General features: G+C 69.1%; 55 protein-coding genes and 1 tRNA gene (1 of these 56 cut by a window edge). 39 read left to right on the plus strand and 17 right to left on the minus strand.

What is annotated here, in order from left to right; translation table 11 throughout:
• Positions 1–155: 155 nt before the first annotated feature.
• Positions 156–332, minus strand: a complete 177-nt coding sequence (locus tag ACIA03_RS19580; protein ID WP_008362094.1) for a DUF6104 family protein — start codon at positions 330–332, stop codon at positions 156–158.
• Positions 333–344: 12 nt separating this feature from the next.
• On the minus strand, positions 345–1,031 hold the full coding sequence (locus ACIA03_RS19585) for a WHG domain-containing protein (RefSeq protein WP_396985529.1): 687 nt from the start codon (positions 1,029–1,031) through the stop codon (positions 345–347).
• Positions 1,032–1,116: 85 nt separating this feature from the next.
• Here ACIA03_RS19585 and ACIA03_RS19590 point away from each other — a divergent pair, with 85 nt between their 5' ends.
• Entirely contained in the window at positions 1,117–3,288 is a 2,172-nt protein-coding gene (locus ACIA03_RS19590; RefSeq protein ID WP_396985531.1) for an MMPL family transporter, read from the plus strand.
• A 64-nt stretch (positions 3,289–3,352) separates the two neighbouring features.
• On the opposite strand, the gene ACIA03_RS19595 is transcribed toward ACIA03_RS19590, so the two are convergent.
• Positions 3,353–7,096 (minus strand): multifunctional oxoglutarate decarboxylase/oxoglutarate dehydrogenase thiamine pyrophosphate-binding subunit/dihydrolipoyllysine-residue succinyltransferase subunit, encoded by a 3,744-nt coding sequence (locus ACIA03_RS19595; protein ID WP_396985533.1) that lies wholly within the window; start codon positions 7,094–7,096, stop codon positions 3,353–3,355.
• Positions 7,097–7,316: 220 nt separating this feature from the next.
• On the opposite strand from ACIA03_RS19595, the gene ACIA03_RS19600 reads away from it, so the two are divergent.
• Complete coding sequence (locus tag ACIA03_RS19600; protein WP_396985535.1) at positions 7,317–7,994, plus strand: hypothetical protein; 678 nt, start codon at positions 7,317–7,319, stop codon at positions 7,992–7,994.
• A gap of 5 nt (positions 7,995–7,999) precedes the next feature.
• Positions 8,000–8,938, plus strand: coding sequence for an LCP family protein (locus ACIA03_RS19605; protein WP_396985681.1), 939 nt, complete (start codon positions 8,000–8,002; stop codon positions 8,936–8,938).
• Here ACIA03_RS19605 and ACIA03_RS19610 read toward each other — a convergent pair.
• Positions 8,935–9,786, minus strand: coding sequence for an alpha/beta fold hydrolase (locus tag ACIA03_RS19610; protein WP_396985537.1), 852 nt, complete (start codon positions 9,784–9,786; stop codon positions 8,935–8,937). The genes ACIA03_RS19605 and ACIA03_RS19610 overlap by 4 nt on opposite strands.
• Before the next feature lie 52 nt (positions 9,787–9,838).
• Here ACIA03_RS19610 and ACIA03_RS19615 point away from each other — a divergent pair, with 52 nt between their 5' ends.
• Positions 9,839–10,600 (plus strand): lysophospholipid acyltransferase family protein, encoded by a 762-nt coding sequence (locus tag ACIA03_RS19615; RefSeq protein ID WP_396985539.1) that lies wholly within the window; start codon positions 9,839–9,841, stop codon positions 10,598–10,600.
• Between the two features lie 15 nt (positions 10,601–10,615).
• Here ACIA03_RS19615 and ACIA03_RS19620 read toward each other — a convergent pair whose 3' ends face one another.
• The 3 genes from ACIA03_RS19620 to ACIA03_RS19630 all read right to left on the minus strand — a co-directional run bounded on the left by ACIA03_RS19620 (position 10,616) and on the right by ACIA03_RS19630 (position 11,798).
• Positions 10,616–10,894, minus strand: coding sequence for a MazG-like family protein (locus ACIA03_RS19620; RefSeq protein ID WP_396985541.1), 279 nt, complete (start codon positions 10,892–10,894; stop codon positions 10,616–10,618).
• A gap of 165 nt (positions 10,895–11,059) precedes the next feature.
• A complete protein-coding gene (locus ACIA03_RS19625; protein ID WP_396985543.1) occupies positions 11,060–11,185 on the minus strand; it encodes a VOC family protein in 126 nt (41 codons plus the stop codon).
• A 7-nt stretch (positions 11,186–11,192) separates the two neighbouring features.
• Positions 11,193–11,798, minus strand: coding sequence for an acetoacetate decarboxylase family protein (locus tag ACIA03_RS19630; RefSeq protein ID WP_396985545.1), 606 nt, complete (start codon positions 11,796–11,798; stop codon positions 11,193–11,195).
• Positions 11,799–11,902: 104 nt separating this feature from the next.
• Between ACIA03_RS19630 and ACIA03_RS19635 the strand changes: the two genes are divergently transcribed.
• A complete protein-coding gene (locus ACIA03_RS19635; RefSeq protein ID WP_396985547.1) occupies positions 11,903–12,109 on the plus strand; it encodes a DUF4287 domain-containing protein in 207 nt (68 codons plus the stop codon).
• Between the two features lie 10 nt (positions 12,110–12,119).
• On the opposite strand, the gene ACIA03_RS19640 is transcribed toward ACIA03_RS19635, so the two are convergent.
• Both ACIA03_RS19640 and ACIA03_RS19645 read right to left on the minus strand, forming a co-directional pair.
• On the minus strand, positions 12,120–12,665 hold the full coding sequence (locus ACIA03_RS19640) for an RNA 2'-phosphotransferase (RefSeq protein WP_396985549.1): 546 nt from the start codon (positions 12,663–12,665) through the stop codon (positions 12,120–12,122).
• Positions 12,666–12,758: 93 nt separating this feature from the next.
• Positions 12,759–12,831, minus strand: a tRNA-Arg gene (locus ACIA03_RS19645).
• A gap of 86 nt (positions 12,832–12,917) precedes the next feature.
• On the opposite strand from ACIA03_RS19645, the gene argS reads away from it, so the two are divergent.
• Together argS and lysA are read left to right on the plus strand one after the other, a co-directional pair.
• A complete protein-coding gene (argS, locus tag ACIA03_RS19650) occupies positions 12,918–14,582 on the plus strand; it encodes an arginine--tRNA ligase (RefSeq protein ID WP_396985551.1) in 1,665 nt (554 codons plus the stop codon).
• Positions 14,582–15,970, plus strand: coding sequence for a diaminopimelate decarboxylase (lysA, locus tag ACIA03_RS19655; RefSeq protein WP_396985553.1), 1,389 nt, complete (start codon positions 14,582–14,584; stop codon positions 15,968–15,970). The genes argS and lysA overlap by 1 nt, the downstream gene beginning before the upstream one ends.
• A gap of 106 nt (positions 15,971–16,076) precedes the next feature.
• On the opposite strand, the gene ACIA03_RS19660 is transcribed toward lysA, so the two are convergent.
• Positions 16,077–16,652 carry a hypothetical protein gene (locus tag ACIA03_RS19660; RefSeq protein ID WP_396985555.1) on the minus strand — a complete coding sequence of 192 codons (576 nt, stop codon included), beginning with the start codon at positions 16,650–16,652 and terminating at the stop codon, positions 16,077–16,079.
• A gap of 81 nt (positions 16,653–16,733) precedes the next feature.
• On the opposite strand from ACIA03_RS19660, the gene ACIA03_RS19665 reads away from it, so the two are divergent.
• The 8 genes from ACIA03_RS19665 (at position 16,734) to prfA (ending at position 25,238) form a co-directional block, all read left to right on the plus strand.
• Positions 16,734–17,396: a hypothetical protein gene (locus ACIA03_RS19665; protein ID WP_396985557.1), complete on the plus strand. Its 663-nt coding sequence runs from the start codon at positions 16,734–16,736 to the stop codon at positions 17,394–17,396.
• A gap of 53 nt (positions 17,397–17,449) precedes the next feature.
• On the plus strand, positions 17,450–18,394 hold the full coding sequence (locus ACIA03_RS19670) for an alcohol dehydrogenase catalytic domain-containing protein (protein WP_396985559.1): 945 nt from the start codon (positions 17,450–17,452) through the stop codon (positions 18,392–18,394).
• A gap of 75 nt (positions 18,395–18,469) precedes the next feature.
• Positions 18,470–19,783 carry a homoserine dehydrogenase gene (locus ACIA03_RS19675; RefSeq protein ID WP_396985561.1) on the plus strand — a complete coding sequence of 438 codons (1,314 nt, stop codon included), beginning with the start codon at positions 18,470–18,472 and terminating at the stop codon, positions 19,781–19,783.
• The gene (thrC, locus tag ACIA03_RS19680; RefSeq protein WP_396985564.1) at positions 19,783–20,850 is read left to right on the plus strand and encodes a threonine synthase; all 1,068 of its coding nucleotides are present in this window, start codon (positions 19,783–19,785) and stop codon (positions 20,848–20,850) included. The genes ACIA03_RS19675 and thrC overlap by 1 nt, the downstream gene beginning before the upstream one ends.
• A 5-nt stretch (positions 20,851–20,855) precedes the next feature.
• Positions 20,856–21,761 (plus strand): homoserine kinase, encoded by a 906-nt coding sequence (gene thrB / locus ACIA03_RS19685; protein ID WP_396985566.1) that lies wholly within the window; start codon positions 20,856–20,858, stop codon positions 21,759–21,761.
• Between the two features lie 213 nt (positions 21,762–21,974).
• Complete coding sequence (gene rho / locus ACIA03_RS19690; RefSeq protein ID WP_396985568.1) at positions 21,975–23,726, plus strand: transcription termination factor Rho; 1,752 nt, start codon at positions 21,975–21,977, stop codon at positions 23,724–23,726.
• A 133-nt stretch (positions 23,727–23,859) separates the two neighbouring features.
• A complete protein-coding gene (gene rpmE / locus ACIA03_RS19695; RefSeq protein WP_008362128.1) occupies positions 23,860–24,072 on the plus strand; it encodes a 50S ribosomal protein L31 in 213 nt (70 codons plus the stop codon).
• A gap of 86 nt (positions 24,073–24,158) precedes the next feature.
• Complete coding sequence (gene prfA, locus ACIA03_RS19700; RefSeq protein ID WP_396985571.1) at positions 24,159–25,238, plus strand: peptide chain release factor 1; 1,080 nt, start codon at positions 24,159–24,161, stop codon at positions 25,236–25,238.
• 209 nt (positions 25,239–25,447) lie between these two features.
• Here prfA and ACIA03_RS19705 read toward each other — a convergent pair whose 3' ends face one another.
• Positions 25,448–26,122, minus strand: a complete 675-nt coding sequence (locus ACIA03_RS19705; protein ID WP_396985573.1) for a hypothetical protein — start codon at positions 26,120–26,122, stop codon at positions 25,448–25,450.
• Between the two features lie 175 nt (positions 26,123–26,297).
• Here ACIA03_RS19705 and prmC point away from each other — a divergent pair, with 175 nt between their 5' ends.
• From prmC to ACIA03_RS19720, 3 genes are read left to right on the plus strand one after another with little or no spacing between them, the layout of a single operon-like run.
• Entirely contained in the window at positions 26,298–27,155 is an 858-nt protein-coding gene (prmC, locus tag ACIA03_RS19710) for a peptide chain release factor N(5)-glutamine methyltransferase (protein ID WP_396985575.1), read from the plus strand.
• Positions 27,152–27,883 (plus strand): L-threonylcarbamoyladenylate synthase, encoded by a 732-nt coding sequence (locus ACIA03_RS19715; RefSeq protein WP_396985577.1) that lies wholly within the window; start codon positions 27,152–27,154, stop codon positions 27,881–27,883. The genes prmC and ACIA03_RS19715 overlap by 4 nt, the downstream gene beginning before the upstream one ends.
• Complete coding sequence (locus ACIA03_RS19720) at positions 27,883–29,058, plus strand: glycosyltransferase family 4 protein (RefSeq protein WP_396985579.1); 1,176 nt, start codon at positions 27,883–27,885, stop codon at positions 29,056–29,058. The genes ACIA03_RS19715 and ACIA03_RS19720 overlap by 1 nt, the downstream gene beginning before the upstream one ends.
• Before the next feature lie 106 nt (positions 29,059–29,164).
• On the opposite strand, the gene ACIA03_RS19725 is transcribed toward ACIA03_RS19720, so the two are convergent.
• On the minus strand, positions 29,165–29,374 hold the full coding sequence (locus ACIA03_RS19725; RefSeq protein WP_396985581.1) for a hypothetical protein: 210 nt from the start codon (positions 29,372–29,374) through the stop codon (positions 29,165–29,167).
• 360 nt (positions 29,375–29,734) lie between these two features.
• On the opposite strand from ACIA03_RS19725, the gene ACIA03_RS19730 reads away from it, so the two are divergent.
• The 12 genes from ACIA03_RS19730 (at position 29,735) to ACIA03_RS19785 (ending at position 39,576) form a co-directional block, all read left to right on the plus strand.
• Positions 29,735–30,103 carry a hypothetical protein gene (locus ACIA03_RS19730; protein WP_396985582.1) on the plus strand — a complete coding sequence of 123 codons (369 nt, stop codon included), beginning with the start codon at positions 29,735–29,737 and terminating at the stop codon, positions 30,101–30,103.
• A 113-nt stretch (positions 30,104–30,216) separates the two neighbouring features.
• Positions 30,217–31,023: a F0F1 ATP synthase subunit A gene (gene atpB / locus ACIA03_RS19735; protein WP_396985584.1), complete on the plus strand. Its 807-nt coding sequence runs from the start codon at positions 30,217–30,219 to the stop codon at positions 31,021–31,023.
• A gap of 76 nt (positions 31,024–31,099) precedes the next feature.
• A complete protein-coding gene (locus ACIA03_RS19740) occupies positions 31,100–31,312 on the plus strand; it encodes an ATP synthase F0 subunit C (RefSeq protein ID WP_141795487.1) in 213 nt (70 codons plus the stop codon).
• 26 nt (positions 31,313–31,338) lie between these two features.
• A complete protein-coding gene (locus tag ACIA03_RS19745) occupies positions 31,339–31,875 on the plus strand; it encodes a F0F1 ATP synthase subunit B (protein WP_396985587.1) in 537 nt (178 codons plus the stop codon).
• The gene (locus ACIA03_RS19750) at positions 31,875–32,687 is read left to right on the plus strand and encodes a F0F1 ATP synthase subunit delta (protein ID WP_396985589.1); all 813 of its coding nucleotides are present in this window, start codon (positions 31,875–31,877) and stop codon (positions 32,685–32,687) included. The genes ACIA03_RS19745 and ACIA03_RS19750 overlap by 1 nt, the downstream gene beginning before the upstream one ends.
• A 78-nt stretch (positions 32,688–32,765) precedes the next feature.
• A complete protein-coding gene (gene atpA, locus ACIA03_RS19755) occupies positions 32,766–34,406 on the plus strand; it encodes a F0F1 ATP synthase subunit alpha (protein ID WP_396985591.1) in 1,641 nt (546 codons plus the stop codon).
• 3 nt (positions 34,407–34,409) lie between these two features.
• The gene (locus ACIA03_RS19760; RefSeq protein ID WP_396985593.1) at positions 34,410–35,336 is read left to right on the plus strand and encodes a F0F1 ATP synthase subunit gamma; all 927 of its coding nucleotides are present in this window, start codon (positions 34,410–34,412) and stop codon (positions 35,334–35,336) included.
• A 26-nt stretch (positions 35,337–35,362) separates the two neighbouring features.
• A complete protein-coding gene (gene atpD / locus ACIA03_RS19765; protein ID WP_396985595.1) occupies positions 35,363–36,799 on the plus strand; it encodes a F0F1 ATP synthase subunit beta in 1,437 nt (478 codons plus the stop codon).
• Complete coding sequence (locus ACIA03_RS19770) at positions 36,799–37,191, plus strand: F0F1 ATP synthase subunit epsilon (RefSeq protein ID WP_328529275.1); 393 nt, start codon at positions 36,799–36,801, stop codon at positions 37,189–37,191. The genes atpD and ACIA03_RS19770 overlap by 1 nt, the downstream gene beginning before the upstream one ends.
• A 21-nt stretch (positions 37,192–37,212) precedes the next feature.
• Positions 37,213–37,659 carry a DUF2550 domain-containing protein gene (locus ACIA03_RS19775; protein WP_396985598.1) on the plus strand — a complete coding sequence of 149 codons (447 nt, stop codon included), beginning with the start codon at positions 37,213–37,215 and terminating at the stop codon, positions 37,657–37,659.
• 104 nt (positions 37,660–37,763) lie between these two features.
• Positions 37,764–38,372, plus strand: a complete 609-nt coding sequence (locus ACIA03_RS19780; RefSeq protein ID WP_396985600.1) for a DUF1707 and DUF4870 domain-containing protein — start codon at positions 37,764–37,766, stop codon at positions 38,370–38,372.
• Between the two features lie 43 nt (positions 38,373–38,415).
• Positions 38,416–39,576, plus strand: a complete 1,161-nt coding sequence (locus ACIA03_RS19785; protein ID WP_396985602.1) for an MFS transporter — start codon at positions 38,416–38,418, stop codon at positions 39,574–39,576.
• Positions 39,577–39,667: 91 nt separating this feature from the next.
• Here the strand turns inward: ACIA03_RS19785 and ACIA03_RS19790 are convergent, their stop codons facing one another.
• Complete coding sequence (locus ACIA03_RS19790; protein WP_396985604.1) at positions 39,668–42,838, minus strand: SNF2-related protein; 3,171 nt, start codon at positions 42,836–42,838, stop codon at positions 39,668–39,670.
• A 377-nt stretch (positions 42,839–43,215) separates the two neighbouring features.
• On the opposite strand from ACIA03_RS19790, the gene ACIA03_RS19795 reads away from it, so the two are divergent.
• Positions 43,216–44,196, plus strand: coding sequence for a helix-turn-helix domain-containing protein (locus ACIA03_RS19795; RefSeq protein ID WP_396985606.1), 981 nt, complete (start codon positions 43,216–43,218; stop codon positions 44,194–44,196).
• A gap of 10 nt (positions 44,197–44,206) precedes the next feature.
• Here the strand turns inward: ACIA03_RS19795 and ACIA03_RS19800 are convergent, their stop codons facing one another.
• A complete protein-coding gene (locus ACIA03_RS19800; RefSeq protein WP_045547381.1) occupies positions 44,207–44,779 on the minus strand; it encodes a cob(I)yrinic acid a,c-diamide adenosyltransferase in 573 nt (190 codons plus the stop codon).
• A 198-nt stretch (positions 44,780–44,977) separates the two neighbouring features.
• Here ACIA03_RS19800 and ACIA03_RS19805 point away from each other — a divergent pair, with 198 nt between their 5' ends.
• The 6 genes from ACIA03_RS19805 to ACIA03_RS19830 all read left to right on the plus strand — a co-directional run bounded on the left by ACIA03_RS19805 (position 44,978) and on the right by ACIA03_RS19830 (position 51,093).
• Entirely contained in the window at positions 44,978–45,286 is a 309-nt protein-coding gene (locus tag ACIA03_RS19805) for an STAS domain-containing protein (protein WP_396985609.1), read from the plus strand.
• Positions 45,287–45,366: 80 nt separating this feature from the next.
• Positions 45,367–47,394, plus strand: coding sequence for a protein meaA (locus tag ACIA03_RS19810; protein ID WP_396985611.1), 2,028 nt, complete (start codon positions 45,367–45,369; stop codon positions 47,392–47,394).
• A gap of 121 nt (positions 47,395–47,515) precedes the next feature.
• Entirely contained in the window at positions 47,516–47,956 is a 441-nt protein-coding gene (locus ACIA03_RS19815; RefSeq protein ID WP_396985613.1) for a DUF6069 family protein, read from the plus strand.
• Positions 47,957–48,081: 125 nt separating this feature from the next.
• On the plus strand, positions 48,082–48,963 hold the full coding sequence (locus tag ACIA03_RS19820) for an NAD(P)/FAD-dependent oxidoreductase (protein ID WP_396985615.1): 882 nt from the start codon (positions 48,082–48,084) through the stop codon (positions 48,961–48,963).
• Positions 48,964–48,995: 32 nt separating this feature from the next.
• Complete coding sequence (locus ACIA03_RS19825; RefSeq protein ID WP_396985617.1) at positions 48,996–49,172, plus strand: hypothetical protein; 177 nt, start codon at positions 48,996–48,998, stop codon at positions 49,170–49,172.
• 82 nt (positions 49,173–49,254) lie between these two features.
• Positions 49,255–51,093, plus strand: a complete 1,839-nt coding sequence (locus ACIA03_RS19830) for a bifunctional metallophosphatase/5'-nucleotidase (RefSeq protein WP_396985619.1) — start codon at positions 49,255–49,257, stop codon at positions 51,091–51,093.
• Positions 51,094–51,193: 100 nt separating this feature from the next.
• On the opposite strand, the gene ACIA03_RS19835 is transcribed toward ACIA03_RS19830, so the two are convergent.
• Together ACIA03_RS19835 and nucS are read right to left on the minus strand one after the other, a co-directional pair.
• Positions 51,194–51,442, minus strand: a complete 249-nt coding sequence (locus ACIA03_RS19835) for a hypothetical protein (RefSeq protein ID WP_350832638.1) — start codon at positions 51,440–51,442, stop codon at positions 51,194–51,196.
• 89 nt (positions 51,443–51,531) lie between these two features.
• Positions 51,532–52,206, minus strand: a complete 675-nt coding sequence (gene nucS / locus ACIA03_RS19840) for an endonuclease NucS (protein ID WP_396985621.1) — start codon at positions 52,204–52,206, stop codon at positions 51,532–51,534.
• 88 nt (positions 52,207–52,294) lie between these two features.
• Here nucS and ACIA03_RS19845 point away from each other — a divergent pair, with 88 nt between their 5' ends.
• Positions 52,295–53,461, plus strand: a complete 1,167-nt coding sequence (locus tag ACIA03_RS19845) for a 3-hydroxyacyl-CoA dehydrogenase NAD-binding domain-containing protein (RefSeq protein WP_396985623.1) — start codon at positions 52,295–52,297, stop codon at positions 53,459–53,461.
• A gap of 125 nt (positions 53,462–53,586) precedes the next feature.
• Here the strand turns inward: ACIA03_RS19845 and ACIA03_RS19850 are convergent, their stop codons facing one another.
• Complete coding sequence (locus tag ACIA03_RS19850) at positions 53,587–54,093, minus strand: polyketide cyclase (protein WP_396985625.1); 507 nt, start codon at positions 54,091–54,093, stop codon at positions 53,587–53,589.
• Positions 54,094–54,153: 60 nt separating this feature from the next.
• Here ACIA03_RS19850 and ACIA03_RS19855 point away from each other — a divergent pair, with 60 nt between their 5' ends.
• Positions 54,154–55,894: the 5' portion of a 3-hydroxyacyl-CoA dehydrogenase family protein gene (locus ACIA03_RS19855; protein WP_396985627.1), read on the plus strand. Its footprint extends 38 nt past the window's final position; only the first 1,741 of its 1,779 coding nucleotides appear in the window; the start codon lies at positions 54,154–54,156; the stop codon falls past the right edge of the window.

Raw genomic sequence — 55,894 nt, forward strand, 5'->3', positions numbered from 1 at the left:
CGCTCGCCGCGCGCGGGCCCGCCCCCAGGCGGCCCTACACACCCCCGGCCCCTTTGTTGGTGGGGGCGCCCGCGCCCCCGGTGGGGGGCCCCCAACCCTGGGTGCCGCCCCCCACAACTGATTTCTCGGCTCGCCAGAACTGAGGATTCGGCTGGTCAGTCTTCGGGGTCGTCGAGGCGGGCCAGCCAGGTGGCGAGCCGCTCGATGGCGGTCTCGTGCTCGGGGTGTACGTCGACGAATGCCTGGAGCTGCTCGGCCAGCCAGGCGAGGGTGACCTCCTCGTCGCCCCGACGGGTGACGAGCTCCTCGATGCCGCGGTCGGTGAAATACATGGCGTCAGTCTTTCATTCTGCGTTCAGTGGTGCGTCGGAGGCCGGGCCTCCGGAGAGGCCGCGTACGACCATGCCGAGGGTGGCGTTGATCAGCCGATCACGCTCGGAGTCGGGGCATGTGCGGTAGGGCCCGTCGACGAGCAGGACCGCGAGGCCGTGGACGGTGGACCAGGCCGCCGTCTCGGCGTCGGGGCGAAGCTCGGGGGCCAGCCAGCCGGCCGCGACGAGGTCGTCGAGGGCTGTGGTGAGGAAGGCGTAGGGCGGGGCTTCGGCGAGGAATACGGACATCTCCCCGGGCGGGTGTGGGTCTCCGTCGTGCGGGCGGAGGAAGGCAGTGCGGAACAGTCCGGGCTGCGCGAGTGCGAAGCGGATATAGCCGCGGCCGGCTGCGGCGAGGCGTTGCACGGCGGCCTCGGCCGGGTGCGGGGCCGGCTTCTCGGCGGCCAGGAGGTCGAGGATCGTCGCGGCCAGGCGGTCCATTGCCTCGTGCTTGGCGGCGTCGAGCAGGTCGGCCTGGTTGGCGAAGTGGCGGTAGGTCGCGGTCGGGGTCACGCCGACCGCGCGCGCCGCGGCGCGGATGGTCACCGCGTCCGGACCGCCCTCCTCGGCGAGCGCCGCGGCCGCCTCGACCAGCGCGTTGCGGAGGTCGCCGTGGTGGTAGGGCCGGGCGCCCTCGTCCGAGCTCTCTGAGGATTTCACGGAATTCATGTTGACACCTGCCCACATCGGAGGGAAAGTTAACACCTGCAAAGTTTACACCTGCCCACATTCCTCTGGAGGACTCATGTTCCACCGACTCGGCACCCTCGTGGTGCGAAATCCGCGCCGGGTCCTGGTGATCGGCCTGGTCGCCCTCCTCGGCGCGATCTACCTGGCCACCTCGGCCTTCGGCAAGCTCGACGACGCCGGCTTCGACGACCCCGCCTCGGAGAGCAGCCGCGCGGCCACCGCGCTGGAGGAGGGCTTCGGCAACGAGGCCGGGTTCCTCCTGACCGTCAGCGCCGCCCACGGCACGGTGACCGAAGGTGCCGCTGCCAAGGACGCCCGGGCGCTCGTGGACCGTCTCCGAGCCGATGACGACCTGACCGACGTCGTCTCCTACCTCGACGCACCCGGGCCCGGCATGATCTCCGATGACGGCACCCACGGACTGATCTCCGTCGGCGCGAAGGACCCCGACAGCGTCGACGCCGCCGGGGTGATCGACCGCTACACCGATGACACCGCGACCGACCGCACCACGACGGTCCATGTCGGAGGCCAGCTCGCGACCTTCGAGGAGGTCGGAACCCAGATCGGAGCCGATCTCGGCCTCGCCGAGGCGATCGCGATCCCGCTGATGATCGCCCTGCTGGTGCTCGCCTTCGGCAACGTGGTCGCGGCCTTCGTCACGATCGGGGTCGGCGGGTTCGCCATCGCCGGCACCTTCGCCGAGCTCTCGGTGCTCGGCAGCTTCACCGACGTCTCCATCTACGCCCTCAACCTGACGACCGGCCTCGGGCTCGGCCTCGCGGTGGACTACGGGCTGCTGATGGTCGCGAGGGTCCGCGAGGAGCGAGCCGCCGGCGCGGACCATGCCGACGCCGTCGTGCGCGCCGTGGAGACCGCCGGCCGGACCATCGTCTTCAGCGCCACGACGGTCGCCGTCTCACTGGCCTCGCTGCTCGTCTTCCCGCTCTACTTCCTGCGCTCCTCGGCGTACGCCGGCATCGGGGTCATGATCATCACCGCCGTCGTCGCGGTCGTCCTGCTCCCCGCCACGATCACGCTCCTGGGCGACCGGATCGACGCGATCCGCGTCCCCGGCGTACGGGGCCTCCGCGGCGGCGCGGCCCCGTTCTGGACCCGCCTGGCCGGCTTCGTCACCAAGCGGCCCTGGGTCGCGCTCCCCGTCGTCGCCGTCCTGCTCGTGATGGCCACGCCCCTGGCCGGCATCGAGTTCGGCACCCCCGACGACCGGGTCCTCCCGACATCCGCCGGCAGCCGCCAGGCCGGTGATCTGCTCCGCGACGAGTTCGGCGGCGATGGCACCAGCCCCATCCGCGTCGTGACGACCTCGGCCGTCGCCGACGACAGCCTCGGCACCTACGCCGCCGACCTCTCCCGGATCGACGACGTCGACCGTGTCGACACCCGCGTCGGGAGGTACGTCGACGGTGCCCTCGTCTCGAAGACACCGGCTCTCCCGCCCGGCGACGGCGCGGACGAGCTGGCCGTCGTCAACCAGCTCGACCGCCAGTCCGAGGAAGCGCGCGACCTGGTCCGGGACGTACGCGCCGTCCCCTCGCCAGAAGGAACCACAGCGCTCGTCGGCGGTGGCGCCGCGGAGCTGCTGGACTCGCTCGACGCGATCGGCGCCAAGCTGCCGTACGCCGTCGGTGGGCTGGCCATTGCGATGGTGGTGATCCTGTTCCTGTTCACCGGCAGTCTGGTCCAGCCGTTGCGGGCGCTGGCGCTCAACGTCATCGGCCTCGGCGCGACGGTCGGCACGACCGTGGTGATCTTCCAGGAGGGCTTCGGCGCCGATCTTCTCGGCTTCACCGCGATGCCGCTCAACGTCTCGATGGTCGTCCTGCTGCTGGTGATCGCGTTTGGACTGTCGATGGACTACGAGGTCTTCGTGCTCGGCCGGATCACCGAGATGCGCCGGCGCGGGCTGGGCGACGTCGAGGCGGTCGTGCAGGGCCTGGCCCACACCGGCCGGATCGTCACCACGGCCGCCGCCCTGATCGCGACCAGCTTCTTCGCGTTCATGGTCAGCGACATCAGCTTCATGAAGTTCTTCGGCCTCGGGGTCGGGCTGGCGATCCTCATCGACGCCGTCCTGATCCGCGGCATCCTCCTGCCGGCAGCCATGCGGATGCTCGGCGAAGCCGCCTGGTGGGCGCCGCGCCCGCTGCGACGCCTCCACACGAAGGTGGGGCTGAGCGAGGAGCCGGTCCCGGTCCCGGTCTAACCAAAACCACACCGAGTCGGCGCGTCAGAACGCGCCGACTCGGCGTTGGGGTTCGATCCGGGGATCAGGCGAAGGCGCGCTCGATGAGCTCCTTCTGCTCGACCGTGTGCCGCTTGATGGTGCCGACGGCGGTGGTGGAGGAGGCCGGGCGGGTGATCGGCTCGACCTCGCGGCCCAGCTCGGGGACCACGTTGAGGTAGTAGCTCGGCCACGGACCCTGGTTGAAGGGCTCGTCCTGGACCCACTTGACCTTGGCGTTGGGGTACTTCGCGAGCTCGGTCGCGAGCTGCTCGGTCGGCCAGGGGTAGAGCTGCTCGACGCGGACGATCGCGACGTCCTCGCGGCTGCGCTTCTTGCGCTCCACGGCGAGGTCCCAGGTCAGGCGGCCGGAGACCAGCAGGACGCTGGTGACCTTCGAGGCGTCCGCCTCGGAGTCAGCGATGACCGGCTGGAACGAGCCCGAGGTGAAGTCGGCCGGCTGCGAGGCAGCCTCCTTGCGGCGCAGCATCGACTTCGGGGTGAAGACGATCAGCGGACGGTGCTCGGCACCGAGGGTGTGCGTACGCAGCAGGTGGAAGTAGGACGCCGGGGTCGAGGGCTGAGCCACGACCATGGCCTCGTCGGCGCACAGGGTGAGGAACCGCTCGATGCGCGCCGAGGAGTGGTCGGCGCCCTGGCCCTCGTAGCCGTGCGGCAGCAGCAGCACGACGCCGGAGTCCTGACCCCACTTGGTCTTGCCGGCCGAGATGTACTCGTCGATCACCGACTGGGCGCCGTTGACGAAGTCACCGAACTGCGCCTCCCACATGACCAGCGCCTCGGGACGCGCGACCGAGTAGCCGTACTCGAAGCCGAGCGCGGCGTACTCCGAGAGCAGCGAGTCGTAGACGTAGAACTTCGCCTGCTCCTCGGTGAGGTTGTTCAGCGGCGTCCACTCGTCGGCGTTCTTGCGGTCGATGATCGTGGCGAAGCGCGACGCGAAGGTGCCGCGACGCGAGTCCTGACCGGCCAGACGCACCGGACGGCCGTCGAGCAGGAGCGAGCCGAAGGCGAGGATCTCGCCGGTGCCCCAGTCGATGTTGCCGTCGGTGATCGCGGTCGCGCGACGCTGCAGCTGCGGCATCACCTTCGGGTGGACCGTGAAGCCCTCCGGCGGGGTGACGTACGCATCGGCGATCCGCTTCAGCACATCGTTGGTGATCGCGGTGACGGTCTCGCCGGCAGGCTTCTCGGGGTAGTCCGGGACGGTCTCCCAGGCCTGCGGCATCTTGTCGGCGTCGCGCACCTCGGTGAAGACCTGCTCCAGCCGGGCCTGGTACGCAGCCAGCACCTGCTCCGCCTCCTCGATCGTGATGTCACCACGACCGATCAGCGACTCGGTGTAGAGCTTGCGGACCGAGCGCTTCTGCTCGATCAGGTCGTACATCATCGGCTGGGTGAACGACGGGTCGTCACCCTCGTTGTGACCGCGGCGGCGGTAGCAGATGAGGTCGATGACGACGTCCTTGTTGAACGCCTGGCGGTATTCGAAGGCGAGCCGCGCGACCCGCACGCAGGCCTCCGGGTCGTCGCCGTTCACGTGGAAGATCGGCGCCTGGACCATCCGCGCGACGTCGGTCGCGTAGAGGGACGACCTGGACGACCCGGGAGAGGTCGTGAAGCCGACCTGGTTGTTGATGACCAGGTGGACGGTGCCACCGGTGCGGTAGCCGCGCAGCTGGGACAGGTTGAGCGTCTCCGCGACCACACCCTGGCCGGCGAAGGCCGCGTCACCGTGGACCAGCAGCGGCAGGACCGGGAAGACCGCGCCCTGGTCGAGCACGTCCTGCTTGGCGCGGGCGATGCCCTCCAGGACAGGGTCGACGGTCTCGAGGTGGGACGGGTTCGCGGCGACGGAGACCTTGATCGTGTCGCCCAGGTCGGAGAGGAACTCACCCTCGGCACCGAGGTGGTACTTCACGTCGCCGGAGCCCTGGACCGTGCGCGGGTCGATGTTGCCCTCGAACTCGCGGAAGATCTGGTTGTAGGACTTGCCGACGATGTTGGCGAGCACGTTGAGGCGACCGCGGTGGGCCATCCCGATCGTGACCTCGTCCAGACCGGCCTCGGCAGCGGCCTCGCAGACCTCGTCGATGACCGGGATCGCGGTCTCGCCGCCCTCGAGGGAGAACCGCTTCTGGCCGACGAACTTGGTCTGCAGGAAGGTCTCGAAGGCCTCGGCCTCGTTGAGCTTCGACAGGATCCGGAGCTGCTCCTGGCGCGGGGTCTTGTCGTAGGGCCGCTCGACGCGGTCCTGGATCCACCGGCGCTGCTCGGGGTCCTGGATGTGCATGTACTCGATGCCGGTCGTGCGGACGTAGGAGTCACGCAGGACACCGAGGATCTCGCGCAGCTTCATGAACGGCTTGCGGCCGCCGGCGAAGGAGCCGACCGGGAACTCGCGGTCGAGGTCCCACAGGGTCAGGCCGTGCGACTCGATCTGCAGGTCGGGGTGCGAACGCTGCTTGTATTCCAGCGGGTCGGTGTCGGCCATCATGTGACCACGAACGCGGTGGGCGTGGATGATCTCGCCGACCTTGACCTGCTTGGAGATCTGGTCGTCGTGGGTGGTGTCGATGTCCTGGTTCCAGCGGATCGGCTCGTAGGGGATCCGCAGCGACGCGAAGATCTCGTCGTAGAAGTCGTTCTCGCCGAGCAGGAGCTTGTGCACGGTGGCCAGGAACTCGCCGGACTGCGCGCCCTGGATGACCCGGTGGTCGTACGTCGAGGTCATCGTCATGATCCGCGAGACCGCGTTCTGGGCGAGCTTCGAGGGGGAGGCCCCCTGGAACTCGGGCGGGTAGTCCATCGAGCCGACGCCGATGATGGCGGCCTGGCCCTGCATCAGCCGCGGCACCGAGTTGTTGGTGCCGATGCCGCCGACGTTGGTCAGGCTGACCGTGGTGCCGGAGTAGTCGGACATGGACAGCTTGTTGTCCTTGGCCTTGCGGACGATGTCCTCGTAGGCCGTCCAGAAGCCGGCGAAGTCCATCAGCTCGCAGCCCTTGATGGACGGCGCGACGAGCTGGCGGGTGCCGTCCTTCTTCTGCTGGTCGATGGCGAGGCCGAGGTTGATGTGCGGCGGGGTCACCATGGTCGGCTTGCCATCGATCTCGGCGTAGGTGTTGTTCATCGCCGGCATCGCCTTGATCGCCTTGATGATGGCGTAGCCGATGAGGTGGGTGAAGGAGACCTTGCCGCCGCGGGCGCGCTTGAGGTGGTTGTTGATGACGGTGCGGTTGTCCCACAGCAGCTTGACCGGCATGTTGCGCACGGAGGTCGCGGTCGGCACCGAGAGCGACACGTCCATGTTCTTGGCGGTGGCGGCGGGGATGCCGCGCAGCGTGGTGTAGGTCGGCTCGTCGGTGACGGCGACGGCGGTCGGCTTCGGGGCGTCCTTGGGGGTGGGCGTCGCGGTGCCCTTGGCCGGCTCGGCGGCCTGCGCGTCCGGGCGCGGCTTGGCCTTCGGGGCCGGGGCCGCCTTGGCAGCCGGAGCCTCGGCCGATGCGGGGGTGGTCGGCGCGGGCGCGGTGGCCGGCGCGGGGGAGACCGGAGCCTTGGCTGCGGGGGCGGCGGGCGTGGCCGGGGCCGCGGCGCCGTTCGGCGACGCTCCAGGCTGTCCGTTGGTCTCGAAGAACTTCACCCACACGGGGTCAACACTGCTGGGATCCTTCGTGTACTGGTCGTACATCTCCTCGACCAGCCACTCGTTGGCGCCGAATTCCGCGGGGATGTCGGCAGTGTTGGGGGACGGGGTGCCTGAGGACACGGCTTGATTCGCCTCTTCCGAATTTTCGCACTGTAAGAAATGGGTTGCCCACGGGCAAGGCTATCCCCACGAACACGCAAATGCCCGACGCAGGCTCTCCCTGTGGACAGGATGTAATCCGTCCCACATCTTGCGTTACCTACCGGGTGGACTTGCAACCCGGGTCGATGTGCGTATGGTGGGCCGGTCCCGGAGCAGGTCGATGAGGTGGATTCCCCGCATGACGAGCAGCAGTACGAAGCCCCGCTGGTCGACCAGCAGGCGGGTCGCAACGGCACTCACGGCGGCGTTTCTGAGCGGCTCCGTGGCGCTCACCGGATGCGGTGGTGACGCCGAGAAACCGGCCGCTTCACCGTCCCCGTCGCCGACCCCTGCGCCCACCGTGAAGTCGGCCGCGAAGCTCATCCACGTGCAGGGCAAGTTCCCCAGGAGCCGGCACCAGGCGGTCGCCGCCAACGTGGCGAAGGTCGTCGACCGCTGGCTGCAGGCTGCGTACGTCGGGGGCGACTACCCGCGCGCGACCTCCACCTTCACCGCGAAGTCCTTCCCCGGCTTCTCCCAGGGCACCATCGCCCAGGCGGGCAAGCAGATGAGCCTGATGAGCAACGCCACGATCGCTCCCCACATCGACGGGGTCCAGGTGGTCGCCAGCGACGTCCACGTCGATCTGCTGGCCAACAACAACTACCCGGTCGGCGCGGTCGCGCGGATCCGCCTGGTCTACGACACCACGGGCGAGCGCGAGTCGCGCCAGATCGTCCGGGGCACCCTCGACATGGTGCCGACCAAGACCTCCTGGGCCGTCTTCGGCTTCAACATCACCCGCGAGGAGAAGCTGGCGCTGGACCCGTCCTCGGCGCCGTCCGCCTCGCCGAGCCCCTCGGGAGACAAGTCGTGAGCCGCATGAGCACGTTCGTACGCCGCCGTCTGCTGACCACGCTCGCGCTCGGCGTGGTGCTCGCGCTGACCGCCCTCTTGGTCCCGGACGCCGAGGTCGCCGAGCCGCGCGCGGAGCTGATCGCGACCAAGTGGGCCAAGGGCCTCGACGTCGCCAAGTTCACCCGCAAGGGCGGCACCATCTGGGTCCTCGCCGTCGGCTCGGACGCCCGCCCCGGCCAGAAGGTCACCCGCACCCGTGGCGACGCGCTGCACCTGATCGGCTTCAACCCGTCCTCGGGCTATGCCACCGACATCAGCATCCCGCGTGACTCCTACGTCAACATCCCCGGCCACGGACGCGACAAGATCAACTCGGCGCTCCTCTACGGAGGCCCGAAGCTGATGGGCCGCGCCGTCGGCAACCTGGTCGGTGTCCAGCCGCAGTACGTCTTCGTCACCTCCTTCTCCGGGATGAGCGACATGGTGATCGGGGTCGGCGGCGTCGACGTCGACAACCCGCGTGCCTTCAGCGATCCGTACGTCGCGCCCTACGGCTTCAAGAAGGGGAGGATCCACATCAACGGCCCGCACTCGGTCGACTTCGCGCGGGCCCGCAAGACGCTGCCCGGCGGCGACTTCGACCGCTCGGCCAACCAGTCCCGGGTGATCCGCGGCATCCACCGCAAGATCGTCGCCCGGCAGCACGACGTGGGCTTCAAGGCCAAGGGCGTCTCGCTGGTGATGAGGAAGATGCACACCACCGGCCTCTCCCCGCGTGACCTCTACCAGCTCGCCAGCGCTGTCGCCGCGATCAACCCGTCGAAGGTCCGCACGTGCGTGGTTCACGGCGGGATCGGCAACGCCGGCGCGGCCAGCGTCGTCTTCCCCAACGTCGGGGCGGCCCGGGCGATGGGCGACGACGCGCGCAAGGACGGCCGGCTCAACCGCGGCTGCCGGGGCTAGCTGCGGCGGGCGAGCACGAAGTCGCGCACCAGCGGCGCGACCCGCTCGGGATGGTCGGCGACCACCCAGTGCGAGCCCTCGACCTCGTGGACCGTCAGGTCCGCGACGTACGGCGCCGGAGCCTCGGCCGCCAACGCACGGCTGACGTAGGCGTCACCGACCGGGGCGATGACCTGGACGGGGACGGGGACCGGCCGTGGCTGCGGGCGGCCCATCCGGGCGATCGCGTTGGCGCGGTAGAGCTCGAGGCCGTTGATCCGGTCGGCCCGGGTGCGGTCGACGGCCGATCCGCCGACGATCCGGTCGAGGATGCCGGAGCGCCAGGCGAGCTCGGGGACCAGCGGGGCCTGGAGGAAGCCGATGTAGGTCGACCCCGCCCCCTGCTTGAGCCGCTCGAGGACGCCACGGGCAGTCCTGCCGGGCGTACGCAGCCAGGCCCCGGTCTGGTCCAGGCTCGGCCCCGAGATCGAGGTGAACGAGGCGATCCGCTCGGACGGTACGTTGCCGGCGACGGCCTCCCAGGTCTGGGTCGAGCCCCAGTCGTGGGCGAGCAGGTGCACCGGCGCCGACGGGCTGACCGCGTCGATGACGGACCGCAGGTCCGCGTTGAGCTGATCGATCAGGTAGCCCGCCCGGGTGGCCGGCGCCTGGGAGCTGCCGTGGCCGCGTACGTCGTAGGTCACGATCCGCAGCTCGCTGCCGAGGATCCTGACCAGCGGGAGCCACACGCTGGAGTTGTCGGGATAGCCGTGGACACAGACCAGCGTGGGGCGGGTGTCGCCGGGGGACCCGAAGTCGGTGACGGCCAGCCGGAGCCCGTCGGTGGTCGTCACGTAAAGACTGCTCACCGGGGCGAGGCTAGTCGCGCGGCGACCATGCCGACGTGACACGATTCGCCCCATGGACATCAGCTATCCGGTCACGATCGCCGCGGCCCGCACCTGGTTCAAGCTCGGCGACATCAAGATCAACATGACCGGCGCGGAGCACATCCCCGAGAAGGGCGGTGCCCTGCTGGCGGTCAACCACCTCTCCTTCGTCGACTACATCATGGCCGGGTTCCCCGGTGCCGAGCGTGGCCGGCTGACCAGGTTCATCGCCAAGAAGGAGGTCTTCGACCACCCGGTCGGCGGCCCGGTGATGCGCTCGTTCCACCACATCCCGATCGACCGCAGCTACGGCGCGGCGGGCATGAAGAAGGCCGTCGAATACCTCCGGAACGGTGAGATCGTCGGGATCTTCCCCGAGGCCACGATCTCGCGCTCGTTCCTGATCAAGGACCTCAAGACCGGCACCGTACGCATCGCCGCCGACGCCGGCGTCCCGCTGATCCCGGTCGTGCTGTGGGGCACCCAGCGGATCATGACCAAGGGCCAGAAGATCGACCTGTCGCGGCACAAGACGATCGGCATCGAGATCGGCCCGCCGCTCCCGGTGACCGGTGAGGACCCGGCAGCGGAGACCGCAGCGCTCAAGTCACAGATGGAAGCCATGCTCGACCGGCTGATCAAGGCGCACCCGGCCGACGAGCAGCCCCCGGGCTCGTGGTGGCTGCCGAAGGCATACGGCGGCTCCGCCCCGACGCTCGAGGAGGCCGAGGCGATGTACGCCGAGGAGCGCAGGCTTCGCGCTCAGCGGAAGGCCGCGAAGCGGAAGTCCTAGGACGCGGCCCAGCTGCTAGGTGGTGACGACGGCATGCTCGGCCGTTGTCATCGCGGTGATCGCGACATCGAGGAGCTCATCGACGACGTCGTCGTAGCTGTGGGTGTTGCCCCAGAGAGGGCGCAGTCGGGGATTCATACCGGTGGCTTCGACGAGGGCGGCGATCGCTTCGCCGGCCTCTTCGCTCACCTTCGCAACTCTCCCCCAGAGAACGGCTTCGGCGTCGCTATCGCCCTGGGACTCATCGAGCCACCGGGACAGATACGCGAGCAGAGCCGGCGTAGCGTCGGTCATGCGGTCGGAGTCTAGGGCGATCCTCGTAATTCGGTCGAGCCTTAGGTTTCCGAGCCTGCGTCGTCGCGAGGAACCAGCGACGGCGCAACGCGAGGAGGTCGAGCGAGCGCAGCGGGTGAGCCTGCGAACCCGCGAAGCGGGTCGAGACCCGCTTCCGAGACCCAGTTATCCCACGGGCTGGTAGACGCCGAGCCGATTTCCGGATGGGTCGGTGAAGATGAACCGGCGCCCGCCGGGGTAGTCGTAAGGCGCTTCCGCGATCGTCCCGCCGGCCTTCTCGACGGCCGCCACCGCGGCCTCAGCCGAAGGCGACCTCGAAGCCCTTGCCGCGGAAGGAGCCGAGCTTGGTGGCCTCGCGGAGGTAGGCGAGCGGGCCGTCGGGGTCGAAGGTCCAGGTGCCGCGGGCGGGCAGGAGCTTGGCGCCGCCCTTCATGGTGAGCCAGGCGGTGTCGGGGTGCTCCTCGATGCCGGGCTGCTCGACGTTGCCCTGCATCGGGAGACGCGGGGCGAGCTGGGTGACGTCGCTGAACCTCGCCGTCGCGATCGGGCCCTCGTCGTGGCTCGTTTCCCAGGTGTGGGTCGCCAGTGGTCCCCTGGCCGACGACTCCCCGCTGAACTTGGCCAGCCCCTTCGGGATCGCCCACAACGTACGGCCGCCGGCCACGGAGTCGGGGGAGTCCACCCAGATGTCGACCACGCTCACCGCCTTCTTCCCGTTGGATGCGGTGATCACCCGGGCGGAGAGGAGCTCGTGGTAGGTCAGCGGGCTCGGCTCGGTGTAGTCGACCAGCGCGACGGCGTAGATCCCCTTCGGATGCCGCTCGTCGACATCGTGGCCGAGCCGGAAGACCGAGAGCCACATCGATCCGTGCATGTGCCAAGGGGCTGGGGGATAGCTGGTCACGTGGGTCTCCCAGATTCTTGGTTGGTCCGTGTCGAAGCGGTCGAGCTCGGTTCGACGCGTGGGTGTGTGGCGATCGTCGCCACGATCTACCAAGGAGACCAGAGATGACCGACCAGGTGAAGGGCCCCGCCTCCTACTTCCCGTCCATCGAGAAGAAGTACGGCCGCCCGATCGCGGAGTGGCAGCAGATCGTCCGCGACTGCGGGATCACCAAGCACATGCAGATCGTGGCGCACCTGAAGAGCGAGTACGGCCTCGGGCACGGTCACGCCAACGCCCTCGTCGCACACACGCTTGCCGAGGGGTTGTGACCGGCGTTCGTCAGAAATCTGGTGCGAAGTAGGCGGAGGGCACCGTGTCCGTCAGCCAGACGTTGTTGTCGGTGCGCCAGAAGATGTGCCCATCGACGTGCATCTTCGCTGCGTCGACCCGGAAGACGACGAAGTCGCCACGGCGTGCGCCGACGCGCTCCGCGGTCTCGCGGTCGGGGGAGAGGTGGACGTGATGGCGCCGGCGCCGATCGAGGCCCGAGGTCATGATCGACTCGATGTTGGCGCGTGGTGTGCCGTGGAAGAGCACTGCTGGAGGTTCGGAGGGAGTGAGGTCCAGGTCGACCTCGACGGTGTGTCCCTGCCTCGCTCGGATCCGGTCGAGCGTCGCGTCGATCTCGAAGCGCTGCTTGTCGTTGCAGCGTACGACTCGGTCGACGTCATCGCGAGTCATCGGGGAGCCGTGGGCGGCGAGAGCGTCGAGGAGACTGGGCAGATCGACCCAGCCGTGCGGGTCCAGCTCGACGCCCACGGACTCCGGGCGGTGCCTCAGCACCAGTGAGAGCCGCTTGGAGCGGCGTACGTCTGTGTTGTCCATGCTGGCCACAGACTGGCATGCCGGCGGCCTCGGCCGCTGCTGGTTATCGGTGAGAAATGAAAGAGACCGCTGGTCACCCAGCGGTCTCATCTGTGCCCCCGGCAGGAATCGAACCTGCGGCCTACGGTACCGGAAACCGGCGCTCTATCCCCTGAGCTACGGAGGCGGTGCACCGCCTGAGCGGTGCAGATGGAACCCTACAGGCTGGGACGGATAACGGTGAAACCGACTGGCGCTTATACGCTGGTCCTCGTGACTCCTGAGCAGCTTTCCACCGCGGTCGTCGATGTCCTCACCGCGCTCGTCGATGAGGGTGCGATCACCCTTCCCGACGGCGTTCCGAGCACTGTCACGGTGGAGCGACCCAGGCAGAAGGGGCACGGCGACTACGCCACCAACGTGGCGCTGCAGCTGGCGAAGAAGGCGGGGACGAACCCGCGCGCGCTGGGCGAGCAGATCGCCGCGAAGCTCACCGAGACCGACGGGATCGCCGACGTCGAGATCGCCGGTCCCGGGTTCCTGAACATCTCCGTCGAGGCCGGCGCCCAGGGCAAGCTGGCGGGCGAGATCGTCGCCGCCGGGGCGGCCTACGGCAACAACGACTCCTTCGCGGGCCACAACATCAACCTGGAGTTCGTCTCCGCCAACCCGACCGGCCCGCTGCACCTCGGTGGCGTCCGCTGGGCCGCGGTCGGTGACGCGCTCGGTCGTGTCCTGGAGGCGTCCGGGGCCGAGGTCACCCGGGAGTACTACTTCAACGACCACGGCGGCCAGATCGACCGCTTCGCGCGGAGCCTACTCGCCTGGGCCCAGGGCCGGCCGGTCCCGGAGGACGGCTACGGCGGTGCGTACATCGAGGAGATCGCCAAGCAGGTCCTCGCCAAGGAGCCGAACGCGCTCGAGAGCGACGACCCGCAGGAGGTCTTCCGGTCGATCGGCGTGGAGCTGATGTTCGCGGAGATCAAGCAGAGCCTGCACGACTTCAACGTCGACTTCGACGTCTACTTCCACGAGGACAACCTCCACAAGTCCGGAGCCGTGGACCGCGCCATCGCGAAGCTTCGCGAGCTCGGCAACGTCTACGAGAAGGACGGCGCGATCTGGCTGGCGACCGAGAAGTTCGGTGACGACAAGGACCGCGTCGTCATCAAGGCCGACGGCAACGGGGCCTACTTCTCCGGCGACCTCGCCTACTACCTCGACAAGCGCGAGCGTGGCTTCGACCGCTGCTTCATCATGCTGGGCGCCGACCACCACGGCTACGTCGGCCGGATGATGGCGATGTGCGCCGCCTTCGGCGACACGCCCCACGAGAACCTCGAGATCCTGATCGGCCAGATGGTCAACCTCCTCAAGGACGGCCAGCCGATGCGGATGTCGAAGCGTGCCGGCACCGTGGTCACCATCGACGACATCGTCGAGGCGATCGGGGTGGACGCGGCCCGCTACGCGCTGGCCCGTTACTCCAGCGACTCCAACATCGACATCGACCTGGACCTGTGGGCCAAGGCCGACAGCGCCAACCCGGTCTACTACGTGCAGTACGTCCATGCCCGCACCTGCCGGATGATGGCCAACGCCGCCGACCTCGGCATGGCGATCGACCTCGACACCTTCGACCCCTCGCTGCTCACCCATGAGCGTGAGGGCGAGCTGCTGCGTGCGCTCGCCGAGCTGCCGCGCGTGGTCGCGACCGCCGCCGAGCTGCGCGAGCCCCACCGGGTCGCCCGCTACCTGGAGGACACCGCCGGGATCTTCCACCGCTGGTACGACGATGACGACTGCCGCATGCTGCCCAAGGGCGACGAGCCGGTGGCCCCCGTCAACCTGGCCCGGCTCGCGCTCGTCTCCGCCGCGCGCACCGTCTTCGCCAACGGCCTCGGGCTGCTCGGCGTCTCCGCCCCGGAGCGGATGTGATGGCCGGCCACACCTCCCCGGGCTCCTTCACCGGCACCTCCCCGGTGTGGCTGAAGACCCCGGACGACGTCAACGCCCTCGTCCCCGCGCTGTGGTCGGCGACGGCCGAGAAGGACGCGAACGGTGTGCTCACCGTCGGTGGCGTCGCCGTGCCCGACCTGGTCGCGAACATCAACACACCTGCGTACGTCCTGGACGAGGCGGACTTCCGCGAGCGGGCCCGCGCGTTCCGTGACGCCTTCACCGGCTACGACGTCTACTACGCCGGCAAGGCGTTCCTGTGCACCGAGGTGGCGCGCTGGGTGGCGCAGGAGGGGCTCTGCCTCGACGTCTGCTCCAACGGCGAGCTCTCGGTCGCTCTGCGGGCCGAGGTGGACCCGGCGAAGATCGGCTACCACGGCAACAACAAGACCCCTATGGAGCTGCGCCGCGCGATCGTCGCCGGCGTCGGGCGGATCATCGTCGACTCCTTCGCCGAGGTCGAGCGGGTCGCCGCGATCGCCGCCGAGACCGGCATCACCGCCCGCGTGATGGTGCGGGTCACCGCAGGCGTCGAGGCTCACACCCACGAATACATCGCCACCGCCCACGAGGACCAGAAGTTCGGCTTCTCGATCTCGTCCGGGGACGCCTTCGAAGCCGTACGCCGCCTGCTGGCCGCGCCGAACGTCGAGCTGCGCGGGCTCCACTCCCACATCGGCTCCCAGATCTTCGACTCCTCCGGGTTCGAGGTCGCGGCCCGGCGGGTGCTGGCGCTGCAGGCCCGGATCCGTGACGAGCTCGGCACCGAGCTGCCCGAGATGGACCTCGGTGGCGGCTTCGGCATCGCCTACACCACCCAGGACGACCCCTCGACCCCCAAGGCGTTGGCCGAGGAGCTCACCGCGATCGTCGAGCACGAGTGCCGCGGCTTCGGCCTCGCGGTGCCCCACCTATCGATCGAGCCGGGCCGGGCCATCGTCGGTCCCTCGATGTGCACCGTCTACACGGTCGGCACGGTCAAGGAGGTCGCCCTCGACGGGGGCGTGACGCGGACCTACGTGAGCGTCGACGGCGGGATGAGCGACAACATCCGCACGGCTCTCTACGACGCCGACTACTCCGCCACCCTCGCCGGGCGTTCCTCGTCCGCCGGGCCAGTGCTCGGTCGCGTGGTCGGGAAGCACTGCGAGGCCGGCGACATCGTGGTCAAGCACGAGTTCCTGCCCGCCGACATCGCCCCCGGCGACCTGATCGCGGTCCCCGGCACTGGTGCCTACGGTCGCTCGATGGCCTCCAACTACAACCACGCCCTGCGGCCCCCGGTCGTCGCGGTCCGCGACGGTGAGTCCCGTGTCATCGTCAGGCGCGAGACCGAGGACGACCTCTTCGCCACCGACATGGGCTGAGCGGGCGCGTTCCTCCGGCAAGGTATGCAGACGAAGGAACACATCCCTCGCGGAACTCCGCCCGGGATGTGAGCTCTTCCCTGCATACCTTGACGGAGGACCAGCCTCACGCCCGCAGCGCCCGGAGAACCGCCCGCCCACGCGGTGAGAGGCGGTAGCCGACCGGGAGGGATTCGGTGAGGCCGAGTTCCTTGAGGCGACGGATGTCGGCCTTGAACGGCTTCTTCTCACGCCCGATCGAGGCCGCGATGGTCTCGGCCAGCTCGCCGGGACGGGCTTCGATGAGCTCGAGATGCTCTCGCGTCCATGGGCCACGGCGGCTGCGCCGGTCCATGTCGGCCAGCGTCCCGATCAGCGCGTCGGTCTCCTTCTTCCCGGGTCGTTTCGTACGCAGGGCGATCCGCTCGTCGTCGTCGCCGCCGTAGCGCATCTCGATCCGATAGACCTCGCCGTCCTTGCGGGACAGGAACGCCAGCAGGTCCGCGAGCGTCGTACCCGCCCGGCGGGCGTCGTCCTCGGTCAGCGAGTCCGCGGACACCGGTGCGACCGACACGAACTCCACCACGCCTATCCGGGTGCGCTGGCGACCCCCGGCGACGTGCATCGGGCGCTTCCAACGGCGGAAGGCGAGATCGACCTCGCCGGTGCGGATGCGTTCGAGGTCGGCGTTGGGGAACAGCACGCACCCATCAAACCGCGCGGAGCAGGAAATTCGGTTTCGCCTTCCCGAAATCCGAGGGTTCGTGAGCCTACGATGGGGCGCATGCCGAGGGGGGTCTACTCAGAAGGACCGCTCGCGGCGCCGTCCCAGGCGCCGCGAGCGGCCTTCGCCCGGCTGACGAAGGAACGGCGTGACAGCGTGACCCGAGCGGCCCAGACGTTCGGCTGGCCGGTGGTGTCCGGCAAGGCCGCCGCGCAGCGGCCGGTGCGCTGGGAGGTGCTGGGTCCGGACGTACGCGCCGAGCGCTGCGACCTCGTCGTCGACGGCACCTGCGACGGGATCCTGGTCGAGTACTGGCACGGCAAGGCGTCCCCCGGGAAGGGGCCCTGGCGTCCGGCCCGCTGGGTCGTGGTGCGGGTCCCGGCCCACCTGCCGAAGACGGCGGCGATGATCGGGCTCTCGCCGGGATCTGGCAACACCGGCACCGGCCGGGTGCCCACGCCGGTCTTCTTCCCGCCGGAGTTCCGGGCCAAGACCAACGTGACCACCCCCGACGGGGCGGTCATCGCGGCCGACGAGGAGCACGCGCGGTCGCTGTCCCGCTTCGCCAGCCATGTCGTCGACGAGCGGCTGTGGGTGGTGGCCCGCGACGACGCGATCACCGTCACCACCGACGTGGAGCCGGACGCGGAGGAGCTGCTCCGCCGCGTACGCCTGGCGCGGGACGTCGCCGCGGTGCTCCGGCCGATCCCGGAGCTCGCCTGAGGGTTCCGGAAATCTCTTGACCTCAAGTCAACTTGAGCAGGTTGACTCGAGGCATGCGAGCGATCAGACAGCACGAGTTCGGCGGCCCGGAGGTCCTGCGCGTCGAGAAGGTGCCCGACCCGACCCCAGGTCCGGGCCAGGTACGCATCAGGGTGGAGGCCGCCGGCGTCCACCGTCTCGACACCTCGATCAGAGCGGCCGCCCTGCCGCCGACGATGCCGCGCCCGGACCTCCCGATGACGCCCGGCCGCGAGGTCGCCGGGATCGTCGACCAGATCGGTGAGGGCGTCGACGAGGCCTGGCAGGGCGCGAAGGTCGTCGCCCACCTCGGCCCGGGGAGCAGCGGCGGCTACGCCGAGCTCGCCGTCGCCGACGAGCAGCAGCTCTACCGACGCCCCGACGGCCTCGACTCAGCGGCCGCTGTCGCCGCCATCGGCACCGGACGCACGTCGGCGGCGGTGCTCGAGGCCGCCGAGATCACTCCCGACGACGTCGTCGTGGTCACCTCGGCAGCCGGCGGCATGGGCGCGATCCTGCTCCAGGGCATCCGCAACGCGGGCGCTCGTGCGATCGGTCTCGCGGGTTCGGAGGCGAAGCTGGAGATCGCTCGTGGCTTCGGTGCGCAGACGGCCATCGACTACCGCACCGACGACTGGCTGCGGGTCCTCCGAGAGGAGGAACCCCGGATCACGGTGCTCCTCGACGGGCTCGGGGGTGACGTACCCCGGCAGGTCTACGCCCAGCTGGAGCCCGAAGGCCGGATGGTCCGGTTCTCCGGCGACCAGGACGGCTACCAGGGCGGCGCGAAGATCATCGACATCCTCGGGCCCTGGGTCCAGGGCCGGATCAAGGAGTTCGAGCAGGCCTCGCTCGAGGCCGCCGCGGACGGCAGCCGCACGCCGTACGTCGGCTCGTCCTTCCCGCTGGCCGAGGCGGCGGAGGCCCACCGTGCGCTGGAGGCCCGCGAGACGACCGGCAAGGTGGTCCTGCTGACCTGAGCCGAGCCGGGCCGAGGTGTCCGCGCCTAGAGCGGAAGTCGGTCCCTGGAGCCTGTCCCGGATACCCTTGGGCGCGTGAGCAGCAACAAGACGACCGCGCACGCCGTCAAACCCCTGGGCGTCGCCGTCCTCGGCTGCGGTGTGGTCGGGTCCCAGGTGGTCCGGCTCCTGCTCGAGGGCGATGCGGATCTCGCCGCCAGAGTGGGTGCGCCGCTGGAGCTCAGAGGCGTGGCCGTACGCCGCCTCGACGCTCCCCGCGACGTCGAGGTGCCCGCCGAGCTGCTCACGACCGACGCCCACGGCCTGGTCGCCCGCGACGACGTCGACCTCGTGGTCGAGGTGATCGGCGGCATCGAGCCGGCCCGCGGCCTCATCCTCAAGGCGCTGGAGAACGGCGCCAGCGTCGTCACCGCCAACAAGGCCCTGCTCGCCGAGGACGGCCCGACGCTCTACGAGGCCGCCGAGAAGGCCGGCACCGACCTCTACTACGAGGCCGCCGTCGCCGGTGCGATCCCGATCCTCCGCCCGCTGCGCGACTCGCTGGTCGGCGACCACGTCACCAAGGTGATGGGCATCGTCAACGGCACCACCAACTACATCCTCGACAAGATGGACACCTACGGTGCCGGCTTCGAGGAGGCCCTCGCCGAGGCCCAGGAGCTGGGCTACGCCGAGGCCGACCCGACCGCCGACGTCGAGGGCTTCGACGCCGCCGCCAAGGCCGCGATCCTGGCGAGCCTCGCCTTCCACACCCGGGTGACCGCCAGCGACGTCTACCGCGAGGGCATCACCGAGGTGACCGCCGGCGACGTCGCCTCGGCCAAGGCCATGGGCAGCGTCGTCAAGCTGCTCGCGATCGCCGAGCTCGACGACGACGACGTCTCGGTCCGGGTCCACCCGGTGATGATCCCGCGCACCCACGCGCTGGCGACCGTACGCGGCGCCTACAACGCCGTCTTCGTCGAGTCCGCCTCGGCCGGCGACCTGATGTTCTACGGCCAGGGCGCGGGCGGCGAGCCCACCGCAAGCGCGGTCCTGGGCGACCTGGTCACCATCGGGCGCAACAAGGCCCTCGGCACCCGCGGCTTCGGCGAGTCCGCCTACGCCGACCGTGCGGTGCGCCCGATGGGCGAGACCGTCACCCGCTATCACGTCAGCCTCGACGTGGCCGACAAGGCCGGCGTGCTCGCTGCCGTCGCGACCGCCTTCTCCGAGCACGGCGTCTCGATCAAGGCCGTACGTCAAGAAGGCCGAGGCGAGGACGCTCAGCTCGTCGTCGTCTCCCACGAGGCCCCCGATGCCGCGCTCGCGGCGACCGTGCAGCACCTGCGCGAGATGGAGTACGTCCGCGACGTCGCCTCGGTGATGCGCGTAGAAGGAGCAGTTTGATGACGACCAGTCAATGGCGCGGCGTGATCGAGGAGTATCGGACCCTCCTCGACATCCCCCAGGACACCCCGGCGGTGACGCTCGGCGAGGGTGGCACCCCGCTGGTCCACTCCGAGTGGCTCTCCGGCGCCACCAAGGGTGAGGTGTGGCTGAAGGTCGAGGGCCAGAACCCGACCGGCTCGTTCAAGGACCGCGGCATGACCGCGGCCATCTCCGTCGCCGTGCACGAGGGCGCGAAGGCGGTCGTCTGCGCCTCCACGGGCAACACGAGCGCCTCGATGGCCGCCTACGCCGCCAAGGCCGGGATCACCCCGGTCGTGCTCGTCCCCAACGGCAAGATCAGCGCCGCCAAGATGGCTCAGGCGCTGGTCCACGGCGCCGAGGTGGTCAAGGTACGCGGCAACTTCGACGACTGCCTCAAGCTCTCCCGCGCGCTCGCCGACAGCTACCCGGTCGCGCTGGTCAACTCGGTCAACCCGGTCCGCCTCGAGGGCCAGAAGACGGCGGCCTTCGAGGTCGTCGACCGTCTCGGCGACGCCCCCGACTACCACCTCATGCCGATCGGCAACGCCGGCAACCTGTCCGCCTACTGGCTCGGCTACGAGCAGTACGCCGCGACCGGCCACGCCACCAAGACCCCGGTCATGCGCGCCTTCCAGGCCGAGGGCGCCGCCCCGCTCGTGCTCGGCCACCCGGTCGAGCACCCCGAGACCAAGGCGACCGCGATCCGCATCGGCAACCCGGCCTCCTGGCAGCTCGCCGAGGCCGCGGCCGCCAAGTCCGGTGGCCGCTTCCGGGCACTCTCCGACGAGCAGATCCTCTCCGCGCAGGCCCAGCTGGCCCGCAACGACGGCGTCTTCGTCGAGCCCGCCTCGGCGGCCGGTGTCGCCGGCCTGCTCGCCGACCTCGAGGCAGGGGACACCTACGCCGGGGCCACCACGGTCATCACCGTCACCGGCCACGGACTCAAGGACACCGCCACCGCCCTGGAGTTCTTCGGCGAGCTGCCCGAGATCATCATCGACGCCGACCTCGAGGCCGCGGCGGCAGCAGCAGGGCTCGCGTAGCTCCCATGACGTTCGTAGAAGGCCCGGTGACCGTCACCATCCCGGCCACCTCCGCCAACCTGGGCCCCGGCTATGACTCGCTGGGACTGGCGCTCGACCTGCGTGACGAGCTCACCGGCGAAGTCGTGCCGGGCGGGACGTTGGAGGTCACCGTCGAGGGTGCCGGCGAGGGCACGGTCCCGCTCGACGAGTCCCACCTCGTCGTCCGCTCCATGCGGGCCGCCTTCGACATCATCGGCAAGCAGCCGGCCGGGCTGCGGCTGCACTGTCGCAACCGGATCCCGCACGCCCGCGGCCTGGGGTCGTCCTCGGCCGCGATCATCGGCGGCCTCGTGCTCGCTCGCGCCCTGGTCGCCGGGGGAGAGCTGATCCTCGACGACGACACGCTCTTCCAGAAGGCTGCCGAGATCGAGGGTCACCCCGACAACGTGGCGCCCGCCTTCCACGGTGGCTTCACGATCGCCGGCGAGGACGACGGTTTCTTTGCCGTCCGCACCGCCGTCGACCCGAGGGTCAGCGTCGTGGTCTTCGTCCCCGCGACCGGCGTCGAGACCAAGGCCGCCCGCGGGCTGCTGCCCGAGACCGTCCCGCACTCCGACGCGGCGGCCGACGCGGGACGTACGGCACTCCTGGTCGCGGCGCTGAGCGACGCGCCCGAGCACCTGCACCGAGCCACCCGCGACTTCCTCCATCAGGAATACCGCCGGCCCGCCATGCCGGAGTCGCTCGCGCTGGTCGACGAGCTGCGTGCCGACGGCGTTGCGGCGATCGTGTCGGGCGCCGGGCCCACGGTCCTGGCGTTCAGCAGCGGTGTGGAGTCGGCCGAGACGACCAAGCTCACCGCCCGCTGTCCCGAGGGCTGGACGTGCCATGCGCTGAGCGTCGACATGGACGGCGTACGCATCCTCTGACCCGCCTTCCGGGGCCCTGCTGTGATGGGCGCCATGCGTGTTAGCCTGGATGTACGTCCGTCGGGCCGTTCAGGTCTACGGACGTGCTATCCCCCTTTCGTGCCGTGCCACTTCGGTTGGCGCGCATCGGCGCGTCAGGGGTTCTGACAAACGAGCCGTCGGCGTCGTACGCCGATCGGCGATACGTGGGAAAGGACTCACGTGACTGAAACCATGGAATCCACTGCGCCGGAGCCGAACGCAGCCCCGAAGAAGCGCGGTGGCCTTGGCGGAATGCTCCTCGCCGACCTCAAGGCGATGGCGAACGGTATGGGCATCACCGGGGCGAACTCGATGAAGAAGGCCCAGCTGATCGACGCGATCAAGGCTGCCCAGGGCAGCCGTGCGCAGTCGGCGCCGGCGCCGGCGCCTGCGGAGAAGGCCGAGAAGCCTGCCGCTGAGAAGCCTGCGGAGAAGCCCGCAGAGAAGCCGGCCGAGAAGGCCGAGAAGCCCGCGGAGAAGACCGCCGAGGCTGCTGACGCCGGCAGCGAGGGTGCCCAGCGCCCGCGCCGCCAGCGCAACCAGAACCAGAACCAGAACAAGGGCGGCGGCCAGGGCGGCCAGTCCGGCCAGGGCGGTCAGTCCGGCCAGGCCGGAGGCCAGAGCAAGGGCCCGGCCAAGGCCGGCCAGCCTGCCGCCGAGAAGAAGAACGAGGACGCCCAGAAGGAGAGGCCGGCCGAGTCGGCCGACGACGCCGCCGGCGATGAGGACGGCGAGGGCGGCAGCCGCCGCAACCGTCGCCGTCGTGGTCGCGACCGCGACCGCAACCGCCCGGGCCGTGGCGAGCCGGACACGACCGTCCTCGAGGACGACGTGCTCGTGCCCGCGGCGGGCATCCTGGACGTACTCGACAACTACGCCTTCGTCCGCACCTCCGGCTACCTGCCCGGACCCGACGACGTCTACCTCTCCCTGTCGCTCGTCAAGCGCCTCGGCCTGCGCCGTGGTGACGCGATCGTCGGCCAGGTGCGCCAGCCCCGCGAGGGCGAGCGCAAGGAGAAGTACAACCCGATGGTGCGCATCGACTCGGTCAACGGTGCCGACCCCGAGGTCGCCAAGCACCGTGTCGAGTTCGACAAGCTCGCCCCGGTCCACCCCGACCAGCGGCTGCGCCTCGAGGGCGGTTCCGACCCGGTCACCGGCCGGGTCATCGACCTGATCTCGCCGATCGGCAAGGGCCAGCGCGGCCTGATCTCCTCCCCGTCGAAGGCCGGCAAGACCACGGTCCTGCAGGCGATCGCCGGCGCGATCACGGCCAACAACCCCGAGTGCCACCTGATGGTCGTGCTCGTCGACGAGCGTCCCGAGGAGGTCACCGACTTCGAGCGCAGCGTCAAGGGTGAGGTCATCGCCTCCACCTTCGACCGGCAGCCCGCCGACCACACCGTGGTCGCCGAGCTGGCCATCGAGCGGGCCAAGCGCCTGGTCGAGCTCGGTCACGACGTGGTCGTCCTGCTCGACGGGCTGACCCGCCTGGGCAAGGCCTACAACCTCTCCGTCCCGGCGTCGGGCCGGATCCTCGGCGGCGGCGTCGACTCCGCGGCGCTCTACCCGACGAAGCGGTTCTTCGGTGCGGCCCGCAACGTCGAGGACGGCGGCTCGCTGACCATCCTCGCCACGGCCGCGGTCGAGACGGGTTCGAAGACCGACGAGATCATCTTCGAGGCCTTCAAGGACACCGCCAACTCCGAGCTGCGACTGAGCGAGGAGTACGCCGAGGCCGGGATCTTCCCCGCCGTCGACGTCAACGCGTCGGGCACTCGCCGCGACGACCTGCTCTTCGCCGGTGGGGAGGGTGACGCGGTGCGCAAGCTGCGCGCCTCGCTGGCCACGCTCGACGGTGCCAAGGCCGCCTCGGTCCTGGTCGAGAAGGTCGCCGGCTCCGCCACCAACATGGTGCTGCTCAACGAGGTCGCCAAGAGCTGACTGCTGTGTGCGTCCGGGGCCGCCGGGAATTATTGGCGGCCCCAGGCGTTCACATACACTGAATCCTCGGTGCCGGTTCACGTCCCGCAACCTGCGGTGGCGACCCGGAACCCCATGTCTTGAGAGGAACCTCATGAAGTCCGACATCCACCCGACTTACGTCGAGACCCAGGTCACGTGCACCTGCGGCAACTCGTTCACCACCCGCAGCACCGTGGCCGAGGGCGCCATCCGCGCCGACGTCTGCTCCAACTGCCACCCGTTCTACACGGGCAAGCAGAAGATCCTCGACACCGGCGGTCGCGTGGCTCGCTTCGAGGCTCGCTTCGGCAAGCGCAACAAGTAGCTGCTTCCCAGCGCCGGCCCCTGCTCCGCAGGTGGCCGGCGCTGGCGTGTTTGGAGGGTTTCACCGGCGTACGAAGCGAGGCGGAGATGTCACAGTTTGAAGCAGTCGAAGGGCTGATCGAGGAGCACGAGGGGCTGGAGAAGCGGCTCGCCGAGCCCGAGACCCATGCCGACGCGCGTCTGGCGAAGAAGCTCAACCAGCGGTACGCCGAGCTGAGCTCGATCATCGACGCCTACCGCTCCTGGCAGCAGCTCGGTGACGACATCGAGGCCGCCCGCGAGCTGGCGGGGGAGGACCCCGCGTTCGCCGAGGAGGCCGCGGCGCTCGTGCCGCAGCGCGAGGAGGCCGAGGAGCGGCTGCGCCGCCTGCTCGTGCCCCGTGACCCGACCGACGACAAGGACGCCATCCTCGAGGTGAAGTCGGGCGAGGGCGGTGAGGAGTCGGCCCTGTTCGCCGGTGACCTGCTGCGGATGTACACCCGCTATGCCGAGCGTCAGGGCTGGAAGCTCGAGTTCCTCGACGCCAACGAGTCCGACCTCGGCGGCTACAAGTCGGTCACGGTCGCGGTGAAGGCGAAGGGCAACTCCGAGCCGGGCCGTGCTCCCTATGCGCTGCTCAAGTTCGAGGGCGGCGTCCACCGCGTCCAGCGGGTGCCGGTCACCGAGTCGCAGGGCCGGGTGCACACGTCGGCGGCCGGCGTCCTCGTGGTTCCCGAGGCCGAGCCGATCGACGTCGAGATCAACGACAACGATCTCCGCATCGACGTCTACCGCTCCTCGGGCCCCGGCGGCCAGTCGGTCAACACCACCGACTCGGCGGTCCGGATCACCCACATCCCCACCGGCATCGTGGTCTCGATGCAGAACGAGAAGTCGCAGCTGCAGAACAAGGAGCAGGCCATGCGCGTGCTCCGCTCGCGACTGCTCCAGGCCGCGCAGGACGCCGCCGACGCGGAGGCCTCCGACGCCCGTCGCTCCCAGGTGCGCACCGTCGACCGTTCCGAGCGCATCCGCACCTACAACTTCCCGGAGAACCGCATCTCCGACCATCGCACCGGCTACAAGGCCTACAACCTCGACCAGGTCCTCGACGGCGACCTGGAGCCGGTGATCGGCAGCGCCGTGGACGCCGATCTGGCGGCCCGCCTGGCCTCGCTCGACTCCTGACCCAGCGCCGAGGCGTCAGTTCTTGAGGCCGAGGGGTCAGTTCTTGAGGCCGAGGGGTCAGTAGGCCGGCGTGAAGTTCGATGTGGCGGTCAGAAACTGACATTCGCTGTCAGAGATCGACTCCTCGGCGTCAGAAATTGACTCTTCGCGGAAACTCGAAGGTCGCAGTCACCGGGTGACTGCGACCTTCGAGCATCTGCTGGGGCTGCTCAGGCGGTGGCCTTCTTCTTGAAGCCGATGACGAAGCCGGCCGCCTCGGCCGACTCCTCGGAGTCGAAGTAGACGGCTGCCTTCGTGCGGCTGTAGTAGGGGCTCGCCGTGGTGTGGTACTTCTTCCCGCTGCTGCCCTTGATCTCGTACGCAGCGTCCGAGCTGCTTCCGTCGGCAGCCGGCAGCACCGCGCCGGCGTAGGGGGCACCGTTGGCCGCGGCGGGCGCCTCGGCGGCCGGGGCGGGCTCAGGCTCGACGACGGGGGCAGCGGTGGCCCCCTCGGCGGCCTCGTCGGCGGCAGCGGCGGCCGCGGTGACGCTCTCGGCCTCCGCGACGACGGCAGCGGTGTCCGCGTCGGTCACCTCGTCCGCGGCCTTGGCGGTGTCGGCGGTCTCGGCGCTCTCGGTGTCGGCAGCGGCCTCGACCGGCTCCTCAGCAGCCGGAGCCTCGTCAGCAGCAACCTCAGCAGCGGGCTCCTGTGCAGCCGACTCGGTCTCGGACGCCTCCGCGGGGACGGCGGCAGCCGCGACGGGTGCGCTGGTGGTCTCGGTGGCCGGGTGGTCCTTGTCGGCTCGGTGTGCGGCCTTGGCGTCCTTGCGGATCGACCGTCCGAAGAAGAACCAGATCAGCAGGGCGAGGACGAGGATGAGTGCAAGCAGCAAGAGCCACTTCATGGGGTGATGTTTCCTTCCGGGGGAGTTCTCGGGTGTGATGGTGGGGCAGCACAGCGCCCGGCGAGGTGTGCGGCCAAACCCGCGTCCCCCGATATGACCCGAAGAACCCTTGAGGCGCCCGAACGTTACCCTCAGCCGGGTAAAGCATGACTAACACATTCAGGAGCAGTTGCCCATGACCGCCCCGCGCACACTTCAGGCAAGTGCCCGAAAGCAGCTCGAAGAGGCCGGAATCGAGAGTCCCGACGCCGATGCGGCCATCCTGCTGGCCCACGTGCTCGGCATCGACCGCAACCGCCTCTTCCTCGTCGACGACGTGTCGGAGGACCACGAGAAGGCCTATGCGGACCTGCTCGCCCGGCGTGCGGAGCGCGAACCGTTGCAGCACTTGACCGGGGTGGCGTACTTCCGGCACGTCGAGCTCGCCGTCGGCCCCGGCGTCTTCGTGCCCCGGCCCGAGACCGAGCTGCTGGCCGGCTGGGCGATCGACCGGGCCACCGCGATCGACACCCCCGTCGTCGTCGACCTCTGCACCGGATCGGGAGCGATCGCCAAGAGCATCGCCGACGAGGTCCCGGGCGCCGACGTGCATGCGGTCGAGCTCTCCGAGGACGCCTACCCCTGGGCCGTACGCAACCTGACCGGCACCGGCGTGGACCTGCGGCAGGGCGACATGGCCGACGAGTTCGCCGACCTGGACGGCACCGTCGACGTGCTCGTGTGCAACCCGCCGTACATCCCGCTCGAAGCCTGGGAGTCGGTCGCCGCCGAGGCACGCGACCACGACCCCGACCTCGCCCTCTTCTCCGGCCAGGACGGCCTGGACGCGATCCGGGTCCTGGAACGACGCGCTGCCGAGCTGCTCAGGCCCGGGGGAGTGGTCGGCTTCGAGCACGCCGACGAGCAGGGGCCGAACGCCGACAACGGCGGGGCGCCCGCCGTCTTCGCCGCCACCGGGCGATGGCAGGACGTACGCGATCATCTCGATCTGGCAGGCCGTCCGCGCTTCACGACCGCGCAACTGGCAACATGAGCACTGTGACTGAGCGCTACCCGATCGCGACCGAGGACGAGCAGACCAAGGCGATCGATGCTGCTGCGGCGGCCCTTCAGGCCGGCGAGCTCGTGATCGTCCCGACCGACACGGTCTACGGCGTCGCGGCCGACGCGTTCGACAAGGGCGCGGTGGCCGGTCTGCTCGCCGCCAAGGGCCGGGGCCGCGCGATGCCGCCGCCGGTGCTGATCTCCAACGTCGCCACCCTCGACGCCCTCGCGACCCGGATCCCCGACTGGGCCCGCACCCTCGTCGAGGAGCTGTGGCCCGGCGCGCTGACGGTCGTGTTCCACCAGCAGCCATCGCTGCAGTGGGACCTGGGCGAGACCCGCCAGACGGTGGCCGTACGCATCCCCGACTCCGACATCCTGCGCCGGATCATCGACCGGGTCGGTCCGCTCGCGACCAGCTCGGCCAACCGCACCACGATGCCGGCCGCGACCAACGCCGATCAGGCCGACGAGATGCTCGGCAGGATGGTCAAGGCCATCCTCGACGGGGGCGAGTCGCCCGTCGGTGAGGCGTCCACGATCATCTCCGCCACCGGGGACGAGCCGAAGGTGCTCCGGGAGGGCGCGATCAGCATCGACCGGATCAACGAGATCCTCGCCCAGCACGACGTCGCCATCCGCCGACCCGGTGATCCTGATCCGGCAGCCGAGGCCGAGACCGACCTGCCCGCCACGGACGCCGACACAGAAGCCTGATGCGCGCCTACGTCCTCCTCTTCCTGGTCGCCGCCGTGGTGACCTACCTGCTCACCGTCGTCGCCCGCGAGTTCGCGATGCGCACGGGGGCCGTCGCGAAGGTCCGCGACCGTGACGTACATGCCGTTCCGATCCCTTACATGGGCGGTGTCGCGATGCTGGGTGGCCTGATCGCGGCCTACCTGGTCGCCCGGGAGCTGCCGTTCCTGGCCGACGCCCCGGACTTCGTGCTGCAGGACACCGGAGTGGTCATCCTCGCCGGCGCGCTGATCTGCATCGTCGGTGTCGTCGACGACATCTTCGAGCTCGATGCGCTCACCAAGCTGGGCGGTCAGGTGCTGGCGACCGCGATCCTGGTGGGCTTCAACCTGCAGTACAGCCTGATCACGTTCCCCGACGGCACCCAGTTCTCCATCGACCCGGCCCAGGGCGCGCTGCTCACCGGGCTCGTCGTGATCACCGTGGTCAACGCGGTCAACTTCATCGACGGCCTCGACGGTCTGGCCGCCGGCGTCGTCGGCATCGGCGCGCTGGCGCTGTTCCTCTTCTGCTACCAGTTCACCCGGATCAACGACATCGGTCGCGCCTCGACCGCGGCGCTCCTGACCGTCGCGCTCGCCGGAGCCTGCGTCGGCTTCCTGATCCACAACTGGCACCCCGCCCGGCTGTTCATGGGCGACAGCGGCTCGATGCTGATCGGCCTGATTCTCGCCGCCAGCGCCGTCACCCTCTCGGGCTCCTACAACGCCGGCGGCCTGAACGTGAACGCCTTCGACGCCTCCACCGCGCTCCTGGTGACGTTCCTGCCCCTGTTGCTCCCCCTGACGATCCTGGTGGTGCCTCTCGTCGACCTGGTGCTGGCCGTCGTACGCCGCACCCGCGCCGGCCGGTCCCCCTTCGCCGCGGACAAGAAGCACCTCCACCACCGTCTTCTCGAGATCGGCCACTCCCAGCGCCGTGCGGTCCTGATCATGTGGCTCTGGGCCGGCCTGATGTCCTTCGGCTCGGTTTTCGTCACCCTCTACCGCGGCCCCGTCGTCATCATCGGCGTCGTCGTCGCCACCGCCCTCATCGTGCTGCTCACCTTCGTCCTCCCCAAGATCCGCGGCGAGCGCACCGACAAGCTCCTCGAGGTCCCCGAGGAAGTCACACCGCTGGAGCACCAGGTCAAGTAGAAGCTCTGAACCCGGGAGGCCGAGATCGAATCTCAGCCGCTCCCAACCGGCAGGTCGGGCAAGGTCATCACCAGCATTGCCCGACCTGCCGATGGTTCCCCTGCGGCTAGCGAGCCGCGGTATCGGCCCTAGCGCTGCAACCGGCGTAGCAGCTGGCGTAGTTCGTGTAGTAGGTCTTGTTCGTCGTCGTGAACCAGGCTGAGTGCCTGTCGACGGCCCCCGACCTGTCGAGCGTGGCGCGGACCTTGGAGGAGGAGCCGATCGACGTGCACCTGACAGCCGCACGGTAGTAGTCGAGCCCGGTCTGGTGCTTCACCTGTTTCGTGGCCGTGCAGTTAGTGGCAGCGTTCGCCGGCGATGCCGTGAGCACGAGGGGCGTGCCGGCGACCAGGGATGCATTCCGCGGTTCCAGGGCGCGTGTGCGAGTGCGGGTAGTTCCTGACCATCGCTGCCGCGTTCGGGTCCCACGGCCGGGTGCCTCAGCCGTCTCGACCGCATGACCTGCAGCTCGGAGCGCCACCTTGATCGATCAATTAGGGCACCCAAACACGCTTGTGATAGTTTTCACGAGCGTTCGGGATACGCTCCTGAACACGTGAAATGCCCCCAGAGAGAACGGCCGCCGACGATGACGACCGCAACCAGCAAGACCAAGGTGCTGCGAGGTTCTGCCGCAGTGTCCGCAATTGCTGTGCTCGCCGCCCTCGTGGTGGCCTTTGTTCTTGCTGGGACCACTGGTCTGACCGGTGCCGCGATCGGCTCGATCGCCACCGTCGTCGTGCTCGCAGTCGGCTCGTGGGCGATGTTCTGGATCGCGGCGAAGTCGCCGGCCCTGTCGCTGCCCGCCGCGGTCGGTGTTTTCACGCTGTCAGGCATGGTTCTCTTCATCGTCCTGCTGGTCGTTTCGCAGACCGGGGGAGACGCTGTCGTACGTCCGGCAGCCTTCTCGGTCATGGCGCTCACCGTCGCCTGGACGACCACGTTCGCGTTCCTGGTGCGACGCGCGCGAATCCCGCTCTTCGACCTGCCCGGGGCAGACTCGTGACCCGCCAGTAGCGCCTGATATCGTCCGGGCCGTCGGGGGCGGCTGCCGGGATGATGCCCGAGCCTTTGAGGCTCGCCACCCAGAATCGTAAGTTCGAACAAACAGGAGACAGCGTGAAGTCGCTTGCCGCCACCGTTATGGCGTCGGAGTCGGGGCCTCATATCCCGGGGCCCGCGGACTTCTTCCTTCCGCCGATCGTCGGGTCCGGCGACTGGGCCCTGACCAAGGTGAGCCTCCTGGTCCTGCTGTCCGTCGTGATCGTTCTCGGCTTCTTCTACGCGGCCTCCCGCAAGGCCGCGGTGGTTCCGGGTCGGCTGCAGTTCGCCGGTGAGTACGTCTACGGGATGGTCCGCAACTCCATCGCGCGCGACATCATCGGCTCCCACGACTACATGAGGTTCGTGCCGTACCTGTTCACGGTCTTCACCTTCATCCTGGTCAACAACTTCTACGGGATCATCCCGCTGATCCAGTTCCCGACGATGTCGCACATCGGCTACACGGCGGCCCTGGCGGCCATCACCTGGCTGATCTACAACATCGTCGGTATCGCGAAGCACGGTTTCGTCGGCTACCTCAAGCTCCAGACGGTGCCCGGCGGTGTCAGCGGCCCGATCCTGATCATGATGGTCCCGCTGGAGTTCCTCTCCAACATCATCGTGCGGCCGTTCACGCTGGCGATCCGTCTCTTCGCGACCATGTTCGCCGGCCACCTGCTGGTGGCGCTGTTCTCGCTCGGCGGTGCCTGGCTGCTCCTGCACTACGCACCGACCTGGCAGGGCATTGCCGCCGGCCTCTTCGCCTTCCTGCTCGGAATCATGGTGTCCTTCCTGGACATGTTGATCATGTTCCTGCAGGCCTACGTCTTCACGCTGCTCTCGGCGATGTACATCGCCGGGGCGGTCGCCGACGAGCACTGACGCCTCGTCTTATCAGCCAACCCAAGTCGACGCATAACAACTGACGCAGATCGCGTCACAACCGGAAGGAAATCCCATGGAACTGTCGGGACAGCTCGGAATCATCGGCCTCGGCCTCTCCGCCATCGGCCCGGGTGTCGGTGTCGGTCTGATCTTCGCCGCGTACGTCGCCGGTGTTGCCCGTCAGCCGGAGGCCCAGAGCCGCCTGCAGGCGATCGCGATCCTCGGCTTCGCTCTCTGTGAGCAGTTCTTCATCATCTCCCTGGCTCTCGCCTTCGTCCTTCGCTGACGTAGGGAACTACTGAAGGTTCCGACATGATCCTTACCCAGGTAACCGCTGCGGAGACCGAGATCAACCCGTTGGTCCCGCACGTGCCGGAGATCATCCTCGGTGTCATCGTCATCGCCCTCCTCTTCGTGGGAGTCGCGAAGTTCATCGTTCCGAACTTCGAGAAGGCGTATGCCGACCGGACCGCGGCGATCGAAGGCGGCATCGAGAACGCCAACGCCAAGCAGGCCGAGGCCGATGCCAAGCTCGCCCAGCTGGAGGCTCAGCTGGCCGACGCCCGCCACGAGGCGGCCCGCATCCGCGAGCAGGCTCGCGAGGAGGGCGCCGCGATCAAGGCCGAGTTTCGTGCCGAGGCACAGGCCGAGGCCGAGCGCATCATCACCGCCGGCAAGGCGCAGATCGAGGCCGAGCGCCAGGCGGCTGCTACGTCGCTGAAGACCGAGGTCGGTTCGCTGGCCACTGGTCTCGCCGGTCGCATCGTCGGGGAGTCCCTCGACGACGACGAGCGTTCCAGCCGTGTGGTCGAGCGGTTCCTCGCCGACCTCGAGGCAGGGGTTCACTGATGGACTTCCGTGGAGCGTCGGCCGAGGCCGTTGCCGCCCTGACCGAGGAGTTGAAGACCGCTGTCTCCGCCTCTCCCGAGGCGGCGGCGAAGGCGGCCGACACCCTCTTCGAGGTCTCCCAGACCTTCCGCACCGAAGCTGCTCTGCGCCGCTTCGTCACCGACGCGTCGGTGCCGGCAGAGGCCAAGACCGGCCTCGTCGGCGAGCTGTTCGGTGGGAAGGTCGACGCGACGGGCCTCGGCGTGGTCGAGTCGGCGGTCAAGCACCGCTGGACGCACGCCGGTGACCTGAGCGATGCGGTCGAGCGACTCAGCGAGATCGCCGCGATCCGTAGCGCCGGCGGCGAGGCCAAGCGCCTCGCCGACGAGCTCTTCGCGGTCCAGCAGGCCGTGCAGGAGACGCCGGAGCTGCGCGACGCGCTCTCCGACCCGGCTCGCACGACCGCGGACAAGGTGACGCTGGTCGACGACCTGCTCGGCGGCAAGGCGCTGGCGGCGACGGTCACCCTGACCAAGCAGGCGCTGGCGGGCACCTACCGCACCGCCACGGCCGCGCTGGGTGAATACCAGAAGGTCGCCGCCGCGGTCGCGGGCGAAGGCACCGCGGTCGTCCGCGTGGCCGCCCCGCTCTCGGAGGCTGACACCACCCGCCTGGCTGCGGCCCTCGCGAAGAAGTACGGCCGCGAGGTCCACCTGAACATCGTGGTCGACCCGGCCATCGTCGGCGGCATCAAGGTCTCGATCGGTGACGACGTCATCGACGGCACCATCTCCAGCCGCCTCGACGGGGCGCAGCGAGCACTCGCCGGCTGATCCGGCATCACGGCTCAACTGGCCGTATGACCCCTGTGTGACACAGACTTCGACGTAAGAACGAGAGAGAAGGCAGAGATGACGGAGCTCACCATCCGTCCCGACGAGATCAGGGACGCGCTGGCAAAGTACGTCGCGGACTACAAGCCCGAGGCGGCGAAGACCGAGGAGGTCGGCACTGTCGCGCGGACCGCTGACGGCATCGCCCAGGTCTCGGGCCTGCCCTCGGCCATGGCGAACGAGCTCCTCGAGTTCGAGGACGGGACCCTCGGTCTCGCCCTGAACCTCGAGACCCGCGAGATCGGTGTCGTCATCCTGGGCGACTTCGACAAGATCGAGGAGGGCCAGTCGGTCCGACGTACGGGCGAGGTTCTCTCGGTCCCCGTCGGTGACGGCTACCTCGGCCGCGTCGTGGACCCGCTCGGCAACGCGATCGACGGCCTCGGCGACATCGAGACGGTCGGCCGCCGCGCCCTGGAGCTCCAGGCTCCCGGCGTGATGCAGCGGAAGTCGGTTCACGAGCCGCTCGCCACCGGCATCAAGGCGATCGACGCGATGACCCCGATCGGCCGTGGCCAGCGTCAGCTGATCATCGGTGACCGTGCGACCGGTAAGACCACGGTCGCCATCGACACGATCATCAACCAGAAGCAGAACTGGGACTCGGGCGACCCCCAGAAGCAGGTTCGCTGCATCTACGTCGCCATCGGCCAGAAGGGCTCGACCATCGCCTCCGTGCGTGGTGCCCTCGAGGAGGCCGGCGCGCTGGAGTACACGACCATCGTGGCCGCTCCCGCCTCCGACTCCGCCGGCTTCAAGTACCTTGCTCCTTACACCGGCTCGGCCATCGGCCAGCACTGGATGTACGAGGGCAAGCACGTCCTGATCGTCTTCGACGACCTGACCAAGCAGGCCGAGGCCTACCGCGCCGTGTCGCTGCTGCTGCGCCGCCCGCCGGGCCGTGAGGCCTACCCGGGTGACGTCTTCTACCTGCACTCCCGTCTGCTGGAGCGCTGCGCGAAGCTCTCCGACGAGATGGGCGCGGGCTCGATGACCGGTCTGCCGATCATCGAGACGAAGGCCAACGACGTCTCGGCGTTCATCCCGACCAACGTCATCTCCATCACCGACGGTCAGATCTTCCTGCAGTCCGACCTGTTCGCGGCCAACCAGCGTCCGGCGATCGACGTCGGTGTCTCGGTCTCCCGCGTCGGCGGCGCGGCGATGACCAAGGCGCTCAAGGGTGTCACCGGCTCGCTCAAGGTCGACCTCGCGCAGTACCGCGCGATGGAGGCCTTCGCGATGTTCGCCTCCGACCTGGACGCGGCCTCGAAGCAGCAGCTGGCCCGCGGTCAGCGCCTGATGGCGCTGCTCAAGCAGCCGGCCTACTCGCCCTACCCGATCGACGAGATGACCGTCTCGCTGTGGCTGGGCACCACCGGCCGCCTGGACATCGTCCCGACCGAGGACGTGCTCAAGTTCGAGCAGGAGTTCCTCGACTACCTGCGCCGCTCCCACGAGGGCATCCTGGCCGCGATCCGCGAGTCCCTGAAGTTCGAGGACTCCACCGAGACCGCGCTCAACGACGCCTACGACGCCTTCCTCGACCAGTTCGAGACCTCGGAGGGTGCCTCGATCAAGCCGGGCTCCGCCAAGGAGGAGGCCCTGGCTGACGAGGACGTCGAGCAGGAGCAGATCGTCAAGCAGAAGCGGGGCTGACCCATGGCCGTGTCAGTGCGTGAACTCCGCGCGCGGATCAAGTCGACGGAGTCGATGAAGAAGATCACGCGTGCCATGGAGCTCATCGCTGCGTCCCGGATCATCAAGGCGCAGCAGCGGGCCAATGCGGCCGCGCCGTACGCCCGTGAGCTCACCCGCGCCGTCTCTGCGGTGGCGACCTACTCCAACGTGGACCACCCGCTGACCACCGAGCCGGAGGCGCCCACCCGCGCCGCCGTGCTGGTGGTCACCAGCGACCGTGGTCTGGCCGGCTCCTACTCCTCGAGCGTGCTCAAGGAGGCCGAGGGCCTGGTCGAGAAGCTCAAGGCCGAGGGCAAGGAGGTCGACCTCTACGTCACCGGACGCAAGGCGGAGGCCTTCTACAAGTTCCGCGGCCGTTCCGTGGCCCAGGCCTGGACCGGCTTCTCGGACCGCCCGGAGTACGAAGCGGCCAAGGAGATCGGCGAGAAGCTGATCGAGGTCTTCGTCGAGGGCACCGAGGCGGAGACCGCGGTTGCTCCCGGCGTCGACGAGGTCCACGTGGTCTACACGCGGTTCGTCACCATGATGACGCAGAAGCCCACCGCCGTACGTCTCCTGCCTCTGGAGGTCGTGGAGGGCACCGAGGCTCCGGCCGAGGGCGACGTCCTGCCGCTCTACGAGTTCGAGCCGTCGGCCGAGGCCGTGCTCGACTCGCTGCTCCCGCAGTACGTCGTGAGCCGGATCTGGTTCGCGCTGCTGCAGGCCGCCGCCTCCGAGCTGGCCCAGCGTCAGAAGGCGATGAAGTCGGCTACCGACAACGCCGACGAGCTCATCAAGAAGTTCACCCGGGTTGCCAACCAGGCTCGCCAGGCAGGCATCACCCAGGAGATCAGCGAGATCGTCGGCGGCGTGAACGCGCTCGCCGATGCCCAGGCTGCGAACGACTGAGAACCCACAGAAAGACTGACTAGAAAATGACCGCACAGGTTGACGAGAAGACCACGACGGGCCGCATCGCCCGCGTGATCGGCCCGGTCGTCGACGTGGAGTTCCCCGTCGACGCCATGCCGGATATCTACAACAAGCTCGAGGTCGATGTCACCATCAGCGGTGAGACGACGACCCTGCCGCTCGAGGTTGCCCAGCACATCGGTGACGGCATGGTCCGAGCGATCTCGCTGAAGCCGACCGACGGCGTCGTCCGCGGCTCCTCGGTGCGTGACACCGGGGGTCCGATCACGGTTCCCGTGGGTGACGCCACCCTCGGCCACGTGTTCAACGCGACCGGTGACATCCTCGACGTCGACCCGGCCACGGTCGAGGTCAAGGAGCGTTGGGGCATCCACCGCAAGGCTCCGGCCTTCGACCAGCTCGAGTCCAAGACCCAGATGTTCGAGACGGGCATCAAGGTCATCGACCTCCTCACCCCCTACGTGACCGGTGGAAAGATCGGCCTCTTCGGTGGTGCGGGCGTCGGCAAGACCGTCCTCATCCAGGAGATGATCGCCCGAGTCGCCAAGAACCACGGTGGTGTCTCCGTGTTCGCCGGTGTCGGCGAGCGCACCCGTGAGGGCAACGACCTCATCCACGAGATGCAGGAGGCCGGCGTCTACGACAAGGTCGCCCTGACCTTCGGCCAGATGGACGAGCCGCCGGGCACGCGTCTTCGCGTGGCCCTCTCGGCGCTGACGATGGCGGAGTACTTCCGCGACGTCCAGGGCCAGGACGTGCTGCTGTTCATCGACAACATCTTCCGCTTCACCCAGGCGGGCTCCGAGGTCTCGACCCTGCTGGGCCGGATGCCTTCGGCCGTGGGTTACCAGCCCAACCTCGCCGACGAGATGGGTCAGCTCCAGGAGCGGATCACCTCGACGCGTGGTCACTCGATCACCTCGATGCAGGCGATCTACGTGCCGGCCGACGACTACACCGACCCGGCTCCGGCGACCACCTTCGCCCACCTCGACGCGACCACCGAGCTCTCCCGTGAGATCGCTTCGCTGGGTATCTACCCGGCGGTGGACCCGCTGACGTCGACGTCGCGAATCCTGGACCCGCAGTACATCGGCCAGGACCACTACGACTGCGCCGTCCGCGTCAAGCAGATCCTCCAGCGCAACAAGGAGCTGCAGGACATCATCGCGATCCTGGGTGTCGACGAGCTCTCCGAGGAAGACAAGATCATCGTCTCCCGCGCTCGCCGGATCCAGCGGTTCCTCTCGCAGAACACCTACGTCGCCAAGCAGTTCACCGGCATCGAGGGCTCGACGGTTCCGGTCAAGGACACGATCGAGGCGTTCAACAAGATCGCCGAGGGTGAGTACGACCACGTCGCCGAGCAGGCGTTCTTCATGTGCGGTGGCCTCGACGACGTCGAGGCGAAGTGGGCCGAGATCCAGAAGAGCCTCTGATGACGGACGCACTTCAGGTGGAGCTCGTCGCTGCAGACCGTGTGGTCTGGAGCGGCGGGGCCACCATGGTCATCGCCCGAACGGTCGACGGTGATGTCGGCATCCTGCGCGGTCACGCGCCGGTGCTGTCGGCGCTCACCGAGGCGGTCGTGGAGATCACTCCGGAGGAGGGCACCGAGGTCATCGCGACCGTCGACGGTGGCTTCCTCTCGGTGGCCAACGACCGCGTCTCGATCCTGTCCGAGCACGTGCTGCTGGCCCACGAGATCGACCTCAACCAAGCTCAGGTCGAGCTCGAGGAGGCCCGTCGCCTGCTCGGCACCAACAACGACGCCGAGAAGCGCATCCGTCATGCCGAGGCACGCATCCGCGCTGTCGAGAAGGCCTCATAGGGAAAGAGGGGCGATACCCGGATGGCATGGTGGGAGCTGCTCTTGGTCCTGGTGGCCGCATCGCTTCTGCTTGTCCTCGCCTATGGCATCGGGATTGCCGTACGCCGCCGCCTGCTCGCTCGCAACGGCGGCGTCTTCGAACTGAGCCACCGCGTCCGGGACACCAGTCCCGGGCGCGGTTGGGTCATTGGTATCGGCCGCTACTCCGGTGACGCTCAGCTGGAGTGGTTCCGGATCTTCTCGCTCTCACCCAAGCCCAAACGGGTCTGGCGCCGGACCGAGATGTCCTACATCTCCAGCCGCTCTCCCGAGGGGATCGAGGAGCTGGTCCTCTACCCCGAGAGCCTGATCGTGACCTGCGACGTCAAGGGCGAGCACATCGACCTGGCGATGGACCAGCAGACCCTGATCGGCTTCCAGGCCTGGCTGGAGTCCCGCCCGACCCGGTCCACCTGGATCGTCTTCTGACGCGTCTTCCTCCGACTGCCTCCGGCGCAACACCGGGGTCGGTCGGTTTGCTTTCGGGGGATTCCCTGATTGTCCGGAGGGCTGCGTGGGCGGATCGTTGAGGTATGTCCTCAACCGCTTCCGCTCCCATTCCAGCACAGCCCACCCCGCCCGCTCCGCCCGCCGGTGACGAGCTTCGCTGCACCGACGCCGACCGCGACCGCGTGATCGACCTGCTCAAGGCCGCCTACGCCGACGGCCGGCTCGACCAGGCCGAGTTCGACGTCCGCTTCGATCTGACCATGAAGGCGAAGACGTACGCCGCCCTGGAGCCGATCACCCGCGACCTGGTCGCGCAGCCCACGCCGGCCCCGGCGCCGGCGAAGCCGGCTCGCGACCTGCTGCCGCCGCCGACCACCGAGGAGCGGCTGCTGGCCGCGCTCGCCCAGGCCACGACCTGGGTGCCGGTCGTCGTCGGTCCCGCGATCCTCTACTACACCGTCGGCAAGCGCTCCGAGTTCGTGAAGCACCACGCCGCCGGCGCCCTCAACCTGCAGCTCACCCTGCTCGCCGTCACCATCGTGACCTTCGGCCTCGGTGGCGCGCTCTACGGGATCGCCTGGGTCCTCGCGACCGCCTTCGCGGTCGTCGCCCTCGCCGGCGCGCCGCTGCGCCAGCCGTGGGTGCTGCCGATCTTCGGCCGCGGCGGCCCCTACGAGAAGAAGCAGGACTGATCCCGCACCTGGGCGCGGCCCCCGGGGTCACTAGCCTTTACCTGTGACGCCTCTTCGCCGTGCCCAAGCCGGATCGGTGGTGGCGTTCGCGACCAACGGCCTGCTGTCCGCGACCTTCATCTCCCGCATCCCCGCGCTTCGCGAGAGCCTCGGCCTGAACAACTCGGCCATCGGCCTGATGCTGCTGGCGATGGGCATCGGATCCGTCGCCGCACTGCCGCTGGCCGGGGGACTGGTGATGCGCTGGGGCGCCGCCCGGGTCGTACGCCGCTGCGCGATGCTCTGCGCCGCCGCCCTGACCCTGGTGGCGGTCTCCGGCAGCTGGCTGGGACAGGCGTGGCTGGTGGCACTGTTCCTGGTGGCGTACGGCGTCGGCTACGGGGTCTGGGACGTCGCCATGAACGTCGAGGGTGCCGCGGTCGAGCGGCTCGGCGGCAAGACGCTGATGCCGCAGCTGCACGCGATGTGGAGCGTCGGCACCGTGCTCGGTGGGCTGCTGGGCATCGCCCTGGTGGGTACGTTGCCGACGGTGTGGCACGTCGCCGGCGTCGCGGCCGTCGCGCTGGCGCTCTGCTGGTGGGGGACCGCGGGCTTCCTCCCCACGGCGGCACCCCCGGAGGGACACTCGCCGCGGCGGGAGCTGCTCGCCGCCTGGCGTTCGCCGCACACGCTGCTGCTGGGGCTGATGGTGCTCGCCTTCGCCGCCGCCGAGGGGAGCGCCAACGACTGGGTCTCGCTGGCGATGATCGACGGCTACGACGTGAGTCACCGGGTCGGGGTGGCGTGCTACGCGGCGTTCGTCTTCTGCATGAGCCTCGCCCGCTTCGCCGGTGCGAAGGTGATCGACCGGGTCGGCCGGCAGCCGGTCCTGATCACCTCGGCGGCGCTGGCGGGTGCCGGGATCGTGGTGACCGTCTTCGCCGGTTCCTTCGGGCTCGCGCTGGCCGGGATCGTCCTGTGGGGCTTCGGCGCCGCCCTCGGATTCCCGCTCGGGATCAGCATCGCCGCCGACGACGAGACCCGGGCAGCGGCGCGCGTCTCGGTCGTCTCCACGCTCGCCTACGGAGCCTTCCTCGGCTTCCCGCCGATCCTGGGTGCCGTGGGGGACCAGATCGGCACCCTGCGGGCCCTCCTGGTCGTCGCCGTCCTGATGCTCCCGGCGGCGGCCCTCGCGGCCACGGTGGCGCGGCGGCGGGCCCTGTAACACGCTGTTCGTAGGACTATCCGGTCGTTCTGATAGGGCGAGTAGTCCTACGAACGACGTGTTACACGGGGAGGCAGATGCGCCGACTCGACTACACGAAGAGGGCGCGGATGTCGTCGGCGCCGATGGTGGAGCCCATGGCCCCCTCGCCGTCGACGACCTTGGCGAAGAGCTCGGCCTTGCGCTCCTTGAGCTCCATGACCTTCTCCTCGATCGTGTCGGTCGACACCAGCCGGTAGACCATGACGTGCTGGGTCTGGCCGATGCGGTGGGCGCGGTCGACGGCCTGGGCCTCGGCGGCGGGGTTCCACCACGGGTCGAGCACGAAGACGTAGTCGGCCTCGGTCAACGTCAGGCCGACGCCACCGGCCTTGAGCGAGATCAGGAAGACCGGCGCATCGCCGTCGCGGAAGCTCTCGATCACCGCACCGCGGTCGCGGGTGGCGCCGTCGAGGTAGGCGGCGTCGATGCCGGCCTCGGCGAGCCGGGTGCGCGCCCGGCCGAGGAAGGAGGTGAACTGGCTGAAGACCAGTGCCTTGTGACCCTCGGCGGCGAGCTCCTCGATGTGGTCGACGAGGGTGTCGAGCTTGGCGGAACCGACGTCGTCGTCATCGGGGTCGACCAGACCGGGGTCGAGGGAGAGCTGCCGCAGCCTGGTCAGCGCACTCAGGATCGCGACCCGGTTGTCGTTGAAGTCGTCGAGCAGGTGCAGGATCCGCTGCCGCTCCTTGGCCAGGTGGGCGTCGTAGATCTTGCGGTGGGCCGGGTTGAGGTCGACGCCGAGCACCTGCTCCTGCTTGGGCGGCAGGTCGTCGGCGACGAGCTCCTTCGTACGCCGCAGCAGGAACGGGCGCAGCCGGGTGCGGAACCGGCGCAGCGCCCCGTCGTCGCCCGACTTCTCCACCGGCGAGACCACCGCGTCCCGGAACATCCGCGGGCTGGGGTAGAGGCCCGGCGCCGTGATCGAGAGCAGGGCCCACAGCTCCATCAGCCGGTTCTCGAACGGCGTGCCCGTCACCGCGAGACGCCAGCGGGCGTCGATGCGGCGGGCCGCGGCGTACGTCTTGGACTGGTGGTTCTTGACCTGCTGGGCCTCGTCGAGGACGAGGCCGGCCCAGGGGCGCCCGGCGAAGGCGTCCTGCTCGAGCCGGAGGATGGCGTAGGTGGTGACCACGACGTCGGCGTCCTCGCGGGCCTCGGCCACGGAGTCGACGCGCTTGCTCACCGTGCTCACCCGGAGACCGGGGGTGTGGCGGCGGGCCTCCTGGACCCAGGCCGGGACGACCGACGTCGGCGCCACCACGAGATAGGGGGCGCGCGGACCCGGCTGCGTGTGCACGGCGTGGGAGATCGTGGCCAGCACCTGGAGCGTCTTGCCGAGGCCCATGTCGTCGGCGAGGATCCCGCCGAGGCCCTGGTCGTGCAGGAACGCCAGCCAGTGGAAGCCGTCGAGCTGGTAATGGCGCAGCTCGGTCGCGAGACCGGTCGGGGAAGGCCGTGGGATCTCGCGCAGGTCGCGCAGCGCCTGGGCGCGCTGGACCCATTCGGCGGCCTGCTGGTCGACCACGCCCAGCTCAGCGAGCTCGGCCCAGACGCCGAGGTCGTGCTTGCCGACGGCGAGCCCGTCGCCGGTGCGCTCGTGGAGCTGTCCGGCGGCCTCGACGACGTTGCGCAGCCGGTCGAGCTCGGGGCGGTCGGTGGTGATGTAGGTGCCGCTGGGGAGGATCAGGTGGTCGTCGCCGCGGGTGAGCGCCCCGAGCACGTCGGGCAGCGGGACAGCCTCTCCGCCGATCCGGATCACGACCTGCAGGTCGAGCCAGTCCTGGCCGCCCAGGGAGGCACCCTCGGGCGAGGTGACCTCGAAGGAGATCTCGGGGTCCTCGTCGGTCTCGCGGAAGTCGGGCCGCTCCACCTCGGTGACCTCGACGCCCTCGATCTCACGCAGCGCCGGGAGATCGTGGATGGCGAGCGCGAGCGCATCGCCGTCACGCACCTCCTGCTTGCGGAGCAGCTCGGCGGAGACCTTGTCGCGAAGCACGGCCTCCGCGGCCGGATCACGGACCAGGCCGAGGTCCTCGCGCGAGTCCACCGGGTAGTGACGTACGCCGTAGGCCCACGTCCAGCCGAGCGTGGCATGCGTCGAGCTGCGCCAGGTGACTGTCAGGGTCAGGCGCGGTGCGGGAGGCTCAGGGATGTCGAGGGAGTCGTCGGAGGAGCGCAGCGGCACCAGACGGGCCAACGGGCCCAGCAGGGCGCTCAGCGTGCCGATCTCCGGCTCGGGGACGGTCAGCGGGTCGCGCGCGGTCACCAGCCGCTGTGCGTGCGTCGAGAGCGGTCCGGACAGGTCGCCGAGATGGAGCACCCCGGCATCGAGGACGCCCACCGAGCGGGTCGGGCGACCGATCGGGAGCACCGTCGGGCCGGCGTAGACCCGGTCGCCGTGGGCCAGGCCGAAGCGGAGCACGGCCTCGCCGTCCTCGCGGCGCAGCTCCCCGGCGAGCGAGAGCGGCTCGTCGAAGATCACCACGCCGCGTACGTTCTCGCCGGGCAGGACGGTCACGCCGCCACGGATCGCGTCGCGGAGCAGGCCGACCGCATGCTCACCGAAGTCGGCGAGGCTGAGGGAGGAGCCGCGGGCGTAGAGCAGCCGGTCGGGCCGCAGCTGCCGGGCCAGCTCCTGCAGCGGGAGCAGCTGACTGCGCGGGAAGTCCTTGCCGGGCAGCGCGCTGGGGATGTTGGCCCAGTCGGCGCCGGTCTTCGCCCAGCGCTCGCGGTTGCCCATCCGCATCGGCCTGAGCTCGACGGTGGGGGAGCCCCCCATGGCCGACCGCGGGCTGTGCACGTCGATCTCGAGCGCCAGCGCCGGCAGGTCGTCCTCGGGCTTGTTGTCCTCGGCGAGCTGGCCCAGGAGCGTACGCAGCTCCGTCTCCCACGACGGGCCCTGCGGCGTCGTCGCGGTGCGCGAGCCGGCGAGGACCAGCCCGAGGGCGGCGCCGTGCTTGCAGTTGTTGTGCACGGGGCAGCTGCACGAGCTCGTCACCCTGGCGACGCCGTTGCGGGACTCCAGGTTGAGGGTCGTGCGGTAGGGGGTCGGACTGGTGCCCCTGACCTCGGCGGCCGCGCGCAGCGTGCTGCTGCCGATCTCGGTGACCTGGGGCTCCCCGACCCGGCCCTGGGCTGCGTAGGCCGCGCCGCGCTCGATGGTCTGGGGGTCGAAGGTCTCGCGGAGCAGGTCGTTCGTGAGAGCTTCGAGCAAGGGCACCCGATCCATTCTTCCAGCATGAGGCGGGTTCTGCGACTTCGTGGACGCTCGTGGTGAGCAGCGTCTCGTTCGTTGCGGAGGCGCTGGTCTAGACCAGCGGCGCCCAGCGCCGGGGTTCCAGTGCATTCACCGGCCTGCATAGACGCACGCCGTGCTGCGTGTCCCGAGCAACCGAATCCGAACCGATCGGGATGACTTCGTCGCGCAAAAGGAAAGCCACCTCGATCCGAGCGGGGGGATCCGGACCGAGGTGGCGATGAATACTTTCGGCCAAGTTGCCGGTGATTGCAAGTCGAACCGCCATGGCGGGAATATGACGTGTCGTATATCTGCCATGATGTCCGTCGTTCGTTCCCCGCCACGGAAAGGCATCTCGGATGCTCGATGCGCTCGGTCTCGACAAGCTCGAGGAGACGGTCTACCGCCAGCTGGTCGGGGCGCCGTCGGCCAATCTCGAAGAGCTGGCCGAGGTGTCCGACCTGGACACCTACGCGGTCTCCGCGGTGCTGGCCGCGTTGGAGGGGAAGGGCCTGGTCGCCCGGGCCTCGGCCGGTCAGGACCGCTACGTCGCCTCGCCGCCGGCGGTGGCGCTCGGGGCGCTGCTCGTCCAGCGCCAGGACGAGCTGCGCCGCGCGCAGGTCGAGATGACCGAGCTCGCCGGTCTCTACCGGGGCTCGGTCGCTCGCCGGGACGTGGCCGACGTGGTCGATGTCGTGCACGGCACCGAGGCGATCGCCCAGCGGTTCGCCCAGCTGCAGTACTCGGCGAAGAAGTGCATCCAGGCCCTGCAGAAGCCGCAGGCCGCGGTGGTGACCCGGGAGGACGCCGACGAGGCCGAGCGGGCGGCGATCGAGCGCGGGGTCCGGCACGACATCGTGCTCGAGCGCTCTGTCTTCGACACCCCCGGCATCTACGAGACCATCGACTCGGGCCTCGAGATCGGGATCGAGCTGCGGGTGGTGCCGACGGTGCCGCTGCGTGCCTTCATCGTCGACCGGGAGATCGCCCTGATCCCGCTGATGAACAGTGAGCACAACACCGTCCAGGACGCGCTCCTGCTCCACCCCAGCGGTCTGCTCGACGCGATCCTCGCCCTCTTCGACCTGATCTGGACCTCGGCCCCGAAGCTCGTCGCGACGCCCGAGGGCACGGTCGAGACGGCCGCCGATCGCCTCGAGCCCCTGGACACCAAGGTCCTCTCGCTGCTGCTCGCGGGCCTCACCGACGCGTCCATCGGGGCGCAGCTCGGGCTGTCGCTGCGTACGGTCCAGCGGCGGGTGCGCCAGATGATGGACCGCGCGCGGGTCGACACCCGCCTCCAGCTCGGCTACGAGGCGGGTCGTCGCGGCTGGCTGTGACGCTCGAGCCCTACCGCTCGCCGCCCGGCACCCACAGGACGTCGCCCTGCTCGCGGTTGGCGTGCCGGGCGAGGATGAAGAGCAGGTCGCTGAGGCGGTTGAGGTAGGTCAGGGCCAGCTTGTTCATGGTCTCGCCGTGGACCTCGTACGCAGCCCAGGCCGCCCGCTCGGCGCGGCGCACCACGGTGCGGGCCACGTGCAGGTGGGCCGCGGCCACGGTGCCGCCGGAGAGGATGAACGAGCGCAGCTTCTCCAGCGGCTCGTTGTAGTCGTCGCACCAGGCCTCGAGCCGGTCGATGTAGGCCTGCTCGACCCGGAGCGGCGGATACTCGGGGTCGGCCACGACCGGGGTGGACAGGTCGGCGCCGACGTCGAAGAGGTCGTTCTGGACGGTCGTCAGCACCTTCACGACGTCCTCGTCGATGCCGCCGTGAGCCAGCGCGACCCCGATCGCCGCCCCGGCCTCGTCGGTGGTCGCGTACGCCTCCAGCCGCAGGTCGGTCTTGGCGGTCAGGCTCATGTCGCCGAGCCGGGTCTCACCGGCGTCGCCGGTGCGGGTGTAGATGCGCGTCAGGTTGACCATGGGCTGAGCCTATGCGGAAGCCCCACTTCCCGGCGAGCGTGGTCATCTGACAGATGATAGTGACGGAAGTGGCCAATGGGGCTGTTGAGGTGCAACCAATCGGAGCTGCCGCGCGTCATAGTGGGCGAGAGGGAGCGCCGTGTGGTGCGTAGAGCTGCTGTGTAGGGCAATCCACTTCCCGGGGGATGGAGGCAGGGCATGGAGATCGTGATCGACGGGCCGACGCTGGTGCTGAACGGAGACTTCGACGTACGCAGCACCTGGATGGCGCGCAGCGTCATCTATGACCATCTCGACTCGGTGGAGGGCGACGTCGTGCTCGACGTCTCCGGCGTGGCCAGTGCCGATGTGACGGCCCTGAAGCTGCTCGCCGTCGCGACCCGGCAGGCCCATGCCGAGGGTCGCCGTCTCACGCTGCAGGGCTGCACTCCCGCGGTGCGGCGTATGCTTCACCTCTCGAGGCTCTATCGTGTGCTCGAGGTGGAGAACTCCCCGCTCATCGCGTAGCGGGTAGCGGGTAAAGCGAGTGACATCTTCCACACCGGAGCCGGTTACCGATCGGTAACCGAGGGGCTAGCATGCCGTCTATGACGGACACCACGCCTTCCGAGCAGAGCCGCCCGGCGAAGGATCGCTCCTGGCTGATGCGGACGTACGCCGGCCACTCGACCGCCGAGGCGTCCAACGAGCTCTATCGCACCAACCTCGCCAAGGGGCAGACCGGTCTCTCGGTCGCCTTCGACCTGCCCACGCAGACCGGCTACGACCCCGACAGCGTCCTCGCCCGCGGCGAGGTCGGCAAGGTCGGCGTGCCGATCATGCACATGGGAGAGATGCGCAAGCTCTTCGACCAGATCCCCCTCACTGAGATGAACACCTCGATGACGATCAACGCGACCGCCATGTGGCTGCTCGCGATGTATCAGGTCGCCGCCGAGGAGCAGAACCCCGGCATGGACCCGGCCGAGGTCGCCGCCAAGCTGGCCGGCACCACGCAGAACGACATCATCAAGGAGTATCTCTCCCGCGGGACGTACGTCTTCCCGCCGGAGCACTCCCTGCGCCTGATCAGCGACATGATCGCCTACACGGTCCACCAGATCCCGAAGTGGAACCCGATCAACATCTGCAGCTACCACCTGCAGGAGGCCGGCGCGACGCCGGTGCAGGAGATCGCCTACGCGATGTGCACAGCCATCGCGGTCCTCGACCAGGTCAAGGCCTCCGGCCAGGTCTCCGAGGAGGACTTCGGCAAGGTCGTCGGCCGGATCTCGTTCTTCGTCAACGCGGGGGTGCGCTTCGTCGAGGAGATGTGCAAGATGCGCGCCTTCGTCGAGCTCTGGGACGAGATCACCCGTGAGCGCTACGGCGTCGAGGACCCGAAGATGCGCCGGTTCCGCTACGGCGTCCAGGTCAACTCCCTCGGTCTCACCGAGGCGCAGCCCGAGAACAACGTCCAGCGCATCGTGCTGGAGATGCTCGCGGTGACGCTCTCCAAGAACGCGCGGGCCCGCGCGGTGCAGCTGCCGGCCTGGAACGAGGCGCTCGGCCTGCCGCGTCCGTGGGACCAGCAGTGGTCGCTGCGTCTGCAGCAGGTGCTGGCCTACGAGTCCGACCTGCTGGAGTACGGCGACCTCTTCGACGGCTCGCCGGTCGTCGAGGCCAAGGTCGCCGAGCTCGTCGCGGGCGCCAAGGAGGAGATCGACCGTGTCCAGGCCATGGGTGGCGCGATCGCCGCGGTCGACACCGGCTACATGAAGTCCGAGCTGGTCTCCTCGCACGCCCGCCGTCGCGCCGCCATCGAGTCCGGCGAGGAGATCATCGTCGGCGTCAACAAGTTCACCACCACCGAGCCGAGCCCGCTGACCGCGGACCTGGATGCCGCGATCATGGTCGCCGACCCCCGTGCCGAGGAGGCCGCCAAGGCCTCCCTGGAGGCGTGGAAGGCCGAGCGTGACGAGTCGGCCGTCGCCGAGGCGCTGGCCGCGCTGGCCGCTGCCGCGAAGACCGACGCCAACCTGATGGAGGCCACCTTGGCCGCCGCCCGTGCGGGCGCGACCACGGGGGAGTGGGCCGGCACCCTGCGCGAGGTCTTCGGCGAGTTCCGGGCGCCCACCGGTGTCTCCGGCGCCGTCGGCGCCGCGGAGGCAGGTGCCGAGCTGTCCGCGGTACGCGACCGGGTGAAGGCCACCGGTGACGAGCTCGGCGTCAAGCTGCGCATGCTCGTCGGCAAGCCCGGCCTGGACGGTCACTCCAACGGCGCCGAGCAGGTGGCCGTCCGGGCCCGCGACGCCGGCTTCGAGGTCATCTACCAGGGCATCCGACTGACCCCGGAGCAGATCGTCGCCGCGGCGGTCGCCGAGGACGTACACGTGGTCGGGCTGTCGATCCTCTCCGGCTCGCACATGTCGCTCGTGCCGTCCGTGGTCGAGGGGCTGCGCGAGGCGGGTCTGGGTGACGTACCGGTCATCGTGGGCGGCATCGTGCCCGAGTCCGACGCCAAGACCCTGATCGAGTCGGGGGTCGCGGCGGTCTACACGCCCAAGGACTTCAGCCTCACCGAGATCATGGCCGACATCGTCGAGGTCATCCGGAAGGCCAACGACCTCTCCTGAGCCTGCGCCGACACGTCTCCCGAAAAAACTTTCGGGAGACGTGTCGATTCTGCTTGCGGCCGTTCGTGGAAGGGGCAGAGGGAGGCGAACAGAGCCTCCCGCCACCTCACGGGAGAACAAGATGTCCACGATCACCACCGCCCAGCAGACCACCACCTCGACCCGCGCCACCCGCGCCGCCGGCCGCAAGCCGGTCTGGCTCCATGGCCTCGGCGCCACGGTTGCCGCGAGCGCGGTCGTCACCCTCCTCGCCGCCGGTGCCTTGGCCGCCGGGGTGAGCTTCGAGACCGCCTCGGGGCCGATCCCGATCCTCGGGTTCGTCCAGCTGACCGCCTTCTTCTCGCTCATCGGGGTCGCGATGGCCGCGGTGATGGCCCGCGTCGCCCGCAGCCCGCGGCGTACGTTCGTGGTCACCACCGTCGTGCTGACGGTCGTCTCGTTCGTCCCCGACGCCACCTTCGGCTTCGACGCCGTCAGTGCGGTCACCCTGATGGTCCTGCACGTCGTCGCCGCCGCCATCGTCGTCCCGGTCCTGGCCCGCCGCCTGGCCGAGGAGCGGTGAGGTCTGCCCGCAGAGGCGCCGAACGGGTCCTGTAACACGTCGTTCGTAGGACTACTCGCCCTATCTGATGGGGCGAGTAGTCCTACGAACGACGTGTTACACGTGCGGCGGGTAGCCTGCCGCGCATGCGGATAGTGGTGGTCGGAGCCGGAGTCATCGGGCTCTCGTGCGCGGTGCGGTTGCTGGAGGCCGGTCACGAGGTCAACGTGATCGGCCGGGAGCGGACGTCCGGGACCACCTCGGCGGTGGCCGGCGGGTTCTGGTTCCCCTACCTGGCCGAGCCGCGCGACCGGGTGAGGGTCTGGGCCACCGAGACCTTCCGAGAGCTCGCCCGGCTGGCCGAGGAGGAGCCAGAGGCAGGCGTACGCATGGTGCACGGCACCCAGCACAACCCCGAGGCCGATCTGTGGTGGGCCGCGCCGCTCACCGACCTGACCGTCAGCGACAACCGGGCCGAGTTCACCGCCCCGATCGCCGAGATGCCGGTCTACCTGCCGTGGCTCGAGCGACGGATCACCGACGCCGGCGGGACCATCTCGACGGGGACCGTCGACGACCTGGAGAGCCTGGACGCCGACGTCGTGGTCAACGCGACCGGTCTCGGCGCGCGGGAGCTGGTCGGCGACACCAGCCTCTACCCGGTCCAGGGCCAGATCGTCGTCCTCGAGCCGGGTGCCACCGACGAGTGGCTGGAAGCGGAGGGCGAGGCCCCCTCCTACGTCTTCCCGCGCGGTGGCGACACCGTCGTCGGGGGTACGTCGGTGCCGCACGCCTGGGACCAGAGCCCGGATCCGCGTACGGCCGAGCGGATCCTGGCCGACGCCACCACTGCCGTGCCGGAGATCGCGAACGCCGAGGTCAGGGCCCATCTGGTCGGCCTCCGCCCGGCCCGGCCCTTGGTCCGGCTGGAGCGCGAGGGGCGGGTGGTGCACTGCTACGGGCACGGCGGTGCCGGGGTGACGCTGAGCTGGGGCTGTGCCGCCGAGGTGGCGGCCCTGGTGAAGTAAGGCTTGCCTAACTCTGCTGTTACCCTTCGGGGGTGGGCAAGAAGAGGAAGCCTCCCAAGACGGAGTGCTGCGTGTCGAAGTCGCGCTGCAAGCGGTGCCCGATCCGCATGCTCAAGGAGGGCACGTTGCCCGAGGGCATGACGGTCAAGAAGCGGCGCTTGGTGACCCTGGACGGCAAGCCGGTCAAGAAGAAGCATCTGCCTGCTTGAGTGGAAAGGCGCCGCCAAGTTGTGCCCGAGGTGGTAGGAATTGCCTTGCAGACGATTACCTACTCGTGCAAGGACGTTACCGATGCCTCACGCCACCCGCCGTTCTGTCCTGTCCGGTGCTGCTGTCACGGGCGCCGCGGCGCTGAGCGCTGCCGGCTACACCGCCACCCCGGCCCATGGTGCGAACCGCGCGGGAAAGCCGGACACGGTCCGGCTGACCGTGCTCGGCACGACCGACCTGCACGGCAACGTCTTCAACTGGGACTACTACAAGAACGCCGAGTTCGCGAACAGCGCCGGCAACGAGATCGGCGTCGCCAAGGTCAAGACCCTGATCGACGCCGTCCGTGCCGAGCGGCGCGGCGAGCCGATCCTCACCATCGATGCGGGTGACACCATCCAGGGCACGCCGCTGGCCTACTACTACGCCCGGATCGACCCGATCACCGAGGGCGCGATCCATCCGATGGCCCGGGCGATGAACCTGGTCGGCTACGACGCCGTCGCGCTCGGCAACCACGAGTTCAACTACGGCATCGACACCCTCCGGAAGTTCGAGGAGCAGGTGGACTTCCCGATGCTCGGCGCCAACGCGGTCGACCCGTCGACCAAGCTGCCGGTCTTCCCGCCCTACATCATCAAGGACTACGACCTCGGTCGCGGCCGTCGACTGCGGGTCGGTGTGCTCGGTCTGACCAACCCCGGCATCGCGATCTGGGACAAGGCCAACGTCGAGGGTCGGATGGAGTTCCCCGGGCTGGTCGAGCAGGCCAAGATCTTCGTTCCCGAGCTCAAGAAGGCCGGCTGCGACCTGGTGATCATCAGTGCCCACTCCGGCGCCGACACCTCCAGTTCCTACGGCGACGAGCTGCCCCCGGAGAACGCCTCGACCCTGGTCGCCGAGCAGGTGCCGGACGTCGACGCGATCCTCGTCGGCCACGCCCACCGGGAGATCACCCAGCGCTACGTCACCAACACCGCGACCGGCAAGCAGGTGCTGCTGACCGAGCCGCTCTACTGGGGCATGCGCGTCTCCGTGATGGACCTGGTCGTACGCCGCGAGAAGCGTCGGGGCCGTCCCGCCTGGGTCCTGGAGTCGGCGACCTCGCAGACGCTCAACTCCAACACCGTCGACCCCGACCCGGAGGTCACCGCCGCGGTGAAGGAGCAGCACGACGTCGTGATCGACTACGTCAACTCCGTCGTCGGCACCTCCGCGGTGGAGATGCTGGCCGCGCGGGCGGTCGTGGAGGACGTACCGATCATCGACTTCGTCAACTTCGTCCAGGCCGATGCGGTCAAGGCGGCGCTCACCGGCTCCGACGCGGAGCTGCCGGTGCTCTCGATCGCGGCCCCGTTCAGCCGTGCCGCCGCCTTCCCGGCGGGCGAGGTGACCGTACGCGACGTTGCCGGTCTCTACATCTACGACAACACCCTGATGGCGGTGCGCATCACCGGGTCCCAGCTGCGCGACTACCTCGAATACACCGCTCGCTATTTCAAGCAGGTCAGCGGCACCGGCCCCTTCCCGATCGACCAGGTCACCAACGCGCCGACCGATACCGCGCCCAACGGCACCCCCGACTACAACTTCGACACGATCGCCGGGCTCGATGCGGCGCTGACCTACGACATCGACATCGCGGCCGCGGTGGGCTCGCGGATCACCGGCCTCGCCTACGACGGCGTGGCGGTCACCGACGCTCAGGAGTTCGTGCTCGCGGTCAACAACTACCGCCAGTCCGGTGGCGGCGGCTTCCCGCACGTCAGCCACGCCCCCGTGGTCTACAACCAGCAGGTCGAGATCCGACAGCTGCTCATCGACTGGGTCACCGCCCACCAGGTCATCGACCCGGCTGCTTTCGCCTCGGTCGACTGGCGCCTCGTCTCCGGCGGCGAGCCGATCACCGTCAACTCCTGACATCGAGTCGGCTCGTTCTGACCGCAAGCCCCGCCAAGTCGGCTCGTCATGACGAGCCGACTCGGCGGGGTTCTACGTCAGGATGAGCCGACTCGGCGGGTCAGCGGGGGTTGATCCAGTTGAGCAGCTGACTCATCGAGATCAGCAGGTCGTCCAGCCGCCGCTCCACGCTGTCCAGGCGCGCGTTGACGCTGTCGATCGCAGCGTCGGTGCGCTCCATCCGGCCCTTGATCGCATGGAACTCAGCCGTGTGCATCTGCTGCATCGTCAGGAGATCGATCATGATCGCCTCGACGTCGCTCACGGACAGGCGGCCCCCAACGCCATGCCCCGAGTAGTTCATGGACATGACGTGAATAGTGTCACGCGATCGCATATGAAAGGTATGGAAACCTGTTTCGCTTGCGTGAACTTGCCTGACCGTGCACCAACTGTTGGTCAGAAGAGTCTCTCGGTCGGATCATCGAGGCCGCGGAGCGCGTCGTAGTCGACGATCGCGCAGGTGATCCCGCGGTCCTCGGCGAGCACGCGCGCCTGCGGTTTGATCGCCTGAGCGGCGAAGATGCCGCGTACGGGGGCCAGCAGCGGGTCGCGGTTGAGCAGCTCGAGATAGCGGGTCAGCTGCTCCACGCCGTCGATCTCGCCGCGCCGCTTGATCTCGACCGCGACCGACTTCCCGTCGGCGTCTCGGCACATCAGGTCGACCGGGCCGATCGCGGTCGGGTATTCGCGGCGTACGAGGGTCAACCCCTCGCCCAGCGTGGCCGGGTGGTCGGCGAGGAGCTCTTGGAGGTGCTTCTCGACGCCGTCCTTCTGCAGGCCGGGGTCGATGCCGAGCTCGTGGGACGACTCGTGGTGGATCTCGTCGATCAGGATCCGGAGGGTGTCGTCCGTCTTGGATGTCACGGTCCATTCGACGCGGCCGTCGTCGGACTTGCCCTCTTTGAGGGCGCAGGGCGGCGACATCCAGTTGAGGGGCTTGTAGGAGCCCCCGTCGGAGTGGACCAGCACCGATCCGTCGGCCTTGAGCATCAACACTCTGGTGGCCATCGGAAGGTGGGCGGTGAGCCGCCCCGCGTAGTCGACCTGGCAGGTGGCAACGACGAGTCTCACCGGGAGAACGTATCGCATGACCTGATGTGAGCAGCGTCACGCCACCAGGGGTTACTCATGGGTAATAAATTTGGCAGTCTTCCGTCGCATGACGGTTTCGACCCAGGGTTCCATCCACGACGTGCTCGTGCTGCCCTACCTCAACCACGCCATTCGCATGCTCGAGTCGGGCTACGCCACCGCCGCGGACATCGACAACGCCATGTGCTTCGGCTGCGGCTACCCCCAGGGGCCGCTGGCCACGGCCGACGAGATCGGCGCCGCCGCCGTACGTGACGGGCTGCTCGCCCGCTTCGAGGAGACCGGCGACAACCTGCACAAGCCCGCCGACCTGCTCACCAAGGTCGCCGGCGAGTCCGGGACGTTCGCCGCGGTCGCCGGAGACCACGTACGCGCTCCGGAGCTGCGCCGCACGATCGAGAAGATCGGCGTGATCGGCACCGGCACGATGGCCTCGGGCATCGTCCAGGTCTTCGCCCAGGCGGGCTACGACGTCGTCTTCGTGGGCCGCTCCCAGGAGAAGGTCGACGGAGTCGTCGCCGGCATCACCAAGTCGCTCGACAAGGCCATCGCGAAGGGCCGCTCGGACGAGGCGACCAAGGCCGCGGTGCTCGGCCGTCTCACCGGCAGCACCTCGCGCGAGGACCTCGCCGACGCCGACCTGATCGTCGAGGGCATCGCCGAGGATCTCGAGATCAAGACGCAGCTCTTCAAGGACCTCGACCGGATCGCCAAGCCCGGTGCGATCCTGGCCACGACGACCAGCTCGATGCCGATCACGGAGCTCGCCAAGGTCACCGAGCGCCCCGGCGACGTCATCGGGATGCACTTCTTCAACCCCGCGCCGGTCATGAAGCTCGTCGAGGTGGTCACCACCGACTTCACCTCGCCCGAGGTCGACGAGACCGTGCTGGCGCTGTCCGCCGCGATCAAGAAGGTCCCGGTCTCCTGTGGCGACCGCTCCGGCTTCATCGTCAACGCGCTGCTGTTCCCCTACCTCAACGACGCCGTCAAGCTGCACGAGTCCGGTGTCGCGATGGACGAGATCGATGCCGCGATCAAGGAGACCGCCGGCTTCCCGATGGGCCCGTTCGAGCTCCTCGACGTCGTCGGCAACGACGTCTCCCTGGCCATCCAGTCCGAGCTCCGCAACGAGTTCGGCGAGCCCGGCTTCGACCCCGCCGCCCTCCTGGTCCAGAAGGTCCAGGAAGGCAAGCTCGGCCGCAAGACCGGCGAGGGGTTCCACACCTACTGACCCAACCCGGCCGAGGCGTCACGTACGTCGGCCGAGGCGTCAGCTACGCGAATCGAGTCGGCACCGAAGTGCCGGCTCGATTCGCGCGTGTGACGCCTCGGCCTGCGGGGGTGACGCCTCGGCGGTCAGGGGCGGGGGTAGCCGCGGCGTACGGCTCGTTCCAGGATCCCCAGGGTGGCCCGGATCGACTTCTGGTCGATGATCGGGAAGATCCGCTTCCACCCGGGGACGGCGGTGGACCAGTCGCAGTACGAGGTGACGCGGGTGTCGCCGGACTCGAGCTGTTCGAGCTCGTAGCCGAAGCGGTGGCCGATCGGCGGCTTGATCGTGCCTTCGATGGTCCACTCGATCCACCTGTCGGGCTCGAACCCGGTGATGATCACAGTGACGTCGTACTTTCCCAGCGGGATGTCGCCGAGGGACTCGCGGTCCATGTGGACGTCGAACCGGTCACCGACGGCGCCGACTGGTGATCCATCTGCCGACTGGAGCATGCCGGACGCGTCGATGGCGACATGGCCGTCCGGGTCGACGAGGACGGCGAAGATGTCGGCGGGGGAGGCGGGGATGATCCGCTCGGCGTCGATGCGTTCGGCCCCGATGCGCTCGGCGGCCTGGGTCTGGTCGGTCACGGGAGCGAATCTAGCGGCATGCCGGGATGCCCGACATCCCCCCGTGGCAGGATGCTCGGCATGAGCGAGCGCACGATCGAGACAGTCGGAGTCGTCGGCCTGGGCACCATGGGTGCGGGGATCGCGGAGGTGTTCGCCCGCAACGGGTTCACCGTTGTCGGGGTGGAGCGGGACGAGGAGGGCCTCGAGCGCGGCAAGGAGCACCTGGCGCACTCGACGGGTCGGGCGGTCAAGCGCGGCAAGCTCAGCGAGGAGGAGCAGAAGGCGCTGCTCGGCCGGATCTCCTTCGCCACCGACCCGACGGCGCTCAAGGACGTCGACATGGTCGTCGAGGCGGTCGTGGAGTCGCTGGAGCTGAAGAAGACGATCCTCGCCACCCTCGACGAGATCGTGGCCCCCGAGACCATCCTGGCGACAAACACCTCGTCGCTGTCGGTGACCGAGATCTCGACCGCGTCCAAGCACCCCGGGCGCGTCGTCGGCGTGCACTTCTTCAACCCCGCGCCGGTGCAGAAGTTCGTCGAGATCGTACGCACCGTGGTGACCGAGCCCGAGGTGCTCGAGGACGCGCGCGAGGTCGTCGGCAAGCTCGGCAAGTCACCGGTGGTCTGCGGTGACCGGGCCGGGTTCATCGCCAACGCGCTGCTCTTCGGCTACCTGAACCACGCCGTCTCGATGTTCGAGGGCCACTACGCCACCCGCGAGGACATCGACACCGCGATGCGGCTGGGCTGCGGCTACCCGATGGGGCCGCTGGCGCTGCTGGACCTGATCGGCCTGGACACCTCCTACGAGATCCTCGACACGATGTACCGCCAGGGTCGCGACCGCCTGCACGCCCCTGCGCCGATCCTCAAGCAGATGGTCACCGCCGGGATGCTCGGGCGGAAGTCGGGCCGCGGCTTCTACACCTACGAGGGGGCCGACTCGCCGATCGTGGTCCCCGACGCCCTCACGCCCAGCGCCGACGCCACCCACGAGCTCCGCCGCGAGATCACCAAGGTCGGCGTCGTCGGCACCGGGACGATGGCCTCCGGGATCGTCGAGGTCTTCGCCAAGGGCGGCTACGACGTGACGTACGTCGGGCGCAGCCAGGACAAGGTCGACGATGTCGCCGCGCGGATCACCAAGAGCCTCGACAAGGCCATCGGGCGGGGCAAGCTGGAGGAGTCGGCGAAGCCGGAGATCCTCGGCCGCCTGACCGGCACGACCTCGCTGGACGATCTGGCCGACGTCGACATCGTCGTGGAGGCGATCGCCGAGGATCTGGCCATCAAGACCACGCTCTTCGAGAACCTCGATGACATCTGCAAGCCGGGCGCGATCCTGGCGACGACGACCTCGAGCCTGCCGGTCATCGAGCTGGCCAAGGTGACGAAGCGTCCTGCCGACGTCGTCGGGATGCACTTCTTCAACCCCGCGCCGGTGATGAAGCTGGTCGAGGTCGTCTCCACGGTCACCACCTCCGAGGAGGTCTCCGAGACCGTCCGCGCCCTCTGCGCGAAGGTCGGCAAGGCGCCGGTCTCCTGTGGCGACCGCGCCGGCTTCATCGTCAACGCGCTGCTCTTCCCCTACCTCAACGACGCGGTCAAGATGCTCGAGGGCCACTACGCGACCGCCGACGACATCGACACCGCGATGAAGCTCGGATGTGCGCTGCCGATGGGTCCCTTCGAGCTGCTCGACGTGGTCGGCAACGACGTCTCGCTCGCTATCGAGCGCGAGCTCTACCTGGAGTTCCGCGAGCCGGGCTTCGCGCCCGCGCCGCTCCTGGAGCACCTGGTCACCGCCGGCTACCTGG

This window comes from Nocardioides sp. NPDC051685, assembly GCF_044453405.1.
Lineage (GTDB): Bacteria > Actinomycetota > Actinomycetes > Propionibacteriales > Nocardioidaceae > Nocardioides.

Coding starts and splice junctions, on each gene's coding strand:
- ACIA03_RS19715 (WP_396985577.1), top strand. CDS start 27,152: ATGAGCACTGTGACTGAGCGCTACCCGATCGCGACCGAGGACGAGCAG.
- ACIA03_RS19605 (WP_396985681.1), top strand. CDS start 8,000: ATGAGCACGTTCGTACGCCGCCGTCTGCTGACCACGCTCGCGCTCGGC.
- ACIA03_RS19800 (WP_045547381.1), bottom strand. CDS start 44,779: ATGGTCAACCTGACGCGCATCTACACCCGCACCGGCGACGCCGGTGAG.
- ACIA03_RS19640 (WP_396985549.1), bottom strand. CDS start 12,665: ATGGACAACACAGACGTACGCCGCTCCAAGCGGCTCTCACTGGTGCTG.
- ACIA03_RS19815 (WP_396985613.1), top strand. CDS start 47,516: ATGTCCACGATCACCACCGCCCAGCAGACCACCACCTCGACCCGCGCC.
- ACIA03_RS19620 (WP_396985541.1), bottom strand. CDS start 10,894: ATGACCGACGCTACGCCGGCTCTGCTCGCGTATCTGTCCCGGTGGCTC.
- ACIA03_RS19665 (WP_396985557.1), top strand. CDS start 16,734: ATGCCGAGGGGGGTCTACTCAGAAGGACCGCTCGCGGCGCCGTCCCAG.
- ACIA03_RS19795 (WP_396985606.1), top strand. CDS start 43,216: ATGCTCGATGCGCTCGGTCTCGACAAGCTCGAGGAGACGGTCTACCGC.
- ACIA03_RS19835 (WP_350832638.1), bottom strand. CDS start 51,442: ATGTCCATGAACTACTCGGGGCATGGCGTTGGGGGCCGCCTGTCCGTG.
- atpA (WP_396985591.1), top strand. CDS start 32,766: ATGACGGAGCTCACCATCCGTCCCGACGAGATCAGGGACGCGCTGGCA.
- ACIA03_RS19775 (WP_396985598.1), top strand. CDS start 37,213: ATGGCATGGTGGGAGCTGCTCTTGGTCCTGGTGGCCGCATCGCTTCTG.
- atpD (WP_396985595.1), top strand. CDS start 35,363: ATGACCGCACAGGTTGACGAGAAGACCACGACGGGCCGCATCGCCCGC.
- ACIA03_RS19740 (WP_141795487.1), top strand. CDS start 31,100: ATGGAACTGTCGGGACAGCTCGGAATCATCGGCCTCGGCCTCTCCGCC.
- ACIA03_RS19600 (WP_396985535.1), top strand. CDS start 7,317: ATGACGAGCAGCAGTACGAAGCCCCGCTGGTCGACCAGCAGGCGGGTC.
- ACIA03_RS19820 (WP_396985615.1), top strand. CDS start 48,082: ATGCGGATAGTGGTGGTCGGAGCCGGAGTCATCGGGCTCTCGTGCGCG.
- ACIA03_RS19770 (WP_328529275.1), top strand. CDS start 36,799: ATGACGGACGCACTTCAGGTGGAGCTCGTCGCTGCAGACCGTGTGGTC.
- ACIA03_RS19830 (WP_396985619.1), top strand. CDS start 49,255: ATGCCTCACGCCACCCGCCGTTCTGTCCTGTCCGGTGCTGCTGTCACG.
- ACIA03_RS19590 (WP_396985531.1), top strand. CDS start 1,117: ATGTTCCACCGACTCGGCACCCTCGTGGTGCGAAATCCGCGCCGGGTC.
- thrC (WP_396985564.1), top strand. CDS start 19,783: ATGACGACCAGTCAATGGCGCGGCGTGATCGAGGAGTATCGGACCCTC.
- ACIA03_RS19615 (WP_396985539.1), top strand. CDS start 9,839: ATGGACATCAGCTATCCGGTCACGATCGCCGCGGCCCGCACCTGGTTC.
- prmC (WP_396985575.1), top strand. CDS start 26,298: ATGACCGCCCCGCGCACACTTCAGGCAAGTGCCCGAAAGCAGCTCGAA.
- ACIA03_RS19705 (WP_396985573.1), bottom strand. CDS start 26,122: ATGAAGTGGCTCTTGCTGCTTGCACTCATCCTCGTCCTCGCCCTGCTG.
- ACIA03_RS19580 (WP_008362094.1), bottom strand. CDS start 332: ATGTATTTCACCGACCGCGGCATCGAGGAGCTCGTCACCCGTCGGGGC.
- ACIA03_RS19720 (WP_396985579.1), top strand. CDS start 27,883: ATGCGCGCCTACGTCCTCCTCTTCCTGGTCGCCGCCGTGGTGACCTAC.
- rho (WP_396985568.1), top strand. CDS start 21,975: ATGGAATCCACTGCGCCGGAGCCGAACGCAGCCCCGAAGAAGCGCGGT.
- ACIA03_RS19845 (WP_396985623.1), top strand. CDS start 52,295: ATGACGGTTTCGACCCAGGGTTCCATCCACGACGTGCTCGTGCTGCCC.
- prfA (WP_396985571.1), top strand. CDS start 24,159: ATGTCACAGTTTGAAGCAGTCGAAGGGCTGATCGAGGAGCACGAGGGG.
- thrB (WP_396985566.1), top strand. CDS start 20,856: ATGACGTTCGTAGAAGGCCCGGTGACCGTCACCATCCCGGCCACCTCC.
- ACIA03_RS19635 (WP_396985547.1), top strand. CDS start 11,903: ATGACCGACCAGGTGAAGGGCCCCGCCTCCTACTTCCCGTCCATCGAG.
- ACIA03_RS19810 (WP_396985611.1), top strand. CDS start 45,367: ATGACGGACACCACGCCTTCCGAGCAGAGCCGCCCGGCGAAGGATCGC.
- ACIA03_RS19805 (WP_396985609.1), top strand. CDS start 44,978: ATGGAGATCGTGATCGACGGGCCGACGCTGGTGCTGAACGGAGACTTC.
- ACIA03_RS19780 (WP_396985600.1), top strand. CDS start 37,764: ATGTCCTCAACCGCTTCCGCTCCCATTCCAGCACAGCCCACCCCGCCC.
- lysA (WP_396985553.1), top strand. CDS start 14,582: ATGGCCGGCCACACCTCCCCGGGCTCCTTCACCGGCACCTCCCCGGTG.
- ACIA03_RS19745 (WP_396985587.1), top strand. CDS start 31,339: ATGATCCTTACCCAGGTAACCGCTGCGGAGACCGAGATCAACCCGTTG.
- ACIA03_RS19670 (WP_396985559.1), top strand. CDS start 17,450: ATGCGAGCGATCAGACAGCACGAGTTCGGCGGCCCGGAGGTCCTGCGC.
- ACIA03_RS19750 (WP_396985589.1), top strand. CDS start 31,875: ATGGACTTCCGTGGAGCGTCGGCCGAGGCCGTTGCCGCCCTGACCGAG.
- ACIA03_RS19760 (WP_396985593.1), top strand. CDS start 34,410: ATGGCCGTGTCAGTGCGTGAACTCCGCGCGCGGATCAAGTCGACGGAG.
- rpmE (WP_008362128.1), top strand. CDS start 23,860: ATGAAGTCCGACATCCACCCGACTTACGTCGAGACCCAGGTCACGTGC.